The following is a 53347-nucleotide window of genomic DNA, read 5'->3' on the forward strand; positions in this document are numbered from 1 at the left end:
AGGACTACCTGTACGTCGAGTGGGACGAGGTCGCTCACCTAGCGGCCAACGAGAAGTCGGAGTGGGTGGCGGACCTCGAGAAGCGGCTGATCTGGTGCGCCGGCTGCCACCACCAGAACACCCACGGGGGTGGAGCATGAGCAACCGAGCGCCCCTTTCTCCTGCCGAGGCGGCAGCCGTCCTTTGGCAGATCGAGCAGGACATCGACACCGAAACCCAGGATCTCGTCCGTCTTCGCGGCGAGTACGCCGAGCTGCTGAAGGCCCACCGTCTCGACTTCGCGAAGGAATTCCTCGGCACCCAGGGCTCGATGGACTTCCGTCGGCGCCGCGCTGAAGAGCTGACCATCGAGTCCTGGTTTGCCGTGCAGGCTCACGAGCAGCTCATTGAGGCCAGCAAAGACAAGTTGAAGGCTCTGCGGGACCGGTCCGAGATCGGACGGGCCATCAACTCCAACCTCAAGGAAGAGATGCGGTTCACCGCAAGCGCGCAGGGGTGGTCAGCATGAACACCGCAATAAGCCGTACTGCCACGCACCGGCCGGCCACTCGACGCCGCCGATTCCGCCACGACGACCTGGTCGCGGTCGACCTGTTCTCGGGGTTCGGTGGCCTCACCCAGGGAATTAAGGAAGCTGGGTTCGCCACCATCATGGCGGCGAACCACAACGAGTACAAAGTCTCGATCCACGAGGCCAACCACCCGGAGGCCGAGCACTGGATCGCTGATCTCGTGGACCCCGAAGCGGCCGACTACCACAGCGCCCGGGATCTGCCCGCCGCCGATTTGCTCGTGGCCGGCGTGTCCTGTGTGAACCACTCGCAGGCCAACACGCAGAAAGCCTACGCGCAGGGATTGAGCCTGTTCGACTTGGACGACCCGGATTTCGAGTCGCGAGTCACCCGCTCCGAGCGGGACCGGGCGACCGCGAACTGCGTGTTGCATTACGCCGAGCGCAACCACCCTCGGATGATCCTGGTGGAGTGCACGACCGAGCTCACTTCGTGGGGCCCGGCGCTTCCGGGACGCCCGAAGGTCGGGGACGGCAGTACGTATCGGTGGTGGCTCAAGCAGTTCGACCTGCTCGGCTACAAGCACAAGGTGCTGTACCTCAACAGCCAGTTCTTCGGCGTCCCGCAGAGCAGGGACCGGCTCTATATCGCGTTCTGGGACCGCACCCTGCCGGACCCGGACCTGGAGCATCGGCCAGCAACCTGGTGTGGGCGCTGTGAGCAGACGGTGGAGGCGGTGTGGTCGTGGCGCACCGGAATCCCGGCGACCGGCAGCGTTCGCTATGGGAAGCAGTACGACTACCGGTGCCCACGCTGCCGCTCCGAGATCGTGCCGCCGATGACCCCGTCGCTGCTAGCGCTTGACCTGTCCAACCCGGGCACCCGCATCGGCGACCGCCCGAAGCCCCTCGCCCCGACGACGATGGCCCGCGCCGAGCGCTGCCGCCAGAAGTTCGCGCAATTCCCCGCGCTGCTGATGCCGGCGAAGTCCACGCACGGCACCGAGCGGCACCCGCTGCAGCCGTTGTCGACGCAGACCTCTCAGCAGGAGACCGCGCTGCTGGCAACCGGCTCGGTGTTCGCGGCGCACCGACACAACGGCGACGGCAAGAACATCACCCAGCCGATGGACACAGTCACCTCGACCCACGAGCTGGCCGTGATGTTGGCCGCGGTGAACAACTACCAGGGCGTGCCGCGAGGAATGAACGAGGCACTACCGACGCAGGGCGGTTCGGAAACCCTGAGCCTGATGACCGCTGGTGTCCTGCCGTACCGGCAGAACACGATCCCCGCGGTCCACGGCGAGCCGATGCCCACCGTGACCTCCGACCAGATCCCGTCGCTGTTGACTGCGCACACCCAGGCGTCCGTGCCCCACAACAACGCCGGCACCACCGAGATCGGGCAGGGCCAGCTGTTCACCGGCTGGCACCAGCAGGACAACGGCATGTTGGTCGCTGAGTGGTCCCAGGCGCTGGCCGAGGTTCCGCTGGAGGACTGCCACTTCCGCATGCTCGGGCCGCACGAGGTCGGCGTCGGCTGTGGCTTCAACGTCGACTTCGGCGCCCGGAAGGGCGACTTCATCGTGTGGGGCAGCGCCCGCAACCAGGTCGACGGGTTCGGCAACGCCGTGAGCCCAGCCGTAGGCACCTGGATCGGATCGCGGCTGCGGGCCGCGTTCCACGCTCAGGAGGCTGCCGCGTGAGTAAGGCGCCCACCGCCCGTTCCCGGACCGTCATCAAGCACCGCGCCGAACGCCTTGGCTTGCCGCTGTGCGAGCGCTGCGGGTGCGCCCTCGGCACCAACGTGCACCACCGGCGGCCCCGCGGCGCGGGCGGCAGCAAGGATCTGGCGACGAACCTGCCGTCGAACTTGTTGCTGTTGTGCGGATCCGGCACCACAGGCTGCCACGGGTGGATCGAATCTCACCGGTCCATCGCCTACAGAAATGGCTGGCTGCTGCACTCCTGGCAGACCCCGATCGAAACGCCGGTGCGGATCCATGACCACGGCCTGGTGCTGCTTGATGACATCGGTGGCATGACGCCAGCACTGATCGAGTTGGACGGTGCGGCATGACCGCGGACGTCTTACCCATCAACGTCCCGTCGCGCGCCGAGCTGTGGCGCCGACTGCAGTTGGCGCGGTCCCTGCTTTCACATCGTGCCAGCACCGCTGAGACCGGACTCCTCCTGCGCGTGCTCGACGGGGAGTCCATCGAAGACCTGAATCACTCAGAGCACGCGCGACGCGCTTGACGATGCTGCATGACCGGGCTTGAACCGTTGTCGCGGGAAGACAACACGACAACGGTTCAAGCCCGAGCGCGATCACGCAAGCCTGTGCTCACCTACCCCAAACCAACTCATCAAGAGAGGAGGCGATCGTCTGATGGCCCGTTTCACAGCGATCAAGTGGGCGCGGGAAGTGCCGACGCTGCTGCACAACCGGCGTGTTGATCGGCTTGGCCATCACGTTCTCCTGCTCATGGCGACCTATGCCAAGAACGACGGATCCGACGTGTTCGTCTCGAGCGAGACTTTGGCGGAGGAAGCGCACGCGCCCCTCCGCGAGGTGGAGGCGGCCCTGGATCGGCTACTCGCGGCGGACCTGATCCGGGAAGAGCATGCGTCGAACGGCGCTCCGGGGTGGTCGTTGAACGTCTCCACTCGGTTTGAAGGGGACAGCGTGCTGGAGGACCGGTTGAAGCGTCGGCGGGCAGCGGACGCTGAGCGGCAGCGCCGGCGCCGGGAGCGCGCGAAGGCGAAGCGTCACGGTGAAGTTGACCGTGACGTCACGCAGGACTCGAGCGTGACAAATGAGGGTGTCACGCAAGAGTTGGGCGTGAGTCACGGCGAAGTTGACCGTGACAAGGCGGATGTCACGCACAAGTTGGGCGTGAGTCACGCAAGAGTTACCGTGACACCTGCAGGTCAGATTGGGTGTAACTCCCTTCAACTCCCTAAAGATGAACTCCCTAAAGAACTCCCCGCGACCCCCGACACTGACGTGTCGGGACAAGCGAACCTCATCGAGTTCCCAAGCGGACGTTCGAAGGACACCAAACGCACCTCGAAGCGCGCCGAGTACACCCCGGACTTCGAAGCGTTCTGGGCCGCTTACGGTCGCAAGGGCGGCAAGCGCGCAGCCGCGATCGAATGGCACAAAGCGCTTGAGCGAGCTGACACGGACACGATCACGGCCGCGGTCCAGCCGTACGTCGACGCCACCCCGGAGCTGAAGTACCGCAAGGACGCCGAACGGTGGCTCAAGAACGACTGCTGGGAATCCGCTGTGCCGCAGCGCAAAGCCGCCGCTGGCGATTACCAGCCCTACCGCAACCCTGCTGACACCTCGATCTACGAAGGCGAGCTTTGATGAACGACCCAACCATCGTCACCCTCGAGCAGCTCGGAGTGGACATCGATCCGCACTGGGCGCGTGAAGCGCGGGAAAAGGCCGCGCTGTTGGAGTCGGCTATCCCAGCGCGGTACGCGGGCGCGGTGGTGTCGCATCCTGCGATCGCAGGATGGGTCCGAGCACTGGTGCAGGCAGCTGCGGACACTCAGGCGTCGCCAGGTGGCCCAGTTGGGCTCTCAGCTGGCCGCTCGCTGATGTTGTTGGGGGAGACTGGCACGGGGAAGACCCACGCCGCCTTCGGCGCTCTCAGGGCGTTTGGAGCGTCTGGGGTGACCATGTCGTCGTGGCAGTTCGTTGCGGCGGCGGACCTCTACGCCCAGATGCGCCCACGGCACGGGGTCGACTCCGAGTCGGTTTTCGAGACCTACGCCCATGCGTCGCTGCTCGTCGTCGACGACCTCGGTGCCGCGAAGAACAGCGAATGGACCGAAGAGATCAACTACCGGTTGATCAATCACAGGTACGACCGGATGCTGCCCACCATCATCACCTCGAACCTCGGCCTTGAAGAACTCCGCGGGCGCCTCGGGGACCGGGTCGCGTCTCGGCTCAACGAGATGGCGGACCGGGGCATCCTCGATGGCGGTGACCGTCGCCGTGGGGGTGGTCAGCGGTGAATGAACCCATTCAGGCCCGCGATGCGGAGCGGTCTCTTGTCGGTGCGGCACTCCAGTGGTCGTCGGCGTACGTTGAGGCGTGCACGCTGATCAGCTGCGAAGACCTGTTTCGCCCGGTTCACCAGTCGATTTGGTCAGCAATCGCGGAGGTCGACGAGCGGGCTGATCCAGCCCAGGCCGATACGGTCAGCAGGGCGATCGCCGTGTCCCAGGAACTTCACCGCCGCGGCGAGTTGGAGAAAGTCGGCGGCGCGGCCTACATGGCGGATCTCGCTGCGGAAGCTCCAGTTCCCTCAAGCGCCCGATACCTGGCAAAGCAGGTCGCTGAGGCCGCGAAGCTGCGTCAGATCGTTGAGGTTTCGCATCGGATCGCGTTGATGGCGTATGGCGGAGCGGAATCCGGGGATGTGGCGGAACACCTGGACGGAATCCGGCAGTTGGCTGATTCAGCGGCTTCTGGTGCGGCACGTGCTGCGGATGTCGCCGACCCGGATGAGCTGACCGATCACGTACTCGAATTGCTGGCTTCCCCAGCGCCTGAGACGACGCCAATGGGATGGCCCGACTTGGACGCGCTGATGGGCGGCATGGAAGCCGGCCAGATGATCGGCGTTGCGGCACGGCCTGGTGTCGGCAAGACGGTGCTGTCCTTGGGCGCGGCGATCAACGTCGCTCGACGCGGCGGGCGGGTCGCGTACTTCTCGCTGGAAATGCTGCGGGAGGACCTGGCGCAGCGCTGCATCGCGAACTTGGGTCGGGTGAACCTCAAGGCGATGCGGGACCGTGCGCTGACCGAGTCGGACTGGGGTCGGCTGCAGCGGGCGGCTGACGAGTTCCGGCAGCTCCCGCTTCACCTTTCGGATCGGGCGACCATCACGGCCGCGGGGATCCGGTCGACGTGTCGGGAGCTAGCGCGCACGTATGGCGGGCTTGATCTGGTTGTTGTGGACTACCTGCAGCTGACGAACGCGGCCGATTCGCGGCTGTCCCGGGAGCAGCAGGTTTCGGGCCTGTCGCGGTCGCTGAAGTTGTTGGCGATGGAACTGCGGGTGCCGGTGATCGCGGTGTCGCAGCTCAACCGTGGCCCGGAGCAGCGGCAGGACAAGAAGCCGCAGCTGTCGGATCTTCGTGAGTCCGGAGCGATCGAGCAGGACTGCGACAAGGTGTTGCTGCTGCATCACGACGCGGAGAACGAGATCAAGGCGGCGTCGGAGCTCGAGGTGATCGTGGCGAAGAACCGGCAGGGGAGTACGGGGTCGGCGACGTTGGCGTGGAATCCGCAGTACGGCGCGGCGGACAGCCTGAGCCGTCAGGAGGCGCCGGCACGGTGGGCGGCGTGAATCGCATGCGTAATGATGCTTGACTGTTCGCAATTGTTCGCGCTAGTGTGGTCGCATCACCCCAGAACCCACCCAGGGAGTTCTAGATGTCCCCCAACAAGAAGCGGTACTTCGCGCTGACGGAAGAGGTCCTGCGCTCGGGCCGAGGTACGCAGCGGCAGATCGAGACCTTGGACCTGTCGTGCACCCTCGCCAACGAGGCGGGCTGGGTCCGTCACTCCGAAAGCTGGTGCCGGACGGTCCTGTACTGGTACTTCGACCGGTTCATGTTCCTTGACGGCCAGGCGTACCTAGACAACGTCAAGGCGGTGGCGTGATGGCCGCGGATTCCGCCCTTCTGGCTGCGCTGGCCGAGCGGCAGTCGAACCCCGCCGTCACGTCCCGCCTGGACACGCTGATCCAGCAGCGCGAGTGGTTGTGGACTGTGAACGCCCGAGCCATCGCCGGGCAAATCGACACGACTTCGGAAGAAGCTGCGGTCGCACTGAGCAACGTGGAGGCCGAGATTGCCCGCCGCATCGGCGAGCACCCGGAGGAAGTTGCAAGGCCAGTGAGCGTGGCGTCGGCGGGCGCGGGCGAGCACTGGGTGGTCGACGCCGCGGGACGGGAGCTTCTGGAGTGCTCCAAGCACGGGTTGGCCAAGTTGGCGAAAGATGCCATGAACAGCGGGAAGGTGGCGTGATGGCCGCGCTATCAGTTCTTCGTTGTGACCACGGAGGATGCGACCGCAAGCACATCCGCCCAGGAATCAGCCCTTGGCTGCATCAGTCGGCGGAGTCCACTGACGGCTGGCACTGCTCGGAGAACGGCGACTTTTGCCCGGATCACATTCCGGGTGTCAGTGAGATTTCTGCTGCGGCTTGACCGCACTTTTGATCAATCGGAATTTCGACTGCGGGACCAGTGTGTCTCGAACACGGAGGAGAAAGCCCTGAATGAACGAACATCACTTCAAGTTTCGGGATCGGGTGCGGGTCAAAGAGGGCTCACAGCATGAGCGGTTCCGAGGAACCACCGGCCGGGTCATGGGCTACCGCACCGGTTGGGACGAGGACCGAGCGATCGTCGAGCTCGACTGCCTTGCCGGCGACATCGCGCCCGAACGGATCTTCCGGCAAGACGACCTGGAGGTCGAATCGTGACTCACACCTACGTGTTTCCGACGAACAGAGTGAGCATGACCGGGCCAGACACCGGATACGTGCCCCCGACGCACGCCCCGCCCGCTGAAGGCGACTGGTACGAGCCGACAGGCGAGGACTACCAAGCTGTCAACGCCACGTACTCCAGCACTCCTGACACCGGACTGCGTGAAAGCGCAGAGAACAACCACTCGGATTGCCCCGGGCTGCGTCGACTCGTCCGCGAAACCGTCGAGGCCGCGCACAAGCGCGGCGACGACCTCGACGGGCAAACCGACGCCGTGATGGCCGTGATCCGGGTGACCATGTCGCTCCAGCTGGCCGCTGTGCGCGCCAGCTCTGGCTTGCTGGCGGCGAAGCGATGACCGCGTCCTGGCTGAAAACCCCACCGCCCGGCTCGTGGGTCCTCCAGGCCCCCTGCCGACGGGAACCCGCCCTGTTCGACCCCATCGAGGACGGTCGCAGCAAGACCCAATGTGACCGGATCGAACGCGCAATGCAGATCTGCCTTCGCGATTGCCCCGTTCGCGAGCAATGCCGGGCCTACGCCGAATCCACCGAACAGCAAGGCGTCTGGGGCGGCGAATACCACGCTCAGGTCCACGACCGCGGCACCAAAGCCGCCTGACACAAGGAGAACAACACGATGGCACTGCCCACCCTGCAAGGCGTCGGACGACTCACTGCTGATCCCGAGCTGAGGTTCGCCCCGTCCGGAACTGCGGTGTGCACGGTAAACCTCGCGTTCAACTCTCGCAGGAAGAACGACCGCGGCGAGTGGGAAGACGGAGAAGTGCTGTTCATCCGCGGCACGCTGTGGCGGCAGGAAGCGGAGAACGCCGCCGAGACCTACGCCCGCGGCATGGAAGTTGTGGTGTCCGGCCGCGTGAAGCTCGACCAGTGGGACGACAAGAAGAGCGGCGAGAAGCGGTCGGCGCCGGCACTGCTGATCGACTCCATTGGCCCGTCGACGAAGTACGTCACTGCCAAGGTGAACAAGGTTGATCGCGGCGGGGCTGGATCGGGTGGTGCGGAGCCGTGGGGGAGTGCTCCTGCGGGGCAGCGGGGTTTCAGTGATGAACCGCCGTTCTGACCTCGAGGCCAGCGTTCACCAGGCCAACAAGAACCTTCAGGAAGGAGGTGCGGCATGAGCACCAGCACTGGCATTGAGTGGACCGAGTCCACCTGGAATCCGATCACCGGGTGCACGAAGGTGTCCCCGGGCTGCGACAACTGCTACGCGCTGACCCTAGCGGAGCGGTTCCGGGGCACCCCCGGCCACTACTTCGAGAACGGATTCGACGTCCAGCTGCGCCCCGACAAGCTCACCGAACCGCTGAAGTGGCGGAAACCACGCAAGGTGTTCGTCAACTCGATGAGCGACCTGTTCCACCAGGACGTTCCCAACGAGTACATCGCGCAGGTCTTCGCGGTGATGGCGGCGACGCCGCAGCACACCTACCAAATCCTCACCAAGCGGCACGGCCGGATGCGGTCGTTTCTGCGCGACGAGTGCAAGTGCGGTTCCGGTCACGCGCCCGGTGTGCACCTGCGATCGGCGATGGAGTGGGCGTCGACGCCGCACAGCCCGACCTACGTTCCAGGTCTGCAACCAGGCATCTACCACGGGATGCAGTGGCCGCTGCCGAACGTCTGGCTCGGTGTCTCCGTCGAGGACCAGAAGCGCGCCGACCTCCGCATCCCCGCCCTGCTGGACACCCCCGCCCGCGTGCGATTCCTGTCCTGCGAGCCGCTGGTGGGCCCGGTCGATCTGTCGCAGTGGATGCCGCCCATCTCGCCCCCGATGGACCCGGCCAACGCCCCGGAATCGTGGAGTGACTGGACTTGGCCCGACTGGGTGCCACAGGCGGTTCGCGACCAGATCGAAGACTTCTGGGGGCCAAAATCAGCACGAACCCCACAACAGTGGATACGGGACATGCACGTGCAGGGCTCTCACCCGTTCGGTGCCACCGTCACCAGCGGCGACGGATTCGGCCACAACCCGCCGCAGATCATCGGCCGCTGGGTGCACGCCTGGAACAACATCGGCCGCCTCGCCCACGAAGACGGAACGTTCTCCTACACCTCGTTCTCACAGCGCGCGGTGCGCGAACAGCGTCTCCTGGACTGGATCATCTGCGGCGGCGAGAGCGGCCCGAAGGCGAGGCCGATGCACCCCGGCTGGGCCCGCTCCCTCCGCGACCAGTGCACCGCGGCCGACGTGCCGTTCTTCTTCAAGCAGTTCGGCGAATGGGCCCCGGAATCGGTGCTTGCCACCGCCCGCGGTGCAGCCAGCGCCCTCTACATCGACCAGGACGGATCCACCCGGCCCGCCGCGCACGGCACCCGCAACGGAGCCGTCACGGTCCAGCGGAACGGCAAGCGCAACACCGGCCGTGTCCTCGACGGCCGCACCTGGGACGAGTTCCCCACAGCAGGGAAGGGCATGGCATGACCAGCACCGACCGACCGCTGGGGCCCCTGCAGGCAGGTAAGTCTGAGCCCGTCTACATGCGAGTTGGCGACGGCGCCGAGTATCACATCGGCAACGTCGATGCAGATCCGCTCGCCAGCAGAGAAAGCACCGCTGCGTTTCTACGAGCTGTTGCTGACCAGATCGAACAAGCGGAGGAGTCAGTGACAACCGGTGAAACCCGTCCGCTTTGGGACGTCGACGAGATCGGTGGAGAACGAGCTCGCACGATCCTGCAACTCGTCCTTCACGAACTGGGGATCAACCCGGATTGGCGAGGCGAAACGGCTGAACAACAGGTTCAGGCACGAATCGCTGAGCTGCGCGAACAAGCAGAAGAGGCAGCTCGGGGAACCTCGAACGATCGGGCGACGACTCGCATCACCGATGTCTACCAGGTCGTCACTTTCGCCGAACCGATCGACGAAGGTGGCGAGCGTATCGAGGCCGGTACGTACGTCATCGGTGGCGAGTACGCCGACGATGACGGCGCCGAGATCGTTGTGCGCATCGACCATGCGATTGACGTGGAGGGCTACGACATCACCCAGTACGTGGCCGAGCGGATCAAGTTCGCACTCAAGGAGGATGCAGCGTGAACGCTTCGGAGCGTGGGAAGTCGAATCGTCGACGTGGCCTGGACGCTGAACGTGCTGTTGCTCGCTACCTCCGCACCGTCGGGTTCCCTGGCGCGGAGCGGGCAGTGCGAACAGGGTTCAACGCCGGCGGCCGGACGGTGGCAGATCCAGGGGACATCACCGGGATTCCCGGTGTTGTGATCCAGATCAAGAGCGTCGCCCGCGAGAACATTGCCGCCTGGATGGAAGAGGTCGCCGAGCAGTCCCTGAACGCCGAGTCGGCGATCGGGATTCTGGTGCAGCGTCGTCCTGGCAAGGCTGATGCGGGGCGCTGGTGGGCGTGGGTGATGGTGGCCGAGTTGGTGGATCTGACGACAGGGGCGCCGGGGGAGTACATGGGTGCGTCGATGCATCGGCCTGTGCGGATGGAGTTGGGGCACCTGGTGCCGCTGCTGCGTCAGGCCGGGTACGGCACGACCGAGGAGTGTGCAGCATGAACTTCCTGCACCTGTATGTGTGGGTCGGCTTGATAGTGGCGTTCTGGGGCGGCCTGACGAACAACTGGTTGTCCTTCGGATTCGCCGCCCTGGGCGCGATCCTGTCCACCCGCGACATCTACCGCGCCAAGGAGCACTCCGAGTTCAGCTTTCAGCGCTGCGAGGTGCATGCAGCGTGACGAAGGCAGAAGCGACTCGAATGGTGAAGGCGCGTCTCCGAACTGCTGGCCTCGGTCATTGTCAAGTTAGGAGCGAGACCTGTTGTGGGCCTGGCGTATTGACGGTGGTTGCCGGTGAACCGGATTTACTGCGGGAGGTCCTGCGGTCGATTCCGGGTGTCGCTGAGCTACTCGAGACAGAGCTTTCAGTGGTCGTGCGTTGGACGGAGGATGCGGCGTGAGTGGGCAGAACTGGTTCGACAAGGACACGTTGACGCAGGAGCGGCCTCGGGGGCTGACGGACGGCGAGCGGCACCGCGCTGTTCGGTTCGTCGCGTCGAACGCGCAGAACGCCGACGACGCAGCCCGGCTGCTGGAGATGCTCGGCCTCGACCCGGCCGAAGGCAAAGAGAACGAGGAGGCAGCGTGACAGTCCTCAACTTTCCCCAGTCCGAACCGCGCCCGGACTGCTTGGCCCGCACCGTCGGCGAGCTGCTGCGTTCGATCGCGTACCTGATCGAACGAGGTGAGTACGACACGGCGCTACGACAGGCCCGGGACTGCTCTGATGCGTACTTCGACGTTCCGCTGCCTGAACTCGACGACGCAAACGAGTAGCCAGATGTCGGCGGGGTGCGGGACTCTCGTTCTCATGACGGATGAGCCGCCGTATCCCCAGCTTGATGAGACTGAGCTTGTTGAGTTGCCGTGCCCGGACTGCGGCGACCCAATGGAGGTCCCGGTTTTCCTGGATTGGGACGACAAGATCAAGGTAGCGGCGGCGTTCGCCGACGCGTACGTCAGGGCTCACGCAGAGCAGTACCCGCGGCGGATGCATCCGGATCTATGGATGACTCCGCACGGAGATTTGGTTGAGCGACGGCGATAGAACGTAGCGACCGCGCATTTCGAATTCGGTTGTTGGACTTCCTGCTTCGGTGGCTGCTGCCTCGATGCAGGCGGGGGTCGGGCTGTGCTTGGCGGCTGCGCCCGACCCCCTTACTCCACGGAAGGAGCAATGTCATGAAATCACAGGATTGGCGGGACGATGCAGCCTGCCGGGGCGAGGATCCGGAGATGTTCGCGCCGGCCACCTTCACCGGCCCGGGGGCTGTGCAGGCGATGGAGGCGAAGGAGATCTGCTGGCGCTGCCCGGTTGCCGCCGAGTGCCTCGCTGGCGCGGGAGGTGACGACTTCACGATCCGCGGTGGGATGACCCCGGACGAGCGGCGTGATCTCCGACGTCCAGAACTGCAGCCCGAACCCGGTCAGTGGTGGATCAATGGGCGGCGCGCGAAGGCGGTGGCGTGATGACCGAGACCGTGATCGACCGGCTCCGGTCGGAATGCGCCGACATGCAGGCCCTGATCGCCCGCGCTGACACGAAGGCGCAGGGCATGGCTGGGGTGTACTCGCTGCTGCTGGCCGCTGCCGCTTTCACTCGCGGGCAGGTTCCGCCGTCGGCGACGACCGTACTTCTGTACGCAGCGGTCCTGGTTGGCGCGGCGCTCGCCCTGGCGTTGTTGGTGATCCTCCCGCGACTCGGAATGAATCCTGGCACTGGCCTGATGGCGTGGAGTTCCTGGTCAGTGGAGCAGATCATGTCCGGGATTGAGCAGGAAACGGAGACCGACGCGGCGGCGCGTCAGCTTCGGAAGCTCGCATGCATCGCTGTGGCGAAGTTCCGACTGCTCCAAGCCGGCGTGGTGTTGGTCCTGCTGGCGCTGCTGCTTGTCGGTGTCGCCGCCGTGATTACGGCGGCGACACCGTGAAAGGAACAGGGATGACCGTGAGCGAGCTGATCGAACGGCTTCAGGCGCTTCCACCGGACCATCGGGTTGTGGTGGCCAACACCAGCCGCGACGAGCCAGATGCGTTCCCGCTCACCCGGGCTGACATCGAGAGCTACCGGCCGATGGTCGATGGAGGCGTGATCCTCGCGCCAGACGAGGCCGAGTCCGGTGACAGCGCCGTCGTCGTGTTGTACGCGGACTGACCCGTGGCGCAAAGGGAGCGGATGACCGGATGAGACGACCGGGTGACCCTGTTGATGGGGCGGGTGAATGCCCTAGGTGCGGCGCGTGGACGAAGATGGTTGGCACTGTGGCTGCCATAACTGAGATGCGTGGAACCTGCGAGTGCGGGATGGAAGTGTGGGCCAACTTCAAGTTCCCAGACTCAAGCGAGCTCGAGTGGTACGCGCATCGTGATCGGCCTGATGTTGCGGTGGCATGGGCTGTCATCGAACCGCAGGAAACCAAGGTTCGTGTGGTGCGCCCCGGACGCCCTGACGACGATGGCGCGTTCACGATCACTGCTCGGATTAGTTAACGCGCTGGAGGAGGGGAGAGGATGACCGAACGAGACTGGCAATCGATGTTCGAGGCCGCCGCCGAGCTCGGCCATGAGGAGCTGATCGGGAACGTCACCGAGCTGGCGAAGACCGTCTGCGGTGGTGACAGTGATGCGGTGGACAAGCTGGTCGCTGCGGCACGGGTGCTCGACTACCGGTACCGGACTTGCCGCAGGGACTTTCCGCCGTGGCTGGTCAGCACCACGCGGCTGGCAGAGATGCCAGTGACCGGACTCGCAGCCCAGACCAGTGACGATCCGATGGTCTGCACGATGAACATGGTCAGGGCGAAGGGCGCTCCGCAGTTCGTTGCCACAACCGCCGGGTTCATCCGCACCACGTTCGACTGCGGGCCGACTCCGGGCGAGATGTGGTTGCGGTCGATGAGCTTGGCGACGCTGCCCGGTGCGCTACCGCAGGAGCCCACAGCGCCGGTTGTGCTGTACGGGACGCTGCAGGGTGGCGTGTCCAGCGTTCTCAGTGCGGTGCGTGACGACCGCGATCCCCAAGAACCGATCCGTCATCTCGTCGACCGCGTGGTGCAGCATCACCCGTTCCCGTGGGAACCGGGCGGCTGGAACGGGGACTGAACCCAGCCCGACCTTCACAGGTGTACGCCAGGCTCGGACCTAGCCGGGCACGAGCCGCCGAACGAGCGGAAAGGGGGAACAGCATGGGGAACGACAACCGGAACGACGGCACCGCCGAGAACATCGTTCAGGCCACGAACCACGAGGGAGACGTCAACGCACCTGTGATCAACGGTGATGGCGCGACCATCGTCAACGGCGACAACCACGGCGGCATCCACCAAAACTTCAGCAAGGGGTGACCCAAGGTGCCCTCTTTCGGCGCGTAACAGCTGATCGACAATGCAGAACCGCCTCTCCCAATGTGTCTGGGAGAGGCGGTTCTGCGTTCAGGGATTGCACCAGTCACGCATTGGAGGGCACGATCCCGCTGCTTTGGGCCTGGCGCCGACGGGCCAATCCCTACACGCCTGGGGACGCACGATCATTACGGATCTACAGGTGTCCGGTCGCTGATGTGGTATCTGGGCCACAAACCATGCTCCAAGAGCAGCCGCCAGGCCGTGTTCTTGACATCGTCGACCCACAACCGCCCAACCTCGGCGGCATCGGCATCGGACACGCCGAGTGCCTCCTTCACCCACGATCCGATCAGCAGCACAACGTCGTCACTGAGCCCGGTGACCGCCTCCAGAGCGAATCCGGGCAGCTCGTAGGCGTCACGGCGATCGCCCTGCGCTCCTCGGCTGCGGTACCACTGATCCGCAAGTTCGATGTAGCGGGTCATCCTGGACAACTTGTTCGCAGCGTCCTCGGTCTGCGTCCGCGCCTTCAGCGCCTTACGTTCGCCGGTGGCGTCGAACTCGGCAAGCCTGCTGGCTGCAAACGGCTGGGCCCATTCGGTGATCTCGTTGACCGTCATTCTCAGTAGCCTGATCAGGCGTTCATGATCATCCACCCTGCCATCATGGGGCTCAACCAATCGTTGCTGGCCGAACTCGAAACATCTCCCCCGTAAGGAGTAGCAGGTTCCTATCATCTGGATGCCGACGAGGTCGACCACCGCGACCTTGTCCAATCAAGGATGCGGCCGCCCCGCCTTCGCCGCCGCCAAGCTTGCCTGCAGCGCCTCAGCGAGATCTGGCGTCACGACCTCTTCCGCCCGCGGCGCCGGCACCTCCACTTCACGGCCCTTGATCTTCGCGTCGATCAGCTCAAGCAGCTTCTCCCGGTACTCGTCGCGGTACTGCGACGCGTCGAACGTCTCCACCGACATCGAATCGACCAACAGGCGCGCCATCTCCATCTCCTGCGGCCCCGCTTCCACCGGACCCACCGCGGACAGCTCTGTGAGCTCCGGGGCTCGCACCTCATCCGGCCACAACATCGTCTGCAGACAGATCGCGGCGCCAACCACCCGCAGCACCGCCACCCGCTCCCGGTTCCGAAGCGTCACCTTCGTCACCGCGAGCCGACCCGACTTCGCGAGCGTGTCCCGCAGCAGAACGTAGGGACGCACGGACGTTTCATCCGCCGGCCCGAGATAGTAGGCACTGCTGAAATAGATCGGATCGACCGCGTTCGCCGGCACGAACTCCAGCACCTCGATCCGCCGCTTCGTGGGCAGCGGGAGCGACGCCAAGTCCTCCTCAGTGACCTGCACAATCCGCCCGTCCGGCGTCTGATAGCCCTTCGCTACCTCATCCCACGGCACCGGCTTGTCCTCGACCTCACAGCGGCGCTCCTGCCGGATCCTGGAGCTGTCCAGACGGTGGATCTGGCGGAACGCCACGGTGCGGGACTCGGTAGCAGCTGTGACCGCGACCCCGATACTGACCAGGCCGAACGCGATGTGCCCCTTCCAGATCGCTGTAGCCACGGCGCACCTCCAGTAGGTCGCGCTCTCGACCTCAGGATCCCCGGCCTAGCCGCGGCGTCGCCAAGGACTTTCTGCCCTTCAACAGCCGACGACGGGAGGCGACCATGCGTGGGCCTGCCCGTGCGGGCGGAAGGGCGAGCAGGTCGACCTCGCCCGCCAGTCCACTTCCATCGACGATGACCCGCCCCGCGGACAGGCCCACGCTTTTACAGGGCTTGACCGCAGCACGCCCCGGCCAGATCGGTCGGGGCGTCTTGCTGTCTGCGGTCAGTCTGCGGTGAGTGCGTCGTTCAGGTACTCCTGCACCGGCTCGAAGAACCCGTTGGGCACGTACTCGCCCAACTCGTCCAGCGTCGCCCACGCCACCGCCGCAAGCTCCTCCTCATCACCGACAGCCGCGTACCCCGTTGGCGCATCGCAGGCGACGTAGTGCATCTCCCTGCCGGTCTTCGGGTGGATCCTGTCGCCCAACACCTTCAGCTCGGTTACGACGAGCGTGGTTTCTTCCTGCGCCTCGCGGATTGCAGCCTCCACCGCGGTTTCGCCCGGCTCGACACCGCCGGCCGGGAACTGCCACGACAGCGAACCTTCCTTGACGCGGCGCTTGACGAGCAGGACGCGGCCATTGCGGACGATCACGGCGGCGCTGATGGCTGGCTTCTCACTGGTGCTCACGGTGGGCCTCCAGGGCTTCGAGGATGGGTGCGTAGATGCGGTCGGCAGGGATGAACTTCTCGAGATCGCTGATGTGGCACCAGAGAACATCAGCGTTCTCCAACGGATCACGGTTGACGAGCTCGCCGGTGAGGAACGAGCAGAGCCAGTAGTCACAAAGGACGTTCGTGACCGGGTGGAGACGCTGCCCGAGATGCCGGGTGGCGGACACGTGCACGCCGGTTTCCGCCAGTGTCTCGGACACGGCGACGGCTTCGCTGCTGCCGCCAGGTTTGATGGTGCCGGCGGGGAACTGCCAGCTGGGACGCTCGCCCCGGCGGCACACGATCAGCACTCGATTGCCGTCAACCACAACGGCAATCGACGCACGGAACGCCTCGACCCCAACGGCCTCGGACGTTCCAACGAGCCCGTCGAAGCGTGCTCGAACTGATGCGGGGGAGAGCTCGAGCAGCGTGTCCAGCGAGGCCTGCCATTCAGGCCGCGGCACTTGGTCGGGGTTGTCGTGCCAGCGCGTGACGGTCCGAGCGGACACGCCGAGTTTGTCCGCGAACTGTTCGCGGGACATGCGCAACGCGGTCTGCAGGTGGCACGCGGTTCTGCCGGTCCACCCGGTCATCACCATGTCGCCTCCAGTGTCATGTCTGTGTCGTGGTCACGTCATGGATGCGCCCAGCTACTGGCCGCACTGTTGATGTGTGCAGTCAACCAGAGTGGGCAGAGTCAATTACGAACGCTCGTCGAGGCGGCGTTCGATGTCGTCGAGTCGCGTCCGGATCTCGGCCAGCTGCTCCTCGAGCGACGGGGCTGATTCATCAGCTCGCCCTTGCGCGACGGCAAGCAAGTGCCCCTGCGGCCAGCCGAGCGCTTCGGACAGCGCCCCGAGCGTGCGTCCTGATCGTCGTCGTGGAGTCCGGTTCCACAGCAGCTCCTTGACGGTCGTCGCTCCGACGCCGCTGCGGTGGGCGAGGTCGACCTGCGTGATGCCCAGCTCCTCCATGCGTTCACCCATGGCTCGTGCGACGTCGTCCCAGTTCACAGGCCACCTCGGTACCTCGATCGGTCGATATCGACCAAGGATAGCTGGATCACCCGAATGGACCTGCAACTCCTGATGTCTCATGATGCTAGAGTCAATATCGACCACAAAACGACGGCGAAATCGACTATGAGGTGAGCATGGACCAGCCGCCGCGATTCCTGAAGGTCGCCCAGGTCGCCAAGGCGTTGGGGGTCTCCGAGATGACGCTCTACCGCGAGATCAACGCCAAACGGTTCCCGGCGATCCGGGTAGGGCGGCGCTTCGCGATCCCAGCTGACGTGCTGACGGCAATGGCGGAACAGGCAATGCGGTCCTGGCAGACCGTGAACGCGGCCGACTTCGTCGCCGCATGAAAAAGGGCCGCCCCGGCGGCATCCGGAACGGCCCTCGACCCCTGAAGGGATCAACCATGAGCGACTTTAGCACCATCCCGGAGCTCGACTTCACCGATCAGCGAACCCTCGCCGACGTCGCGACATCTGAGTGCGACACCCGCTTGGCGCTGACCGAATACGTCCAGGTCGACAGCAACGGCGTGTCCCGCGAGTACGGCTTCACCGCCTACACCCCCGACATGGCGGACCTGGTCACCGTGCTCCCGCTGGACAGCCTCCGCGTCCTGCGCGACGCGCTGAGTGCGGTGATCGACCGATGAAGATGAAGAACCTCATCAAGAAGCTCGTTGACCGCAGGGCGTCGACCACGCCGCCGGCCCCGTTGGACGAGCAGCTGACCGACGTCGCCCGCGCGCTAATCGCCAACGAGCACCTGGCCCTCGCCACCGAAGTCAGCAATGTCATCGAGCTCAGCCGCGGCGACATCTCGGACTCGCTGTACGCGACCTTCGAGGACCTGCTGATCAGCCTGGACTGGGCCGAGATAGACCCGAACGAAGAGGAAGCCGCCGAGATCCGGGCAACGCTGGCTTTGATCCACAAGGCGAGCCCTCAATAACCGTGCCCGAGTGGGCCAAATCAACGAGAAGCGACAAGCAGAAGGGGAAGAAGTAGTGGGCGCCTACGTGGAGATGGACGCAACGATCAACAACCCGAGCGGCTACGTGGTCTATCGCTCTGAGGTTCGGATTGGTGACGTCACCTACGGCATCCCTATTGGGTTCGTGAAGGTTTCTGACCACCCGGTTGTCTTCGTACGACCGAAGATCGTTCCGAACGGTCGCGTTGCCGAGATCCAATTCGACTCGTGGTGGGTCGTGAACCCCGAAGCTGGCCGAGAGCTGCCCGCCGCTGCGAAGGACATGGATTTGGCGGTTCGGTTGGCTCGCGAGTTCAACGCGGACCCGGCTGTCTCGTGGTCGTCGACAGACGAAGACATGAAGGCGTGGTTGATGGCGTTCATTGAGCGCTACGAGGCTGGTGACCGGTGATGCACACCCCGCGCGAGTGGCGACGGCTGACGGACTCGCTCAGCGCCCACGCCGACACTGCCCAGCACCCCATCGACATCAGCCGCTACCGCGAAGCCGCAGAGCAGGCCCTGGACCTGTCGACCTACATCGACACCGCCCCGGAAGAGCCGCTCGACGAGGCGTACCGGCTGCTGAACGCCGCCGGCCTGATCCCGACCAGGGACGACCTGGAAGTCGTTGCGGTGATTGCCGCGCGCATCCGAGAAGAACGCGAAGAACAGGAGATCGCAGCATGACCAACATCTACATCTGCGACCAGACAGACAAGCAGCTCGCCGGGATCCTGACCGAGCGCATCAACGACTACGACCACGGCATGGGCTCGATGGTCCAGGTCCTGGAAGAGCTCGTCGCCACCTTTCACGAGAAAAACCAGTCGTGGACTTCCCGTGAGGTTCTCGAGGAACTGGCGGGACTCCTCGAGGTCGAGGAGATGGACACGGCTGACTACCCCGACCTCGACGCCACTGTCGATGACGACGAGGACGGCGAGAACTGATGGCAGACATCAAGCTCTTCCCCGGCATGGAGTTGGAAACCGAGTCCACCTCGCATTGGCGCCTGCGTAAGGGTGATCTGGTTATAGCCAACGAGTTTATCTACCGGATAGCGGAAAGCTATGCGGTTGTTGGTCTCGATATCGACAGCTCGGCTTTCGAACTGGAACCTGTTTGGTCCCTGAAGACGAATCGCGAGGCTTCCGGGATTCCGCGCAATCACCAACTGGGCGGTGACATTCCCAAGGTCGTACTCACGTACTGACCAGCAACAACCGACTGCAGGACAAGGAGAGTCCAGTGAGCACCCTGATCAACGCCGCCACCTTCTACGTGGTCATCTCGGCGGTGGCCCTAGTGGTGCTCGTGGCGCTGGCCGGGGTGCTCAGCTACCTCAACAAGCGGACCACGAAAGCCACTACCCGCAAGCGCGGCCGAATTCTCGTATGGGGAACCGCGCTGGGCGCTTCGACTGTTCTCGCGATCGTCGTGGTGTTCACCCAGGTTCCGTTCTACGAGGACCTGTTCAAGGAATCCGCCAAGCCGCTGCCTGAACTGTTGCCGTGGCTGAACCTCGTCTTCCTCACCCCGATCGCCCTTGAAAGCCTGGCGTGGGTGTTCACCGTCATGAGCGTCTTCGCGGTCGTCAACAACAAGCCGTCTGCCCGCTACGAGCGGTTGATGTGGGCGCTCTCGTCGATCGCCGCCTTGGTAAACGCCGGCCACAACATCTCGACCGGCCAGGCCGTGACGGGGCTGGTGCTCGGCGGGTTCAGCGTCGCCGGCCCGCTGATGGTGCACTACGCGCTCCGGTGGGACCGTGACGCGCAGTCCGACTGGAACGCCGACGACTTCCGGCGAGCCACGATCGCTCGGGCCGTGTTCGTTGCTCGCCGCGGAGCTCAGATTGTGCGGCACCCGATCAACTCGTGGCGCACCGTCTCGATCGCGACGAACCTGAACGCCCCCTGGAACGTGGCTTACCGGATCGCGCTGCTCGATCAGTACGACGCGGTGAAGGCCGTGCTGCAGACTCAGTTCGAGCGTGCACTGCCGTCCACCGAACAGCCCGAGCTGGAGCGTGCGCACGAGGATTCCGAGGACGTGCGCGACGAGCCGGGCGCCGACATATTCCCGGTGTGCACCGATCCACTGATCGCTGACCTGCGCGACGCGAACGACCCGGGTGCACTCTTCGCCGCCTGGGGATTGCCCGACACCAGTGCACGGCAGGAGACCAGCAAGAACGACCGTGCACAGGATGGCGTGCACAGCTCGGGAGACGAGCGTGCACAGCGTGCAGGCGACACCGTGCACGGCGCGCACGACACCAGTGCAGACGACACCAGCAGCAAGGTGCAGGGGAGTGCACGGCAGCGTGCACGACGCAGTGCACCGGCCAAGGCGAAGCGTGCACAGAAGCCCGAGGAAGACGGTGCACGGGAAGTCGTGCACGCCCACGCGGAGCGACAGGAGCACATCGCTGCACGGCACTGGTGGGAGTGCACGAACAACGGGATCGACCCGCGTGCACGCACTCGGCAGGAAGTCGCCAACGAGCTTGGTATCAACGTCACTGCCGTGAGCCGCGGCTTCAAGATGGCCGAGGACGGCACCTTCCCGAACCCGGGCGAGGTGCCGTGATGAAGACCGTCCGTCTCTCCCGGAAGGAACGCCGCGCCAACCGATCCGCCGCATTCCACGCGGACCGGGCCCGCAAAGCGACTTCCTCGATCGCGTCCTTCCGGGCAGCAGCCGATGCGCTGGTCAGCGCAGCGAAGCACGCCAAGGTCAACCGCACCGCTCGCGACCTGCGCGAACAGATCGCCGAGCACGTCCACCAGGCGATGGACAAAGCCGGCGTGCAGGGCAAGAGCCGAGACCTCTACCTGCAGAAGCTCGCCGAACCGGGCACCGAGGTGGAGCGGCTAGGTCGGGCGCTGATGTGCCTGCAGGGAGCCATCAAGCAGTTGCCGGACACCGAACGTGACCGGCTGATCGAGCACTACATCACCCACTTCGAGAACGAGAAGAACCGCATCAACGCGTTAGGAGGTGTCCGGTAATGGCGATCCCCAACCCGTGGTCCGAGCCCGAGAACGGCTCTGAGAGCGGCAAAAACGAGGACCACTGTGCACGGGAGCGCGAGCGCGATCACGCGGGCGCGCGAGAGTACACGGTTGATCAGGGTTCCGCCACTGAGGACACCGCGGACAACCTCGTGTTCCTCCCGCGTAGAACCACCGATGGCACGGACGGTGACGGCGCCCCCACCGCGGAGCTCGAGGTCCGTCCCGCTCCAGGCGCGCTGGCCAAGTTCGGAGATGTCTCGAAGGCCTGGGGATCTGACGCGTGGGAGACCGCGAAGCGCGGCCTGGACAAGACAGTCTGGACTGAGCGGCCAGCGTCGCTGCGGGACATGTACGTCCGCATCCAGCGAGCTGAGTGGGCCGGCGACGTCAAGGTTCTCCGCACCGTTGGCACCTGTCTTGGATACCTCTGCCTCGTGCTGACCGCGATCGGTCGCGGGGCCCTGTGGCCGCTTGCTCGCCCCGCGCGACTTCTCATCACCACCGCAATCGTCGTTCTGATTGCCGTTCTGGCGATCTGACTCGAGGAGCACCGCCATGTTCACTGATATCACGGCAAACATCGTTGGCCTTGCGCTCGCCGTCGCGCTCTTTCTGATCATGCGCCGGACTAAGAAGATGAAGAAGAAGCCCGGTCTGTTGGTCCCGGCTTTTGCGTTCTGCACCGGTGCCGTATTGGCTTCAACCTTCATCGGCCCTTGGTTCGCTGGCTTCATCGCAGGATTTGACCGAGCTGTTGGTGTGATCGTTGCTGCGGCTGCGCTCGTCTTGGCCTTCTGCATCTTCGCGGATCTCAAGGACGGCAACATGGATGTTAAGGCAACCAGCACTGGTCTCATCGTCTTGCCGATTCTGGCCCTCGGCGGCGTCGGGATTTTTCCGGACGCTCTGTCTGCGATCACTGGAAATGCTGGCGGTGCCATCGTGTCCGTAATCGGCCCGTTGATCGGGGGCTGACCAAATGTTGTTGATATTGGCCATGGTGGTATCCGCAGCCGTCACGCACGCCTGGCACAACGGGAAGTCCCGGTCCGCGGCCCGATGGGAAGAAGCGAAGCGCCGTGCCGCGGACGCCGCTGCCAACCGTGAGCAGAAGAAGCAACAGCGTGCAGCCGAGTGGGACGCTAAATTCGATGCCGCGATCTCCAAGGGCCCCCGGCATCCGCTCTGGTGGGGCTACGCGGCGGGGTATCTCGCTGGCGGTGCCATCACTGCTGTTGGTGCTGGCCTGGTCGGCGCCTACTCGGGCGCGATCGCAGGAGGGAAAGCGGGCCACCGCATCGGCTTAGAGGCTGGCCGGAAGGGCCGGAAGTTCGGCGATGCGTGGGGCGATGCCTGGAGGGAATGGCAACACCAACGTTCGAGCCAGGCGGTCGATCTCGCGCAGTGCGCCCGCTGCAAGGGCTGGATCACCTCGGATCAGTTGACCCGAACCAACAAGGACAACCGGCTGTGCCCGGACTGCCTGCCGGGCCCGGAGCAGTGGACAGATCCGGCGGACGACGAACCCGAGGATGTCGTCCACCAGCGGCGCCCTGGGGATGACTTGCCGCCGCGGTGCGCGAACGCCTGCGGGCTCCTTGCTCGTGAGGGGCGCGAGTTATGCGCTGCGTGCCAGATCGAGGAGATCAACAGGCTGGAGCGGAGGGCCGCGCGTCGGCGAGCCGAGCGGGCGATCTGTTCGAAGTGCCACCGAGAGTTTCCGAGTGCGGAGCGGCACAGGATCGAAGTTCCTGGCTGGACCAGCTGGGCGTGCCGGGAGTGCTGCCAGCAAGAAATCGAAAGCCGGCTGGCGAACAAGCAGCAGGGGCAGTGCAACGGCCGTTGCCAGAACTCGCTTCTCAGCCCCTCGGAAGCTATGGAGCGGGGCCTGTGCCCTGACTGTGGTGGCCGCGGCGACTTGATCAGCAATTTCGGCGGGAAGCACAGGCACAACACCTGCCCGAATTGCAAAGGCTCAGGGAAGTACAGGAGCGGCGGTAGCGCAAGGGAGAAGTTCGTCCTGCGCTGCAGCTGCGGCGCCCCGGCCGTCCCAGGTCGGTTCATGTGCGGCAGGTGCTTCCAACAGCACCAGAAGGCCAAGGCAGCCGAGAAGCAGCAGGCCGAGCAGGAGCAGAAAGGCCCAATCCGGGTGACCGCTGAGCGGATCTACCCGGAGAAGGAAGAACACCCCAAACCGAAGGAGATCGCGAACACCATGACCGCTATCGAGCCCGCCCGCGTCAACGACGTCGACAGCTCCGGTGAGGGCTACGCCACCACCGTGTCGGCGATGGAAAGCCTGGTGTCCCTCATGGGCGAAGTCCGAAACCGCCTCAACGATCTCAATGAGCAGCTGACCGCGTCCTCGTTGGACGCCGACACGCTCAGCAAGATCAGCGACCTGAGCGACGAGATCGAGTCCGTCGAGGACAACGCCAAGTCGCTCCACCAGCACGTGGAGTCTCGCCACCAGGGCTTGGCCGCCGCTACCAGCGAGGCCGGCGGATCGCAGAACGTCGCGACGAAGACTTGGTACGACAACTACTGATCTGCCGGGTGTGTGTCCTACCCCGGCATTGGTCGGGGTGGGGTGCAGACCCGGACAGGCCAGGTCTAGCAGACGGAGGGAGCGGCATGTCCATCATCAAAGAACTCGAGGAGCACGGCGTCATCTCGGTCGAGGTCAACACTGTGTCAAGCACCTGCTGGGACGTGTACGTCGAGCCCGGCGAGTATTGGGACACGGTGCCCGGAACTGATTTGGCGGAGCTCCGGCGCCGCGGTACGACAACGATTCTGCGCCGCGACACTCGACAGGAGTGGGCGGGATGACCGCGACCACCCAGGCTGACTCTGGGGCGACCACCGCCCCGGAGTCCCAGCCCACCGTGACACTGCAGGAGTTGCGACAGGAGGGCATGCGCCTGGCGAAGCGCTGGCGGTTGCAAGCCACCCCGTTGGTCGCGATGGCCGCCACCCATGCCGCGGGTGCTGCAGCCGCCGAGATTGACGGCCCCGCAGCTCTGTTGCCGGTTGCAGCTGGCTGGGGCGGCGCCGCTGGTGCCTACACCTACGCACACCGCCGCGCCGGTCGCTGGGGGCGGGTGTACGCGGGCATTTCCGCAGTCGCCTCCGCGATGTTCCAAGCCGGCATCGGCGTCGCGGGAGGGAAGTCGGTGACCGCCGCCCTGATGTGGGGTGCTGGTTGTGCACTGGCTATGCCGTGGTGGCTGCGGCACAGCGAGCGTGACCCGGATGTCACTGCAGAGTTCGCCGCTCCGGTGAAGCAGCTGGAGTTGCCTGCTGCTGAACCCGTCGAGCAAGTTGAGAAGGTCGAGCTAGACCACCAGGTGAGCGACGAGCGGGTGGCGTTGTGGGACACCCATCTCGGAGCCAATGGCAAGCGCCTCGCCGGTTCCAACCTCACCGACGTCCAGCCCTTCGACTTCGGCTGGACCGGTGTTGTCGAGCTGCAAACCGGGGACCACTGGCACCAGATCATCGGCGTCATCAAGACCGTCGCCAGCGTCTACGACCTCCCCGACGGGCGCGTTTACCCCGAAGCCACCGGCACCTCGGTTCGTCGGGCCAAGCTCACCGTCATCGAACGCGACCCACTGGAGAACGTGCGTCGTTGGGAAGGCCCCGGGTTGGACGAGCGAGGCTCGTTCCCTCTCATGACGCCCGCTGATGGCGGCGAGATGCTGCGATATCAGCTCTGGAACCCCGGCGAGGGTGCGTCGCACGGGCTGATCTCGGGAGGGACCCGCTCCGGCAAGTCGAAGGTCCTGGATGTGGCCCTGACTGAGTGCGGAATTTCCCCGATCGTCCGACCGATGATCATCGACGGCGGTGGCGGAGGCTCGCTGCCGCAGTGGCTTGGCCGGGTCGACGAGTACGCGTCAAACCTCAAAGACGCCAAGGAACTCGTTCGCTACCTCCTCGACTTGGCGGCGTGTCGTCGCCCTGCACTGATCGATCAGGGTGGTGGCTCGATCGAACCGTCTGAGGAGCATCCGCTCGTGCCTCTATTCATCGACGAGGCGCACGAGTTCCTCATGGCGGACAAGGAGTTCGTCCGGCTCTGCGAGCGGTACGCACAGCAGCTGGCGAAGTACGCCTTCGGCTTGCACCTTGCGACGCAGGTCCCATCAATCGAGCAGCTCGGCGGCTCGGGAGCGCTCCGTGGCCAGCTCAAGACCGGCACGATCGTGGCGCTGCGCATCACCGAGGGCTCGAACCAGTCGATGATCTCGGTAGGACACCCACTGCCGGAGAAGCTCAAGGATTTGCCGGCCGAGTTCCCGAACGGGCAGAAGACCCGCGGTCTCGGTTACGTGATGACCGCGGAGCGGAAGATCCGGTCGCGAGCGTTGCTTCTCGAGAACCCGCAGGAAGCGCCGTACGTCAACGTCCCGCTCGAGGCTGCTCTGCGGGGCGTTCCGGTGCCGGCGATGTCGGCGCCGGGAAGCGACCAGCCGACCACTGATGACGCCGAAGCGAGTGCCGAAGTTCTCGAGGCAGTCCTCGATGCCGTCGCCAGCGGCATCGACGCCTCTGATGTTCCCGGCCTGATGGAAGCAACCGGCTTCACGCTGGAACAGATCAAGCATGCAGTCCGAAAGTCACGCAGCAGCACCGGAACCAAGGCCTCGGCGGATGACTTGGCCGCGCAGGCACTTGCCGAGGGATGCGCAAAAAACCCGGTCGCCGTCATGCAGGCAACCGGGCTCTCGATGAAGGACGCGCGCGAGGCGCTGAAGGCCTTCTGATCAGGTCAGGATGTAGAAGGACTCGACCAGCTTTCGCAGCTTTACCGGATCCGAAGGCATCCCCGGCGGGTGCGCTTCGGTGACCGTCAACAGCACGTAGCGGCGCTTCACCTTGTCCGACGCCCCATTGCTGTTTTCCAGCCATGGAACGAACTGGCGCATCAGGTGATCAACAGCCGGCTTGTCGTGAACACCGGACACGGCGATCGCGGCCCGCAGCCCGATGAGCTTGTCCATCTCTTCGTCGTTGACGCCGGCCAGGTTCTGCACGTCGTGATTCAGGGACACACCAACAGAGTACGAGGAGCAGCGACATGATGAACGGAGGCCACGCTGCGACAGGCGCATTGGCAGGGGCACTCACGAGCTCAACAATCGGAACCCTCACCGGCGCCGAGCTTGGCGTAGCTGGAACCGCGGTCGGTGCGTTACTCGGCGCAGGCGCCGCACTGCTGCCCGACTTGGACGCCGATGGCGCAACCGCATACCGCTCGGGCGGCCCCGTTACCGCAGTAGTGGGGGAGACGTTCCAGTGGCTCGCGCGCGTCGCCTACAGGTCAACACGACTTCCCCACGACCCGCCCGGCGACGGCGAACACCGCGGCCTCGTCCACACCCCGCTGTTCGCCGCGGCACTCGGCCTGCTCGTTGGAATCGGCGGAGCCATCACACCGCTGGTCACCATGGCAGTCCTCGTGCTGGTTCTCGCTCCAGGAATCGGCGCCCTCTCCCGATCAGGACCGCAATGGATCCGACGCCGACTCCACACCCACCGGGACATACCGGCGCTCCTGGCAGCGGCCATCATCACCGCCGCTCTGACAGCAGCGGGCGCGATCAACGACCTCGGATGGTGGGCTGGCGTGAGCATCACCGTCGGCATGATCGTGCACTCCGCCGGCGACTCAGCCACCCGAAGCGGAATCCCATGGTGCTGGCCCATCCGCCGGCGCTGCGTAAAGTGCGCACCGTCCGCAGAATGCGAAGGCTCGCGCTGGCGACGCAGCCACGTCCTGCCAAAGGCGATGCGGTGGCGAGTCGGATCTCCAACAGGCAAGAGCATCGAGCGAATCATCGAAGTGGTGTGCCTCGTCGCGGTTGGTGCGCTGCTGGTCCCAGACCTCGCTGCGTTGGCGGAGGTGGCTCGGTGAAGCCGATCCGGTACAAAGACCCCGTGGAACACCTCTACTGGAACCTTGGAGATCGTGCAGGCGGAGCCCGCTTCGAGGTGGGGCTGAAAGGATCGCCCGCCAGAGTCATCCTCGTGGACAGCGACGAGCACCAGGCGTACCTCGATGGCGATGAATATGAGTATTTCGGCGACTTCTACGACGTCACGCCCGTCGTTCTGGAGGTGCCCTACGACGACCATTGGTATCTCGTCGTCGACAGCAATGACCAGAGGATCAAGGTCAGCGTCACCGAGATCTTCGACTGATCCCGCCCCGCTCGTCCCGACGTGAATGCGCGAACGCCCTGGCCTGCGCGGTCGGGGCGTTCTACTTTCGGCCGGTTGTCCTCACTCGATTGCTACCGTCCGAACAGGTGATCTGATCACGAGGGGGTAGCGCGTGGGTACGTGCATCACGAGCTGCGGACGGCCAGTCGAGGACGCGTTGCTCTGTTCGGGTTGCTGGGGCGAAGTCGAGCAGACGCTGCGTTTGGTGTCGTGGCTCGCCGAGGAACTGCAGGTGACCATCACCAAGCAGGCACGCACCGCCCGCGGCATCGGTATTGCGACCCGTGCCTCCGAAACCCCGATCCTGTTCCACGCCGAAGCCCGCGAACGCCAAGATGAACTCCGCGACGTTCTCGTGGCGTGGGTGCGAACGCTGTGGGAGTCCTACGGCGCCGGCACCTACGACTCCGACAACACCCTCACCGGACTCGCCTCGTGGTTACTTCGGCACCCAAGCTGGTGTCGCTCGCATCCCGCCGCCGATGAGCTGTGGGACGAGATCCGCGACTCCGTACGCCGCGCCGTCCAGATAATCGATCTCGCTCCCGATCGCGTGTTCCTCGGCGTCTGCGACATCCGGCAGGAGGGCGGCACTGTTTGCGAAGGGCTGCTGTACGCCCGCGAAGGACGCCGATTCACTCGGTGCCACGGGTGTGGAACGGAATGGGACGTCGACCAGCGGCGCCGCTACCTGCTGGGGCGGATGCCGCATCGCCTGGCGAATTCGGTGCAGATGTCGCGCCTGCTTGCGTCGCTCGGGATGGAGCTCGCGTCGTCAACGATCCGCACATGGGCGCGGCCTCGGACCGTTGGGGGTGAAGCGCAGCCGCCGCGGTTGCCAGCGCGAGGGCAGGATGAGAAGGGGCGCCCGCTGTACATGGTGGGGGATGTCCTGACGATCCTGTTCCCAGCGGCCGATCACGATCTGGCGAAAACCGCCGCGTAGCGGTTGTGATCGGAATTCGCTTGCGCTAAGTCGATCTCGACAGTACCTTGGAGTTAGATCGAGATCCGTATAGCTTGATCCCCCCCAGAGAAGAAGCCCCCTTGAAGCCTTTAGTGGCTCGGGGGCTTCTCTCGTTCTTGCTCCGTCGCTGCCGTAGGCACCGAGGCACATCCTCGTCGACGTCGGAGAGCTGGCAGGCCGGCCGTGGCCAGCACACATACGACCTAGCCGCGCCACCATGTGTCGCCGCAGGTAGTGCACGCCATGTCTCCGGTCTTCTCGCTGTTCATGAAGCGCTCCCTCACAGTCTTGGGGTGGTCGCAGGGCGGGTTGCCTTTCGCGATCCAGGCCGCACGCAACTTCTTGACTTCTTCGATGTTCATGGGGCTCCTCTAAGCGTCGTGGCGCGGTATTGCTCCGCCTGATCACCATCGATCCAGCGCACGGACTTGTTACGGTCGGCTGCTTTGACAGCGATGGGCCTTGCGCGTTGGAGAGCCAACCGAGATGTGGACGCTCGTGGCTGGCACCTACTCGTCGATCAGGGAACGTCGATACTCGGCCAGTGCATGCGCAAGCTGCTCGTTCACCACGTCCTGGTCGGTCGGCTGCGACACCGCCTCGCAGTGCGCTGCGGATGCACCGCACGCCGCCACAACCCGCAACCGGGCCAGTTCAACCTCGTCCATGTGCCACATCGTGCCGACCGCACGCCTGCCACGATCGAGGTGGGGCGACGAAGCAGATTGATCACGGTTTGCCCACGTCAAAACACGATCCGCCAGGGCTCGTGGTGATCAAACCTGTACACTTAAGTACCGCAGCCTCTACAGCCGCTTCGGCAAACGCTGTGGGTTGATGGGTGGCGGCTAGGCCGAGGTGCTACCAACACCTTGGGCCGACCTAGCCGCCGCGGGAGGGCTGGCAGGCTACAGCAACGGAAGGTTGCCGTGGCCTGCCAGCATCAACCCGTGCACGAGCGACACGATCGCAAAGATCACGACTCGAATCGTCTTGTGCCACTCAACGCAGCAGCACGTGCGCGGATCCATCTCCACCACCCCCTCTCTGTTGATCGGGACTGGCGGGGACAGGCTACAGGAACACGATCATGGCCGGGGGCGCGCAGTACCCCTGCTGACCTCGAACTATTCGTCGCTTGTTGCTGAACAAGTAGAACTACTCGATCGACTTGTTCAGCAACAAGTACCGGACGAATCAACGTGGTCCGAGTTGACGAAGCGGTGTTGAATAACCGGCCTGCTGCAGCGTAGGGAATCGCCGGTCAATCCAAGCTGTACAGCAGAGTCGCGCCCACCGTCTCGCACACCCGCTTGACCGCTTCGACATCATCCCGCACGTAGGACATGAACCGCGGCACGTCCGGCAACGGTTTGTCAGGTGTGCCAACGGCATCGGCCAACTGGGTTAGATGGCTGGACGTCAGGTTCATGTACTTCGCCAGCTCCTGATCCGGCTGGGCAGCCTCTGCCGCGATCGCTGCCTCCAGCGCCGCCGCTCGAGCCTGCTCCCTCAGCAGCTCGTGAACGGTAATCCGTTCGATGGCAGAGGCGCTCCGAACTGCGAGACCGAACTGCCCGCACGCCGACCGGGCGGCATCTACTTGGTACTGCTCGGTGTCATTGCTACACCCGGTGGCTAAGACGATCGCGAGAAGCGGGACAACGGCCAGGACTTTCCTCATTGGCATAGGGTAAACGCGAGATTTGCTCTGAGGCCCAGCTGCGGTAAGTGGGTGTTGAGCTGGAGACCTGGCTCTCTTGCAGCGGTCGCCGTCGAAGAGAGAGCTCTCTGCTGTTCAATCACTGGGTGCGACAAGTTTCAGAGGGATCGGGTAAGGCACTAGCGCTTGACACGCGTCTGCCGACCCCCGAGGGATGGACCACCATGGGGCAGGTCCAGGTCGATGATCGGTTACTCGATGAAACCGGTCGTCCAACTCGTGTGACCGCAACGTCGCCAGCTACGACGAACCGACGGTGCTTCCAGGTGTCGTTCCGCGACGGGTCCAGCGTGGTCGCAGATGCTGGCCACCTTTGGCCGATGGACGAGTTTCGCGGTGACGCCAAGCGTCGGCGTGTCACGGTCACCACGGAAGAGATGCTCAAGGCAGGCGTTCGATACGAGCGCAAGCTCACTGCTGGGAAGACGAAGTGCGCGACAGATGGAGTGGCGCGTTGGAGAACACTCCCTACCCCCTCGCTTGTAGGGGCCTCGGCCGCGTTTCCGATTCCGCCCTATGTGCTCGGTTACTGGCTTGGTGACGGCGACCGTGATTGCGCCCGCGTGACGGTGCACAAGGACGACCTGATCAACTTTCGGGCCGCCTGCGAGGACTTGGGCGTCTTTGCAGGGAAGGAGAAGCTGACGCATGGTGAGACCTACCGAGTGCGGTTCGGTGGGCTACCAGGGCGGAGCGGGCGCCGAGCCGGCAAGACCGCGCAGAGTGCGCTTCGTGCGGCCGGCCTGCTGATGAACAAGCACATACCTGCACCACTTATGCGTGCGCATCGCACCCAGCGCTTAGAACTCCTTCGGGGGCTCATGGACTCGGATGGCACCATCGATCCGGGAGGAAAGATCGAGCTCTGCTTTACTGACGAGCGCCTCGCTTCGGGTGCCGTTGAACTGATGCGCACTCTCGGTTTGTACCCGCGTATGAGCGCGTCTGACGCCGTCCTTGGTGGCCAGCGTGTCGGGACTCGGTATCGGATCACGGTTACGGCCTACGACGACGAGCCGATCTTCTTGCTGCCTCGGAAGGCATGCAGGCTGCGTACGCGCGGCGCGTACGTGCCGTATTCGCAGGTCCGAACGGTTGTATCTGTCACACCCATCGACTCGGTGCCTGTGCGATGTGTGAGCGTTAGTGGCCCCTCGGGCTTGTATCTCGCTGGCGTGGGTCTAGTCCCAACCCATGCTGGAGGATCTTGATGTGCCGCCGCGTCGGTTTCGGTGAGAACGACCAATCGACGTGTCCCCAGCAATGAAAGTCGTCCGAGCTGCGCGACAGGTGGTGACCAAGATGCCGCGAACTTCTAGGCAAGCCAGGAAGTGCCGGGGGCGTAAGACTGATGGGACCCCTTGCTACGCGTACGCCATCAACGGGGGGACTGTTTGCCGAGTACATGGGGGAAGCTCACCCCATGTCAAGGCCAAAGCTGCCGTGAGAGTCGCCGTCGAATCATGGGGCTTGGGTGACACCACGGTTGACCCGGGCGAGACGCTACTTCGCCTCTTATCTCAGGCGGTCGCCCGAGCTGAACGCTACGCAGCAGCAATGCAGCGGATCGTTAACGACCAGGGCCTGGAGCAAGCCCTGGTCGGCGAGTCCTACGTCATGGATGACCAGGGGAACCTGAAGAAGGTCGGCGAGTACGTGCGAGGACTGGCACAGCTCGAGTACCAGGAGCGTGATCGAGCAGCGAAATACTCGTCGTTGGCGATTCAGGCTGGGCTCGCTGAGCGGCAGGTGCGACTGGCGGAGCGGCAGACCGCGTTGGTCGAAAAGGCGCTGCTGGCCACGCTGGAAGACCTAGGCATGTCGGAAGACCAGCAGCAGCAGGCTTTCGGACGGCTCGCGCATCACCTGCGGCTGATCGCCTGACCAAACCGGAAGGGGGCACGGTGAACTTCGCTGCTGCCCTCGCCGATCGGCTCGAGCTGCGCAGCCAGCAGGCGCGTTGGCGTGAGGACCCGGTCGCCTGGGTCCAGGAGCGCCTCGGCGAGCACGTGTGGTCCAAGCAGGCGCAGATTATGCGGTCAGTGGCAGAGAACAAACTGACTTCCGTGCAGTCTTGTCACGGCGTCGGGAAGGCGCTAGCGCTCGATACCCCGCTGCCCACCCCAACCGGGTGGACGACGATGGGTGAGGTCCGCGTCGGCGACGACCTGTTGAACGAGCAAGGCAAGCCGGCAACGGTGCTCGCTATCTCGCCGATCGAGCAGCGAGACACCTACCAGGTGTCTTTCGACGACGGCTCGGTGATCATCGCCTCTGACGATCACCAATGGCAGGTGATCGACCTCTGCCACCGGCCGCGCAAGATTGCCGACTGGCGCGAACACTGGGCGGCCACCGTCACCCGCACCACACGGGAACTCGCCGACAACCTGCGCACTGACGGCGGCCAACTGCGCTGGCGCGTCCCTACAGCTCGGCCGTTGGCCGGCAACCCGACGAGCCTGCCCGTTCCGCCGTACACGCTCGGATTCTGGCTCGGCGACGGCACCAGCTCCCAGGCCGCGGTCGTGATCGGCCACGAGGACGCCCCACATTCCCTCGCTGCACTGCATGCCGAGGGAGTCGGGACGCGGTTGCGTCCGTCGTCGGTGCGTGCTGGCTGCTCCAGCTACGGCCTGCTGGGTGTTCTCGATGGGCTCCGTTCGCTTGACGTGTTCGGGAACAAGCATGTGCCCGCTGCTGTGCTGCGCGCCGACGTGGAGACGCGGCTGGCCGTGCTACAGGGGCTGATGGACACAGACGGGTTCGTGTCCACGGGCCAATCCGTTGGGATCGACCTGTGCGACAAGCAACTTGCCGATGGGGTAGCTGAGCTGGTTGTGTCGCTCGGTTGGAAGGCGTACCGCAGTACGAAGGTGGCCAAGCTTGACGGTCGGGTGGTCGGCACTGTGTACCGGCTGCAGTTCCGCCCGGACATGCCGGTGTTCCGACTGCCGCGGAAGGCTGATCGGCTGGGCAAGCTCGTTAGTCAGCGGTCGCGGCACACGCAGCGCACGATCACCGCGATCGAGCCGATCGAGTCGGTGCCGGTGAAGTGCGTTGCTGTCGACTCGCCTTCCCGGCTGTACCTGGCCGGCCGATCGATGATCCCGACGCACAACACGCACCTCGCGTCGCGTCTGGTGTTGTGGTTCCTGGACACGCACCCGCCGCAGGACACCATGGTCGTCACCACGGCGCCGACATCGCACCAGGTGCGGGCGGTGCTGTGGCGCTACATCCGGCAGGGCCACGAAGCCGCCAGCATGCCCGGCATCATCACGCAGTCACAGGTCCCCGAGTGGAAGATCGACGGAAACCTGGTCGGCTACGGCCGCCGCCCCGCGGACCACCAGCGTTCAGCCTTCCAGGGGCAGCACGCTGAGCACATGCTCGTTGTTCTTGACGAAGCCGGTGGCATCCCGAAATGGTTGTGGGACGCCGCGGATTCGCTGATGACCGGGTCCGATAACCACTTGTTGGCGATCGGGAACCCGGACGACAACGCGTCGCACTTCCACACGGTCAGCACGAAAGAACCGGGGTGGGCGCGGCACCACATCTCCGCGTTCGACGCGCCCGCGTTCACCGGCGAGCAGATCCCCGCCGAGATGGCATTGAAGCTGGTCCAGAGGGAATGGGTCGAGGACAAGCAAGTCAGGTGGGGCGAGTCCAACCCCTTGTACCGCGCGAAGGTGCTCGGCGAATGGGTCGACTCCGAGGATGCGCTGATCCCGCTGTCCTGGGTTCGCGCCGCTAACCAGCGGTGGATCGCGTGGGACGAGGCGGGACGGCCGCCGCAACCTGGGCGTCTGGTGCTCGGTGTCGACGTTGCCCGCTACGGCGAGGACTCCACGGTCATCGCGCACCGGCACGGTGACGTGATCACCCACCTCGACCGGCACGACAAGTTGGACACGACGCAGACGACGGCGCTGGTCACTGCGGCTCTGTACAACCAGCCCAAGGCGATTGCGAACGTCGACGTGATCGGCGTCGGCGCCGGTGTCGTCGACCAGCTGCGCGCGCTAGGCATGCCGGTGGCGCCGTTCAACGCCGCTTCCGGCACCCGTCGGCGAGACGCGACGGGCAGTTGGCAGTTCCCGAACGTGCGCAGCGCGTCGTATTGGAACCTGCGCGAGTTGTTGGATCCAGCGAACGACTCACAGATCGCGCTGCCGCCGGATGACGAACTCACCGCGGAGTTGACGATCCCGAAGTGGGACATCAGGGCCGGCGGTCGCCTGGTGATCGAAGACAAAGACTCGATCCGCAAACGCCTTGGTCGGTCGACGGACTCGGCGGATGCGGTGGTGCAAGCGTTTTGGCAGGAACGAACCCCCGACGTGGACGAACAAGGTGCGGTGAAGCAGCCGCGGGTGCGGCGCTACGCCGACGCCGTGAGCTGGCGATGACGACCAGGAGGTGAGCGTGGCAACCAACGGAACGAAGCTCACCGACCAGGAGCGCAAGCGGCTGACGGGCCCGGTGCTGTCAAGCGCGTTCGACGCCTACGACCGGCTGTTCCCGGGCTTCAAGGGCGGCGATGTTTTCGCCTACGACTGGGACGCTCGGCAGCTGAAAGAGATGCTCGCCAGGAGCGGCAAGGCGCGCAGCGTCGAGCAAGTGCTGACGCTGCCACTCCGCAGCGCGAAGTGGGAAATCAAGGGGCCCGGCGAGATCGGCGATTTCGTGCGCCGCGTGCTCGCCGACAAGCTCAACCTGGTCATCGACCAGATGACCGCGGCCGCGACGTACAAGAAGGCGTTTTTCGAGCTGGTTTGGTCGATCGACGGCGGCCGGGTGGTGCTCGACGAGGTCGCGTGGAGACCTCCGACGTCGTGCGAGGCCGCGTTCGACGACAAGACCGGTCGCCCCAACGGGTTCCGGCAGCGCGTCGCGCATCCTGGCGGGGAGACCCTCCCGGCTGAGGGGCGGGACACGCTGCCCGGCTACGTGCGGATTCCGGCTAGCCGGGCGTTCGTCTACACCCACGGTGTGCACCGCGAGCCGCTGTTCGGCACCTCGGACATGGACGTGGCGCACTGGTGCTACGAGACGCAGCAGAAGCTGTTGTTTCTGTGGTTCCAGTACCTCGAGCGGCAAGCGCTGCCCAACGTGATCGCCTACGGCGCGGACCGGTCGGAGGCGGATGCGAACGCCGACACGATCGCCGAGATGCGATCCGGTGGTGTGCTGGGGATGACGCGCATGGCGGATCCGCAGGCCAAGGTGTTCGAGCTGCTGGAGTCCAGCGGGAAGGGCGCGGACCAGTTCATTCAGGCGGTGCGCTACCTCGACGAGATGATGCCCGCGAGCGTGCTGGCCGGGTTCACCGAGCTTGCGACCGCCGCGACCGGGTCCGGCGGGTCCTACGCGCTGTCGGCTGATCAGTCCGAGTTCTTCCTGTCCTCACGGCAGGCTGTGGCCGATGAGATGGCCGACGCCATCACCAACGGCCTGATCAGGCCGCTGGTGGTCTACAACTACGGGCCGCAGACCGAGTACCCGCGGGTGGAGATCGGGCCGCTGGCGAACAAGGACACCGACCGCGCCTTCACGCTGTTGCAGTCCATCATCACCGCGCCGTCGCTGCAGGTGCCGGACATGTTCGTCGGCGAGCTGGTCAAGAGCACTTCTTCCTACCTCGGGCTCGAGGAGAAGACCATCGCAGCCGCGGTGGACGAGTTCGCCCGCCAGCAGGCCGCCAAGCGCGAACGGCAAGCCCGGACGCCACAGGGTGTCCCGGACGCCGCGAAGAAGCTCGGCGATGCGGTGCAGGCCGCAGCGTCCATGGTGGCCACCGGCGAGACGGGATGACCAGCCCGGCCGAACAGCCGCAGCAGCAGCCCACGCAGCAGCCAGCGGTTCCGCCACCACCACCGCCCGATCCTGGGCAGCCGATGGCGGACGCCGCGATCGTGGCTGGGCTCGCTGCGTTGCTGGCATCGACCGCCGCGGTTCCGCCGCTGGCTGGGATTGTCGCGTTGCTCATCTGGCCACCCGCACGTCGCGGTGAGCCGAAGGTGCCGCGGTCGGTGGCGATCGTGGTGGCCAAGCTCGTGCTCGAGCAGGCCAGCGATTCCACGGTGCCGCTCGGTGCCGCAAGCAGGCAGATGCAGCGTACGAACCTGCTGCGCCGCGCCCAGTTCCTGCTCGCCGCCGCGCGACGTGTCACCCGCCAGATCGGCACCGGCCGATCTCGGGAGGCGCTCGTCGAGGCGTTGCGGCGGGAACAACGGTTCTGGCGGCAGCACCGGCAGGCCAGCGTGAAACGCACCCAAGCCGCCGCGGTGGCTGATTCGGCCGCTGACCAGCATGGTGTGCCCACGAAAACGGGGACCGTTTTGGGTTGGTCCTCGCAGATGGACGACCGGACGACCGCCGAATGTCGGGCCGCGCACGGCAAAAACTGGATTGTCGAGCGTCCGCCTCGCATCGGGATACCGGGAACCGTGCACGTGCACTGCAGGTGCCGCCCGGTCGCCCCCTGGCCCACGAAACAACTGGTCGGCGGTGGCCAGCTACCCGAAACGCCGCGCCGATGAGGGAGGACATCGTGTCGGAGAAGACGCCGATGCTGGCCACCAAGCGCCGGCCGCTGGGCAAACCCGGCGGCCCCGGCTTGTTCCGGGATAAGAACCTCGACCTGCCGCCGTACGTGCAGAACATCGCGCATTCGTTGATGCGCAAGCGTGGGCTGCCGAAGTCGCAGGCGATCCAGATGGCGCTCGGCGCGGTCGAGCGCTGGAAGGACGGCGGCGGCGACGTGTCCCCGGAAGTCCGGGCCGCGGCGGCGAAGGCGTGGGCGCAGTGGGAAGCCTCGAAAGCCAAGGCGAAGGCGACCCCGAACAAGACCTCGAAGCACGTCAACGACACCCTGGCGATGGAGCTGGCGCAGCCGCGCGTTCCCGCCGGGAGCGTCAACGCCGGCCAGTGGTGGGCCGATCGCCGGTTCCCGGACGGGCCGCGCGCAACCGCGGTCCCCGCGGTGACTGTGGAGAACCTCGATCAGCTGCGCGCCGAGCTGCAGGCCGTGGCCGCCGATACCAAGCTGTCCAGCGCCGAGCGTGCTGGGGCGGTGCGGGAACTGCTGCTGACGGCAGCCCGGTCTGGGGTCGTTGACCTGGCGGTGGTGCACCAGTGGAAGCACGGGTGGATCCCGCTGACGCCGTTGGCTGCGGCGATCAAGGCGAAAATGGCGCGCGGGTCGGCGCGCGGGAAGGGCCCAGACCTGCCGAAGGGCCTGCAGAAGCGCGCGGCCGAGTTGCACAGCAAGCACGGACGCTCCGTGGTGCGCGGCTCCTACGGGCACAGCAAGGCCCCGGTCGCTAAGACGCCGAGCAAGCCGCGCACCAGCGGCCAATCGGTTGTTGCGGACGCGGTCGCCGCTGACAGGCGCAAGCCCGCAGTCCTCTCCGACGTCGAGTTGCGCGAGGCGGACCAGGCGCTTGCGGCGCGGGCCGGCCAGCTGGGCAAGCCCGGCGCGGTATCGCGGGAGCACCGGGCGGTGAAAGCCGAGCTGGGCAAGCGCTCCGCGGCTACCCGGTCGGCTGAAGCTTCGAAGGCGCCAGCGCCGTCGAAGCCCGCCCTGTCGACCCGCGAGAAACGGGCCTACAGCCGGGCGTATCAGCCTGGTGTGCAAGGCAATCACGCGGCGGGCATGAAGGCTGTCGAGCACTTCCGGAGCACCGAGGAAGGCCGCGCAGACCAGCGATCCGGCCTGAACATCGAAGAACACCGGACGTACCGACAGGCCGCGAAGGACATCACCGACCCCGCAGCGGCCCACAAGGCTGGTATGGCCGCTGTGGCGCCGATGCGTAAGAAGCGGGACGAGGAACGCGTCGCGAAGGAAGCCGAGCAGAAGACCGCACAGCAGCGCGCCGACGTCGAGCTGCGTAAGCGGATGGCGGACTCGAAGACGAAAGCTGCCGCGATGGGCCTGGAAATCGACCCGAGCCGCCCGCAGCAGCAGCTGGTGAGGCAGAACGGAAAAACGATCGGTGTCCTCGAAGCCCGCGTGAAGGACCCGCGCCGCAAGGAAGGTTCGCGGCCGGCGCTGGTCGACGAGGAGCCCGACATGTACGTGTCGCGGGTTGCTGGATCGCACACCTCGAAGGTTGGTGGTGGTCAAACGTCGGTGGTCAGCAAACAGCACGCGAGCATGGATGACGCGTTGGCGCACGTGAAGCAGCACCACACGACCGACAGCAAACGCGCCCAGAAGGACCTGCAGGGCGGCTTGTTCGAGGTGCCGAAGGCGTCGAAGGCGCCGAAGTCGAGCAAGCCGCACGAGATCAAGGAAGGCGACGTCGGCGGACCGATCAAGTTCGCGGGCGGCCGGACCGGCACGGTGTGGTCCGAAGCGCCGCAGGGCGGAAAGTGGGTCATCCCGGACGACCGCAAGACCGGCGAAGCGCACGCCATCTACGTCGACAAGAGCGGCAAGGTCCGAAAGGACTTGTCATCGGCGGTCTACCAAAAGGACTGGCTGCGTGGTCAACGCCGTAAGGCGGAGGCGTCAACACCGAAGGCACGCAAGGCGGAGAAGGAACGGCAGGCGAAGCTGAAGGACGTGGCCGAAAACGCCAGGGCTGTGAAGCCAGGGGCTCGCCCGTTCGCCAACCTGTCGGACTCTGACCTCTCCGAGATCGACCGCGAGTTTGGGCATCTCCAGACCAAGGAAACGGTTGGGGTTGGGCACAACCGGTACGGCAATGTCAGTCAAGTTGTCCAGCAGGAGAAGCGTATCCGTGCTGGTGAGACCAAGGTCGCTGAGTACCGCAAGACCGCGCTGAAGGACGTTTCGCCCGCGGACCGAGCTGCGTATGACGCCGCGTACAAGCGGCACATCGCGGACGGAGAGAGCCCGGAACAGGCGCATCGGGACGCGCTGCGGGACATGATGGTCGACCGCTCGATGCGGCGGACGTCGTTGTCGTCGCGGCCGAGCCGCGTTGTGGAGTTGGCGCAGGTCATCCACCAGATCAGGAAAGCGAAGGTGAGGGCGGCGTGACGACTCAGATTCTGTCGCCGATCGACCTCGGTACGGCCAGCAAGGTCGGCGGCCGACTGTTCCGCAAGCAGGTGCTGCCGATCGGCAGCATCAACTACAAGGGCCGCCGGATCGACTTCACCCGCGACAAGCTCGCCGCGATGGCCGATGCGTTCCGGTCTGGTGCGTTCGACTCGGTGCCGCTGGTCATGGCCGACACCGAGAACCAGCACACGATGGATCCGCGGGCGACCACCGGCGAGATGGTTGACCTGGAGTTGACCGCCGATGGTCTGGACGGGGTGTTCCGGGCCTCGGAGGAGGCCACGAAGCTCCTGGAGAGCTACCCGCGCGTCGGGATCTCTGCCCGGATTCTCGAGAACTACGAGCGCGCCGACGGCAAGGCGTTCCCGGCGGCGATTCAGCACGCGCTGATCACCAGCGATCCGCGGATCACCGGGATGCGGCCATGGGAGGCCGTGAACCTGTCAGCAGAGGTCGGGGCCGGGGATGTTCTGGACCTGACCGCAGAGACGTTCGCCCCTCCCGAGGGCGGGCAGGAAGGGAAGGCCGGAATGGCGTTCACCGACGAGGAAACCGATCAGCTGCGGAAGCTGCTGGCGATGCTGCGCGATGAGCAGCAGGACACCAGCGACGCCGGCCAGGTCGACGAGACCGACGACGAGGTGCCGGAGCTGACCGAGGACGAGCTGAACGCGCTGGCCTCGGAGATCCTCAGGGACGAGGACACCGGCGAGGTCGACCAGGTGGAGCCCGACACCGAGCCCGCTGAGGTCGACGAGAAGCAGCCCGCCGAGGTCGCCGCGGCCAACGACTACGAGAACGGCGCGGCCGTCGAGCTGGCCAATGCGCGTGTCGCCGAGATGGAAACCCAGCTCAGCAACATGCAGCGCGAGCTGGACGCCCGCAACTACCAGGCCGAGCGCGACCGGCTCGCGAGCGAGTTCGGCATTCCGCCGGCGGTCACCGACCTGGCCCGGCCGCTGCTGGAGGGCCACCAGGTCATCGAGCTGTCCAACGGCAGCGACGTCGACGCCGGAAAGGTGGTGCGCGAGGTGCTGCAGGCGATCGGCCAGCACGTCAAGCTGCTCGACCTCTCCAGCAGTGTCGGTTCGGCGTTCGAGACCGACCAGGACCGCGCCGAGGACGCCACCCGTTCCGACTGGGTGGAGCAGGTCCAGGCTCAGCTCGGCCTGTAATCCCTCCGTCAACAATCCGTTCTCAAACCCCGCCATGCTGCGGGGTTTTCGCATGTCAGGAGACATTTCAATGCCTGGTGTGGTTCCCCGTCAGCAGCACGGCCCGGACACCCTGGAGGTGTCGGAGAACGTCAACGGTGGTCAGCTCGTCGTCCCGTCGACCGGCGGCAAGGTCAAGCCCGCTGGTGCGGGCGCGATCAACGTGCTCGGTGTGGCCCTGGACGACGCCCGACCGGCCGGGTCGGCGCCGACCAACCCCATCAACACCGCTTGGCCGCACTCGGAGGTCGCGGTGGCGTACGGCGTCGACATCCGCGTCACCTACAACGCCGCGGCGAAGTTCGGCGACCTGCTGGTGACCGCCGCGGGCGGCCAGGTGGCCCCGGTCGACGAGACCGCGACGTTCGACCAGATCGTGGGTCGCTGCACCGAGCCCGGCGGGGTGTCCGCCGGTGCTGTTGGCCGCGCCCGGATCGCCTGACCGGCCCGTATCGAGAACTGGAGTAGAAGCCCATGACCACGAAGGTCGTTAGCTCGTTCGACGGGCCCCGCATCACCGTCAACGACTTCATCAAGGACCCGCTGCGGATCCCCTCGCTGATCATCTCCATGACCAAGCAGGGTTTCCTGGCGGACGCCGTGCTCCGCAACGCGGGCCAGAACCAGGCCGGGGCGGTGCGATTCAACGAGTCGACCCCGCTCTACGCCGACACCGACGCCGAGGTCCGCGCCGAGTTCGCCGAGGTGCCGGTGGGCACCACGTCGGCCGGTGACCCGAAGGTCACGTTCGTGGAGGAGCGGGCGCTGGCCATCCTCGCGTCCGACGAGATGCGACGCCGTCAGGTCGTCGACCCGGTGACGCGCCAGCTGCAGCAGGTCAAGAACACGCTGATCAAGGCGTGGGATGACACGTTCGTCAAGTCGATCCTGAACAACGCGAGCATCAACACGCTGGGGGTGACGGCAAGGTGGACGGGGCCTGACGTGGACATTCGCCGGGACCTCAACAACGCGCGGCGTCTGGTCGACAACGCCCAGACCGATCAGGGCGCGGAGTTCGCGTTCGAGGCGGACACCCTGATCGTGAACAAGACGACGCAGTTTGACCTGCTGAACTCCTCGCAGTTCCAGCAGCCCTACCAGGGCAACATCGCGGACGAGAACCTGCGCTACACCGGCAAGCTGCCGCAGCAGATCCTGACGCTGGATGTGCTGGTGTCCAACCGGGTGCCGGACGGCAAGGCGATCGTGATGCAGCGCAACGTCGCCGGGTTCATCTCCGACGAGCTGCCGCTGCAGGCGACGCCGCTGTACCGCGACGAGCCGCGCAAGACCTGGCGTTCGGACGTGCAGCGCGCGTCGGCGATCGGCATTGACCAGCCCAAGGCCATCACCGTGCTGTCGGGGGTGTGACATGGCAATCGCGAAGTACACGTTGAAGTCGACCGCGATGTGGCTCGACGGACGGGAGCACCGCCGGGGCGACACGGTCGAGCTCGACACCGAGCGCGGCGCCGAGCTGGTCGAGCTCGGCGCCCTGGAGGCCGCCGACGGCAAGGCCGCGGCCGAGGAGCCCGTCACCGACGACGGTGGGGAGGAGCTGACCGCGCCGAAGACGGGGCGCGGCACCAAGACCGCCACATCACGCAAGGAGTAGACCGTGGTGGCGGCGTATGCGACGCCGGACAACGTGCGTGCGGTGCTGGCCCGTAAACCGGGCGAGTGGGCTGGCACCGCCGCCGAGCTGTCCGACGAGGCTCTGACCAATCAGATCAAGTCGGCGCAGGCGCAGGTCGACGGACGGCTGTCGGTGCGGTACCGGGTGCCGTTCGATCCGGTGCCGGGGCTGGTCGCCGACATCACCCGCGACATCGCCGCCTACCTGGCCGATCTGACGTATCGGCAGGGACTGGACTACGAGTCGGATCGGGATCCGGTCGTGCTGCGCTACCAGCAGGCCATCGCGATGCTGGAACGGATCGCGACCGGGCAGGTTGATTTGCCCGACGCCCCCGAGATCGGCGGGCTGCTGTCCGGCCGGAACCGCTACGGCGGTGCCCTGTTCGGACTCGACGACTTCGGATTGAAGGTGCGCGGTGGCGGACACGTTCAATGAGCGGCTGCTGGAGCTGGCGCGGCGCGTCGGCTACGGGCACCTCGAAGGGCACGTCGAGGTGGACCAGGTCTATGCCCGGTATCAGCACGAGGACCTGACGCTGCGGCATCCGCGTGGTGGCCAGGCGAAATACCTGGAGACCCCGCTGCACACCGAGCACGCCCGGTACCTGCAGGACATCGCGGACGCGGTGCTCGACGAGCGCGGCCCGGCGTCGGCGATGCGCGACGTGGTCGAAGACCTGTCACGGCAGGTCGAGGCCCACGCACCGGTGGAGTTCTCGAACCTCCGGGAATCCGGGCACCCGTCGGTTGTCGATGGTGGGCGCACGGTCTACGACCGGCCACCGAAGCAGCGCAGGTTGACCGAACAGGAGCTGCGCGAGCAGCACCGCAGTGGTCTGCGGCATCGGCACATGTACCCCGACCAGTACGAGGACTGACCGATGTGGACCACCACGAACATCATCACTTGGCTGCAGGCGCTCGGCGTTGAAGTGCCGCTGTTCCCTGGCACGCAGCGGATCCCGGAGATGCCCGACCGGATCGCCGTGGTCACCCCGCTGCCCGGCATGGGGTTGTCGCTGGAGGGCATCGCGGACACGCCGGGGTTCCAGCTGCGCTGTCGCGGTGCCCAGATGTCGGCGGATGACTGCGAAGCGATCGCCTACGACGCCGACCAGCGCATCCGCGGCGCCGATTTCCCCGTCACGCTCGGCGCGGTCCAGCTGACCGCGGTGGCCCGCTCTGGTGGCCGCCCGGCGCTGCTGTCGTCCGTGCCCGACAGCGCCAACCGCACCGAGATGGTGTGCACGTATCTGACCACGATCATGGAGGTTTCCCGCGATGGTTGAGCGGAAGCTGACCGCGGAGGAGAAAGCCGCGGCCGACGCCGAGAAGAACGACGAGCACGCCCCGGCCACCAAGCCGCAGCCCGCGGCGCCGGCGGGGCGGGTGCGGTTGGCGCCGCCGCCGTTCGTCACCGAGTTCCGCACCGGCGACACCGTCATCCCGGCCGACGGCCTGGAGGTCGACGCCGCCACGGCCCAGCAGTTGCGCGAGACCGCCCGCCGGTCCGGGGTGACGCTCCGCGAGCTGTAGCCGCGCGCTGTTCCTGTCCCTACCCCCGACGCCACGCCTGGTGACGGGGGTTTCGTTGTGAAAGAAGGTTTTTGCGATGGCGCAGCTCGTGCCGCAGTACGACGCCACCAAGGTGCTGACGGGGATGGCCGCGATCTACCTGGCCCCCTACAGCCTGGAAACACCGGTGGAGATGCCGCCCGACACCCTCGCGTTGGGGGAGGAGTGGCCGGCGCCGTGGACGCCGATCGGTGCTACGACCGAGGGCGCGTCGTTCCAGTACTCCCGCGACACCGACACGATTTCCATCGAGGAACAGATGACCCCGGTGGACGAGCGCACCAGCTCGCTGACGTTCACCGTCGAGGTTGAGCTGGCCCAGGACACCCTGCAGACCATGCGGTGGGCCTACGGTGGCGGCACGATCACCACCACCGCGGCCACCGCCTCCGAGCCGGGGATCTCAACGCTGAAGATCTCCGACGAGATGGAGGATCTCGTGCTCGGTCTGGAGGGGCAGAACGAGTTCGGGTTCTGGCGGCGTATCGGCGTGCCGCGTGTGAAGTCGCGGGCCGATGTGACGACGAACTACCGGCGGTCGGCGAACCCGCGGTCGTACGCGGTCAGCCTGCGCAGTCTGGTCGCCCCGTCGCAGGTGTCCATCCGCAACATGGACGCCGCGAAGACCGGTGGTGCGTGATGGCTGGATTCGACCTTTCCAAGCAGGTCAAGGCGCTGGACTGGAACTTCGGTGATGGGGTGCGCGGCACTGTGCCGGAGCCCTCGCCCAAGAGTGTGAACAGGTTCCAGACCCGGATGCGGGAGAACATCAAGGCCACCGGCCGCGACCTGGACATGTCCAGCATGGACGAACTGATCCGGGTGCTGGGGTCGCTCACCGAAGACGACCTGAACTCGATCTACGAGGAAAATCTGGACGCGGTCGCCGAGCTGTGCGACAGCTCCCCGTCGCGTGACCAGCTCGCCGAGCTGCCGCACCGCGGGTTCCAGGCGTTTTTGGGGTGGATCACGGGTGAGCTGACCCCGGAAGGCGCGAGGCCCGCTACGAGCCGCTGACGGGCGGGCCTGATCAGCGGCGCACTTACTACCTGGTGCGCCGCCACCTTCACTTTTCGATCGACGAGTGGGACCGGCTGCCGTGGTGGCAGCAGCAGGTCTACATCGAAGAACTCGACGCCGAACTCAGCGGCGGGAACGAGCCCCAGCAGAGCGGGATGTCCTCGGACGACTCGCTGCTAGCGCACGGGTTCCAAATCCAATGAAAGGGCAGGTGAGGGCGTCGTGGCATTCGACGCGGGAGCCATCGAGTCGACCCTCACCCTCGACCGCACGCCGTTCACCCGTGGTTTGCAGCAGGCGCGGCGGGAAGCCGAAAAGTTCCGGCGCGATCCGATCTCCACGCGATTGGATGTCGACACCCGGCGGGCGACCACCGCGATCACCGGGTGGCGGCGCAGTCAGGAAGACCGCGCGCTCGGGCTGGGACTCAACGTCGACACCGCGCACGCCACCGCGGACATGACGGCGTGGCGGGCCGAGCAGAGCGCCAAGACCATCAAACAGCGCGTCGACGTCGACCACTCCATGTTGGACGGGTTGCAGGCCAAACTCGGTGTGGTCAACCAGTCCCTGGGCGGGTTCGCGTCGGGGCTCGCCGGTGCGAGCGTGAAAGCACTTGCGCTGTCCGGAATTCTCTACGGGCTGGGTGCGTCGCTGCCGGTGCTGGGTGCGCTCGGCGAGGCCACGGTCAGCCTGTCGCAGGGGCTGTTGCTGCTGCCGGGTGGGCTGGCGGTGGCCGGTGCTGGGCTGGGCACGCTGCTGCCAGCAGTCACGGGTGTTGGCGACGCGTTCGGGGCGATGGCGGCAGCGCAGGATGCTGCGGGGGAATCCGCGGAGAAGCAGAAGGCCGCGCAGGAGGACCTGGACCAGGCGCTGAAGAACCTGGCGCCGTCGGCGCAGGAGTTCGTACGGCAGACCGCGGCACTGCGCGACGAGTTCCACGCGCTGCGGCTGATCGACCAACAGCACCTTTTCGCCGGGCTCGGCCAGGAGGTCAAGACGCTCGGCGCGATCTACGTGCCGGTCCTCAAAACCGGGTTGTCGCAGGTCGCCGACGCCTTCAACGGGGCGATCAAGCAGGTTGGTGCATTCGCCGCGGACTCCCGCACTGTGGCTGACCTCGGGGCCCTGTTCGGGTCGACGGCGACCATCGTGGACAACCTGGGGCGGGCGCTGCGGCCGATCCTGGCTGGGCTGCGGGACATCGGCACTGTCGGTGCCGAGTACCTCGCGAGGGTCACCGGTGGCGCGCAGGGCGCGGCCGAGTCGTTCGCGGCGTGGGCCGCCGAAGCCCGCGAGTCCGGCCGGCTGATGACGATGTTCAACGACTTCGGTGGCGTGCTGAAGGACTTGGGCGCCATCGTGGTCAACGTCGGGTCGATCATCGGATCGGTGTTCTCGGCGATGTCGGCCACCGGCGCCGGGGTCATCGGCTCGTTCCGGCAGGCCACCGAGGAAACCGCACGCTGGTTGAAGACCGCCGAGGGCTCGCAGCAGCTCATCAACCTTTTCCTGACCTTGAAGGCGGTGGCGGATCAGCTGCGGCCGGCGTTCGTCGCGGTGTTCTCCGCGCTGGGCGACGCGCTGCAGGTGCTGTTGCCGGTGCTGCCGGGTGTGGCCGCGAACTTCGCGAACATCGTGCAAGCCGTGACGCCGCTGGTGCAGCCGCTGGCGACGCTGGCCGCGGCGGTGATTCCGCCGCTGGTGGCCGCGGTGTCCGCGTTGGGCCCGGCGTTGCCGTATGTGGCGGCCGGGTTCCTGGCGGTCACCGCGGCGATGCGCGGACTGTCGATCATGACCAGTATCAGCGCGACGTTCGGCAAGGTCAGCGACGGTTTGGGGAAGATCCGCGACGGGTTCAACACCGCGAAGGACTCGTCGGCGTCGTTCACCTCGAGGATTTCGGGCGCGGCGACCGTGCTCGGTGCTGGGGTGTTCGGTGCCGCGATCACCGCGGCGACGATCGCCCTTGGGTTCCTGATCAGCTCGCAGCAGGAAGCCGCCGAGCGTGCGCAGCGGCACAAGGACATGGTGACCAACCTGGCGCAGGCCTTGCGCGAGTCCAACGGTGCGATCGACGAGAACGTGCGCAAGACCGTGGCGCAGCAGCTGCAGACCGATGCTTCGTACGAGACCTACCGGCGGGCCGGGGTGTCGCTGCGGGAGTTGACCGACATCGCACTGGGCAACGCCGGCGCCTACGACGCGGTGAGCGCGCGTCTGGCCTACCTGTCCGAAAATGGCTACAAGATGGTGAACACCGGGCACGGCATGTCCAAGATGTTCACCGCTCAGGGCACTGCCGCTGGGGAAGCCCGCACGAATCTGGACATGCTGCGGACGACTTACGGCGATGCGGTGCAGAAAAACCAGGATCTGATCGCGGCGGTCAGCGGCGCCACGGTGACGATGTCGCCGCTGCAGCAGGCGTTTCAGACATTGGCGAGCAACACCGCGACCGCCGAGCAGCGCACGCGAGCGTTCAACGACAGCCTGGATCTGCTGATCGGCAAGAACCTGGGCGCCGCGCAGTCGGCGTTGTCATTCCAGGGCACGATCAACGGGTTGACGCAGTCGGTGACCGCGAATGGCCTGTCGTTGGATGCGAACACCGCGGCAGGCATGGCGAACCGGCAGGCGATCCTCAACAGCTTGCAGGCCGCGTTGAACCACGCTCAGGCGGTGCAGCAGCAGACCGGGGACGTCGACAAGGCTCGGGATGCGCTGCGGCAGAACGAGCAGGCCCTGTACGACAACGCGGTCAAGGTGTTCGGCAACCGTGACGCCGTCGATCAGCTGCTGCGCTCGGTGGGCGGTCTGCCCGGCCAGTACGACGATGCGGCCCGCAACGCCGAAGGCATGGCGAACCGCACGAACGATGCGCTGCAGGGCATCAAGGACAAGGAAATCAAGGTCACCGCGACCACGAAGTGGCTCGACACCTACATGGGCTTGATTCGAGAACCGCAGGTCAAGCAGACCAACCCGGACAGCGGGATTCCGTTGCCGCTGTCGCGGGCGACCGGTGGTCCCGTGTACGGGCCGGGGACCAGCACGTCGGACTCCATCCCGGCGATGCTGTCGAACGGGGAGTACGTCATCAACGCTGCGGCGACGGCCCGGCACCGGCCGCTGATCGAGGCGATCAACGCCAACCGGCTCGCCGAAGGCGGGCAGCCGATCCCGGTCAAGCACCTCGCCAAGGGCGGGCCCGCCGGCCGGGACGTGTCTTTGGGCTACCAGCCGTTCCGCGGGGACTTCGGTCCGCCGGCAAACACGTGGATCGACCGCGTGACGCGCGATTTCGGCGACCAGGTGTCCCAGGGCCTGGTCATGCTGATGGGCAACAAGATGTTCGCCGGTGAAGCTCCCGCGCCACCTGGTGGTGGAGGTGGGGGCGGCGGAGGCGCGAACCGGTGGTCGGGCGTCATCATGCAGGCCTTGGCGATGCTGGGGCAGCCCGCCTCGTGGTTGCCGACGGTGCTGCGCCGCATGAACCAGGAGTCCGGCGGAAACCCCACGGTGGTCAACCGGTGGGATTCGAACTGGCAGCGCGGCACGCCCAGCGTCGGGTTGATGCAGGTCATCGGCCCCACGTATCGGGCCTATGCCGGGCCGTTCGCGAACACCGGCCCATTCCAGTACGGCACGAGCACGAATCCGCTGGCCAACACCTACGCCGGGTTGAACTATGCGATCCACCGCTATGGGTCGCTGGCGGCGCTGAACCGGCCGGGCGGCTACGACAACGGCGGTCCGCTGATGCCGGGCTACACGCTCACCTACAACGGCACCGGCCACCCCGAGAACGTCAGGACGGCCGCGCAGGAGGACGAGCTGGTGACCCGGCTGGACCGCATCGAGACCGCGCTGGCTGACCGGCCACCGGTGACGGTCAACCAGTCGTTCACCGGCTCTCAGTGGTCGGCCGAGGAAGCCGCGGCGGCGGGGGCCAGGCACATGACCGCGGCACTGAAGGAGCTGGCATGACCACGGTGACGCTGGCGAATTCCTTTGTTCTTGGTCAGCCGTCGACCGATGCCGCCGGGGTGACCTGGTGGCATCGGTCGATTGACGGGTGGCGCGACGGGGTGCCGATGCGCACGAACTTCGTGGACCGCCCGACCGGCCCGGGTTCCTACGATGGCCCTTCGTTCCCCTCGAAGCGTGTCGTGGTGCTTAACGGGTCGGCGCGGGCACCGAACCACGCGGCGCGGCTGCGGGCCATGCGGATGTTGACCGGGCTCGGCGCGGACGGGGCGATGCTGTCGCTGCGCGTGGCCGACGAGCTGGGCGAAACCGAGGCGATGGTGCGCCGCTCGGACAAACCGACGATCACCATGACGTCGACGAGCTGGCTGGACTACAGCCTGCAGTGGACCGCGCCCGAACCGCGGCTGCTGGATGTGGCCACCCGCACCGCCTCGACGCAGATGGCGCAGTCCGGGCTCGGCGGCGTGGCCTGGAACGGCCCGGTCGGAGGCTCCGGGACACGGTGGAACGGGCCGACCGGCGACAGCGGGTTGTCGTGGGGCGCACCGGTTTCCACCGGTGTGGTGGAGCTGGACAACACCGACGGCACCGCACCGGCCGACGTGATCGTGACGATCACCGGGCCCGCGTTGAATCCGTCGATCTCCACCGCCACGCACTGGATCACCTACAACGGGGCGCTCAGCTCCACCGACGTGCTGGTCATCAACACCGGCAGCGGGTCGGTGCAGCTCAACGGCGTCAACCGCCGCAGTTATCTGACGCGCGCGAACTGGTTCCAGATCCCCGCCGGCGGATCCATCGATGTGCGGTTCACCGCCGAGGTGCAGAACTTCACGGCGGCCATGACCTGCTCGTGGCGCGTCTCCTACTACTGAGAGGTCACCCGATGGTCGCGTTGACCGATGCTGTGCCGTTGACCGCCGCGGACGGTGTCACCGGCGTGAACAACGGCCGGGACATGCGGAAATTCATTTCCGGTCTGCTGCTACCCGACGTCAAGAGCGCGAACCCCCTTGCAGTGCGCAACGGCGTGCTGCCGCACAACTGGGACGCCGTCGGCTGCACCAGCTTGCGGGTGCAGCAGCAGGGCACCGCGTCGATGAACGTCGACGTGCTCGCCGGCCACCTGGTGTGCGAGCGCACCGGCCAGGGCCCGTATCTGGGCTGGTCGGAATCGACCGTCTCGGTGCCGATCGCCACGTCGAACGCCACCAACCCCCGTATCGATGTCGTGTTCGCGGTGGTCTACGACCAGGCGTCGATCCCAACCGACCCGGCGCACGGGCCGGTCGTCGACGTGCTGGCCGGGGCACCGGCGGCCAGCCCGGTCGCGCCGACGAACCTGCCGGACGGCGCGATCAAGCTCGCAGAGGTTCGGGTGCCGGCGAACGCCACCACGATCACCGCAGCGAACATCACCGACAAACGGATGTCCACCGCGCTCACCGGTGGGGTGCGGTACATGCTGCCGGGCGACGCGGTGCTGGATCCTGGCCGGATCGATGGCGAGCTGCGGATCCGCAAGGCCGCGGCGCCGTGGCCGCAGCTGATGGACTACTGGGACGCCGCGCAGGGCCTGTGGCGGGGCACGATGGGCGCGACGTTCACCCAGACGTTCCCGGGCAGCCCAGACGGCAACAACAACGTCACCGGCGTGATCAGCGGCGCGAACAACACGCTGATCACCCTGAATATCCCGGATCCGGGGTTCCCGTACCGGGTGATCGCGAGCACGTTGTTCAAAATCATCTCGATCAACAACCCGACGACGATCAACTACTACGTCAACGTCAACAACAACCAGTTCGCCGGTGCGATCGGCACCGCCGGGCCGGGCGGCGACAACCGGTGTCCGGTCGTGCCGATCGGCGCCACGATCTACACCGGCGCCTCGACCGTCCGCCTGAAAATCGATGTGCTCGGCGGCGGCTCGATAACATGGGGCGCTGACGTGCGCAACCCGCTGACGGTGCAGGTCGTCCCGGCATGACCACCTCGCTGTGGTCACCGCCGCCAGCGTCACCGGCCGGGGCCGGGCACCGGCTGCTGCTGGCCAACAGCATCACCGGGCGGATCCACCGTGAGCTGCCGTTGGGCGGGCAGGTTCCGGGCTGGCAGCGGCAGCTGAACAATCCCGGCAGCCTGACCGCTCAGATCTCCTTGTCGCCCAAGCTCGACGAGGAGACGTTCACGATGCTCGGCGAGGCATGGCGCTGGACCGTGGTGCACGCCTACGGCAACAGCATCATGCAGGCCGGGTTTCTGCTCGGGCTCGAGGCAGACGACACCCAGGGGTACACCGCGACGGTGCGCACCACGACGCTGTGGGAGTTCCTCGGGAAAAAGGCCCTGGTGCTCTACGGCGGTAAGGCGTTGACCGATACCGCGGCCGACGTCGTGTTCTCCGCGACGAGCCCGGACCCGGCGAACAGGAATCTGTCGTGGGGGAGCGTGGCCGCGCGCTTGGTCGGCATCTACCTGGCCAACGCCGGCCAGTGGGGGCTGCCGATCCGGCTGCCCGATCCGGCTACCGGTACCGCGACGGTCACCTACGCGGCGGCGGATCTGGCCTACGTCGGGCAACGGCTGACCGAGATCACCCAGCAGGACGGCGGCCCCGAGCTCGAGTTCGTGCCGGAATGGAACGACTCATCGCAGCAGGCGATTGTGTGGCGGATGCGGGTCGGTGAGCCGCGGCTGGGTCAGCTCGGCTACCCGCATGTGTGGGACTACCGGCAGGCCTGCCAGTCGGTGAAAGCCACAGTGGATGGCAGCAATCAGGCATTCCAGGTCATCGCCAAGGGCCAGGACAACCGCAAGACGAGCGGCGAGCTGGTCTACGCCGACATTGCCGATCCGACCTGGGCGACGATGGGCTGGCCGTGGATGCAGACCGCCGACACCACCCACATGTCCGAAACACAGCAGAGCATCGTCGCCTCCTACGCCACCAGCTCACTGCGGTCGAACATGGCGCCGATCTGGACGGCTGAGGCCACGATCCGCATGGACGGCCGCAACCCGCAGGGCCTGGCGACCGGTTCGCCGTCGATCGAGGCCATCGCTACCGGCGACACCTGCGTACTGCAGATCCGTGACCACGCCTGGATCCCCGATGCGCAGTACGCGATGCGGATCCTGGCGATCGGGCCGGGATCGGATCCGTTCACCGCGAAACTCGCGATGCAGATGCTGGGGGGTGTGGTCGCATGACAATGCCCGAGGTGCCGCCCGGCCATGCGCCGGTCCCGGCGACGCTGCACACCGAGGTCGCCGCAGTCCGGAACCGCCTGGACGAACTCGCGCGCACTGGCGGGATTCCTGCCCGGCCGAGCGGGGAATGGACCGACGCGAACAACGGTGCGGGCACGGTGATCACGCACACCGGGACGGGCAGCGCCGGGTATGTCGGCACGAAGATCACCGACATTGGGGTGGTCCTCGGAACACCGAAGGGCTGCAGCATGTCCAGCGGCACGTTCACCGCGCTGGTGGGCGGGCAGTGGCTGTTGAACGTGACCGTGCAGTTCCAGGGCGGCAACGATGCCGTCCGGGTGATGTACCTAGGCCGCTCGTCGGCCGGTTCCAACCCGGCCGGGATCCGGTATGGGCGGATCGGTGGGGCGTCCATGGATGCGTTGGCGACCTCGTGGCAGCTGCGGCTCGCGCCGGGGGAGCAGGTCAGCGTCTACGTCGCGTGCTGGACGCTCAACCGCAGCGTGACGATTCATCGCGAGATGTCGAACAACTTCGCGGCGACGTGGCTCGGCCCATGAGCGTCCATATAGGACAGAACGAGTGCATGAAACTGCGCTACCAGCATAAACACGAATACGTAGTGTGTCTAGTTTTCAAAATTCGACTGAAATGAGGGCGTTGTGACCGATCGGATCACCACGGCCAGCTACACGAAGTTTGTGCAGGCCCCCACACAGTGGGCGGCGGTCAACTGGTCCGGGCAGAACATCACCGACATACAGGGTCTGTTCGACGCCCACGGCATCGCCGGACAGGTGATGCAGGCCGGGACGAACACGCTGCTGCTGATCATCGGCGGCGCCTCGTTCACCTACGCAGTCGGCGAGCAGGTGGTGATCTGCAACGACGGCGGGACGCAGTGGCGCCACGACCCGGCTCGGCGAAACCTCGCCGGGCTGGTGCTAATGAGCGACTACTACGTGACCCCGCCGGGCGCCTGAACTCGATGAGAGGACTCGGGTGGGTGACTTCGCGACGCTGCTCACCGCGATCGGCGGCCTGGCCACTGCGTTGGCCGGGGCCGTCGCGACCGTGGTCACCGCACTGCGCGCCGGCCGCCGCGAGCGGGCCGCCGCCGATGCCGACCGGATCGCGGCGCTGGAGGCCGAACTGGCTCAGCTCCGCGAGAAAGGCCCTGGTGAGAGCCAGTGACCAATGTGGATAGGACGAGACAACCGAAAATCCGCGCCTGGGCGGCGGCTGCGATCACCGCAGCCGCCGTCGTGCTTCTCGGGTATTCGGCGCTGCAGATGTACTCCAGCGTTGCCGAGCTGCGCGGGCAGCTGGCCGAGGTCGACGCCGAGGCTGGTGCGAACGCTGAGGCCGCGCAGGCGCTGGCCGCCCAGGTGCGCGAGCTGGGCCAGGTGCCGCGCGTGGAACCGCCCGCGGCCGGGCAGCGCGGCGAGCGCGGACTACAAGGCCTTACCGGGCAACGAGGGGAACAAGGAATCCCCGGAAT

Annotated in this window: 75 protein-coding genes (2 of these 75 cut by a window edge); 66 read left to right on the forward strand and 9 right to left on the reverse strand. The window is 66.0% G+C overall.

Translation table 11 applies throughout. The features are described from left to right. The 24 genes from ACWCO2_RS00890 to ACWCO2_RS01005 form a co-directional block, all read left to right on the forward strand. Nucleotides 1-140, forward strand: the 3' portion of a protein-coding gene (locus tag ACWCO2_RS00890; RefSeq protein WP_450125606.1) for a hypothetical protein. Its footprint begins 241 nt before the window's first position; the window shows 140 of its 381 coding nt (coding positions 242-381); its start codon lies beyond the left edge, outside the window; the stop codon is at nucleotides 138-140. Beyond that, nucleotides 137-508, forward strand: a complete 372-nt coding sequence (locus tag ACWCO2_RS00895) for a hypothetical protein (protein WP_450125607.1) — start codon at nucleotides 137-139, stop codon at nucleotides 506-508. The genes ACWCO2_RS00890 and ACWCO2_RS00895 overlap by 4 nt, the downstream gene beginning before the upstream one ends. After that, nucleotides 505-2220 carry a DNA cytosine methyltransferase gene (locus ACWCO2_RS00900; RefSeq protein WP_450125608.1) on the forward strand — a complete coding sequence of 572 codons (1716 nt, stop codon included), beginning with the start codon at nucleotides 505-507 and terminating at the stop codon, nucleotides 2218-2220. The genes ACWCO2_RS00895 and ACWCO2_RS00900 overlap by 4 nt, the downstream gene beginning before the upstream one ends. After that, on the forward strand, nucleotides 2217-2594 hold the full coding sequence (locus ACWCO2_RS00905; protein ID WP_450125609.1) for a hypothetical protein: 378 nt from the start codon (nucleotides 2217-2219) through the stop codon (nucleotides 2592-2594). The genes ACWCO2_RS00900 and ACWCO2_RS00905 overlap by 4 nt, the downstream gene beginning before the upstream one ends. 312 nt (nucleotides 2595-2906) lie before the next feature. Then, nucleotides 2907-3893: a hypothetical protein gene (locus ACWCO2_RS00910; RefSeq protein WP_450125610.1), complete on the forward strand. Its 987-nt coding sequence runs from the start codon at nucleotides 2907-2909 to the stop codon at nucleotides 3891-3893. Next, on the forward strand, nucleotides 3893-4552 hold the full coding sequence (locus ACWCO2_RS00915) for an ATP-binding protein (protein ID WP_450125611.1): 660 nt from the start codon (nucleotides 3893-3895) through the stop codon (nucleotides 4550-4552). Before ACWCO2_RS00910 ends, ACWCO2_RS00915 begins: the two co-directional genes overlap by 1 nt. Further along, a complete protein-coding gene (locus ACWCO2_RS00920; RefSeq protein ID WP_450125612.1) occupies nucleotides 4549-5892 on the forward strand; it encodes a replicative DNA helicase in 1344 nt (447 codons plus the stop codon). The genes ACWCO2_RS00915 and ACWCO2_RS00920 overlap by 4 nt, the downstream gene beginning before the upstream one ends. A gap of 86 nt (nucleotides 5893-5978) precedes the next feature. After that, nucleotides 5979-6209, forward strand: a complete 231-nt coding sequence (locus ACWCO2_RS00925; protein WP_450125613.1) for a hypothetical protein — start codon at nucleotides 5979-5981, stop codon at nucleotides 6207-6209. Next, nucleotides 6209-6574, forward strand: coding sequence for a hypothetical protein (locus ACWCO2_RS00930; RefSeq protein ID WP_450125614.1), 366 nt, complete (start codon nucleotides 6209-6211; stop codon nucleotides 6572-6574). The genes ACWCO2_RS00925 and ACWCO2_RS00930 overlap by 1 nt, the downstream gene beginning before the upstream one ends. 253 nt (nucleotides 6575-6827) lie before the next feature. After that, the gene (locus ACWCO2_RS00935) at nucleotides 6828-7034 is read left to right on the forward strand and encodes a hypothetical protein (RefSeq protein WP_450125615.1); all 207 of its coding nucleotides are present in this window, start codon (nucleotides 6828-6830) and stop codon (nucleotides 7032-7034) included. A gap of 35 nt (nucleotides 7035-7069) precedes the next feature. Beyond that, nucleotides 7070-7399 (forward strand): hypothetical protein, encoded by a 330-nt coding sequence (locus tag ACWCO2_RS00940; protein ID WP_450125616.1) that lies wholly within the window; start codon nucleotides 7070-7072, stop codon nucleotides 7397-7399. After that, on the forward strand, nucleotides 7396-7662 hold the full coding sequence (locus ACWCO2_RS00945) for a WhiB family transcriptional regulator (protein ID WP_450125617.1): 267 nt from the start codon (nucleotides 7396-7398) through the stop codon (nucleotides 7660-7662). The genes ACWCO2_RS00940 and ACWCO2_RS00945 overlap by 4 nt, the downstream gene beginning before the upstream one ends. Nucleotides 7663-7680: 18 nt before the next feature. Then, a complete protein-coding gene (gene ssb, locus ACWCO2_RS00950; RefSeq protein ID WP_450125618.1) occupies nucleotides 7681-8127 on the forward strand; it encodes a single-stranded DNA-binding protein in 447 nt (148 codons plus the stop codon). 54 nt (nucleotides 8128-8181) lie between these two features. Continuing rightward, entirely contained in the window at nucleotides 8182-9492 is a 1311-nt protein-coding gene (locus tag ACWCO2_RS00955) for a DUF5131 family protein (RefSeq protein ID WP_450125619.1), read from the forward strand. Further along, nucleotides 9489-10109, forward strand: coding sequence for a hypothetical protein (locus ACWCO2_RS00960; protein WP_450125620.1), 621 nt, complete (start codon nucleotides 9489-9491; stop codon nucleotides 10107-10109). The genes ACWCO2_RS00955 and ACWCO2_RS00960 overlap by 4 nt, the downstream gene beginning before the upstream one ends. Beyond that, on the forward strand, nucleotides 10106-10585 hold the full coding sequence (locus ACWCO2_RS00965) for a hypothetical protein (RefSeq protein ID WP_450125621.1): 480 nt from the start codon (nucleotides 10106-10108) through the stop codon (nucleotides 10583-10585). Before ACWCO2_RS00960 ends, ACWCO2_RS00965 begins: the two co-directional genes overlap by 4 nt. Then, on the forward strand, nucleotides 10582-10764 hold the full coding sequence (locus tag ACWCO2_RS00970; RefSeq protein WP_450125622.1) for a hypothetical protein: 183 nt from the start codon (nucleotides 10582-10584) through the stop codon (nucleotides 10762-10764). The genes ACWCO2_RS00965 and ACWCO2_RS00970 overlap by 4 nt, the downstream gene beginning before the upstream one ends. 217 nt (nucleotides 10765-10981) lie before the next feature. Then, a complete protein-coding gene (locus tag ACWCO2_RS00975) occupies nucleotides 10982-11173 on the forward strand; it encodes a hypothetical protein (RefSeq protein WP_450125623.1) in 192 nt (63 codons plus the stop codon). Beyond that, a complete protein-coding gene (locus ACWCO2_RS00980; protein ID WP_450125624.1) occupies nucleotides 11170-11361 on the forward strand; it encodes a hypothetical protein in 192 nt (63 codons plus the stop codon). The genes ACWCO2_RS00975 and ACWCO2_RS00980 overlap by 4 nt, the downstream gene beginning before the upstream one ends. A gap of 405 nt (nucleotides 11362-11766) precedes the next feature. Beyond that, nucleotides 11767-12054 carry a WhiB family transcriptional regulator gene (locus ACWCO2_RS00985; protein WP_450125625.1) on the forward strand — a complete coding sequence of 96 codons (288 nt, stop codon included), beginning with the start codon at nucleotides 11767-11769 and terminating at the stop codon, nucleotides 12052-12054. Continuing rightward, on the forward strand, nucleotides 12054-12515 hold the full coding sequence (locus tag ACWCO2_RS00990) for a Pycsar system effector family protein (protein ID WP_450125626.1): 462 nt from the start codon (nucleotides 12054-12056) through the stop codon (nucleotides 12513-12515). Before ACWCO2_RS00985 ends, ACWCO2_RS00990 begins: the two co-directional genes overlap by 1 nt. Nucleotides 12516-12526: 11 nt before the next feature. Then, nucleotides 12527-12739, forward strand: coding sequence for a hypothetical protein (locus tag ACWCO2_RS00995; RefSeq protein WP_450125627.1), 213 nt, complete (start codon nucleotides 12527-12529; stop codon nucleotides 12737-12739). A gap of 356 nt (nucleotides 12740-13095) precedes the next feature. Then, nucleotides 13096-13686: a hypothetical protein gene (locus tag ACWCO2_RS01000; RefSeq protein ID WP_450125628.1), complete on the forward strand. Its 591-nt coding sequence runs from the start codon at nucleotides 13096-13098 to the stop codon at nucleotides 13684-13686. Nucleotides 13687-13769: 83 nt separating this feature from the next. Continuing rightward, nucleotides 13770-13928: a hypothetical protein gene (locus ACWCO2_RS01005; RefSeq protein WP_450125629.1), complete on the forward strand. Its 159-nt coding sequence runs from the start codon at nucleotides 13770-13772 to the stop codon at nucleotides 13926-13928. Between the two features lie 185 nt (nucleotides 13929-14113). On the opposite strand, the gene ACWCO2_RS01010 is transcribed toward ACWCO2_RS01005, so the two are convergent. The 5 genes from ACWCO2_RS01010 to ACWCO2_RS01030 form a co-directional block, all read right to left on the reverse strand. Next, entirely contained in the window at nucleotides 14114-14704 is a 591-nt protein-coding gene (locus ACWCO2_RS01010; RefSeq protein WP_450125630.1) for a hypothetical protein, read from the reverse strand. Next, a complete protein-coding gene (gene ku, locus ACWCO2_RS01015; RefSeq protein ID WP_450125631.1) occupies nucleotides 14705-15505 on the reverse strand; it encodes a non-homologous end joining protein Ku in 801 nt (266 codons plus the stop codon). It lies immediately after the preceding gene. Between the two features lie 267 nt (nucleotides 15506-15772). Continuing rightward, a complete protein-coding gene (locus ACWCO2_RS01020; RefSeq protein ID WP_450125632.1) occupies nucleotides 15773-16180 on the reverse strand; it encodes an NUDIX hydrolase in 408 nt (135 codons plus the stop codon). After that, nucleotides 16167-16805: an NUDIX domain-containing protein gene (locus ACWCO2_RS01025; protein ID WP_450125633.1), complete on the reverse strand. Its 639-nt coding sequence runs from the start codon at nucleotides 16803-16805 to the stop codon at nucleotides 16167-16169. The genes ACWCO2_RS01020 and ACWCO2_RS01025 overlap by 14 nt, the downstream gene beginning before the upstream one ends. Before the next feature lie 102 nt (nucleotides 16806-16907). Continuing rightward, complete coding sequence (locus ACWCO2_RS01030; protein WP_450125634.1) at nucleotides 16908-17219, reverse strand: helix-turn-helix domain-containing protein; 312 nt, start codon at nucleotides 17217-17219, stop codon at nucleotides 16908-16910. Nucleotides 17220-17359: 140 nt separating this feature from the next. Between ACWCO2_RS01030 and ACWCO2_RS01035 the strand changes: the two genes are divergently transcribed. The 14 genes from ACWCO2_RS01035 to ACWCO2_RS01100 all read left to right on the forward strand — a co-directional run bounded on the left by ACWCO2_RS01035 (nucleotide 17360) and on the right by ACWCO2_RS01100 (nucleotide 25992). Continuing rightward, nucleotides 17360-17575, forward strand: a complete 216-nt coding sequence (locus ACWCO2_RS01035) for a helix-turn-helix domain-containing protein (RefSeq protein ID WP_450125635.1) — start codon at nucleotides 17360-17362, stop codon at nucleotides 17573-17575. Between the two features lie 56 nt (nucleotides 17576-17631). Next, nucleotides 17632-17877 (forward strand): hypothetical protein, encoded by a 246-nt coding sequence (locus tag ACWCO2_RS01040; protein WP_450125636.1) that lies wholly within the window; start codon nucleotides 17632-17634, stop codon nucleotides 17875-17877. Further along, nucleotides 17874-18176: a hypothetical protein gene (locus ACWCO2_RS01045; RefSeq protein ID WP_450125637.1), complete on the forward strand. Its 303-nt coding sequence runs from the start codon at nucleotides 17874-17876 to the stop codon at nucleotides 18174-18176. The genes ACWCO2_RS01040 and ACWCO2_RS01045 overlap by 4 nt, the downstream gene beginning before the upstream one ends. A gap of 10 nt (nucleotides 18177-18186) precedes the next feature. Next, the gene (locus ACWCO2_RS01050) at nucleotides 18187-18609 is read left to right on the forward strand and encodes a hypothetical protein (protein WP_450125638.1); all 423 of its coding nucleotides are present in this window, start codon (nucleotides 18187-18189) and stop codon (nucleotides 18607-18609) included. Next, nucleotides 18609-18887 (forward strand): hypothetical protein, encoded by a 279-nt coding sequence (locus ACWCO2_RS01055; RefSeq protein ID WP_450125639.1) that lies wholly within the window; start codon nucleotides 18609-18611, stop codon nucleotides 18885-18887. The genes ACWCO2_RS01050 and ACWCO2_RS01055 overlap by 1 nt, the downstream gene beginning before the upstream one ends. Beyond that, complete coding sequence (locus ACWCO2_RS01060; RefSeq protein WP_450125640.1) at nucleotides 18884-19150, forward strand: hypothetical protein; 267 nt, start codon at nucleotides 18884-18886, stop codon at nucleotides 19148-19150. The genes ACWCO2_RS01055 and ACWCO2_RS01060 overlap by 4 nt, the downstream gene beginning before the upstream one ends. Further along, nucleotides 19150-19413, forward strand: coding sequence for a hypothetical protein (locus ACWCO2_RS01065; RefSeq protein ID WP_450125641.1), 264 nt, complete (start codon nucleotides 19150-19152; stop codon nucleotides 19411-19413). The genes ACWCO2_RS01060 and ACWCO2_RS01065 overlap by 1 nt, the downstream gene beginning before the upstream one ends. A gap of 35 nt (nucleotides 19414-19448) precedes the next feature. Then, entirely contained in the window at nucleotides 19449-20792 is a 1344-nt protein-coding gene (locus ACWCO2_RS01070) for a hypothetical protein (RefSeq protein WP_450125642.1), read from the forward strand. Beyond that, nucleotides 20792-21214 carry a hypothetical protein gene (locus tag ACWCO2_RS01075; protein WP_450125643.1) on the forward strand — a complete coding sequence of 141 codons (423 nt, stop codon included), beginning with the start codon at nucleotides 20792-20794 and terminating at the stop codon, nucleotides 21212-21214. Before ACWCO2_RS01070 ends, ACWCO2_RS01075 begins: the two co-directional genes overlap by 1 nt. Further along, nucleotides 21214-21759 carry a hypothetical protein gene (locus tag ACWCO2_RS01080; protein WP_450125644.1) on the forward strand — a complete coding sequence of 182 codons (546 nt, stop codon included), beginning with the start codon at nucleotides 21214-21216 and terminating at the stop codon, nucleotides 21757-21759. The genes ACWCO2_RS01075 and ACWCO2_RS01080 overlap by 1 nt, the downstream gene beginning before the upstream one ends. Nucleotides 21760-21775: 16 nt before the next feature. Continuing rightward, nucleotides 21776-22195: a hypothetical protein gene (locus ACWCO2_RS01085; RefSeq protein ID WP_450125645.1), complete on the forward strand. Its 420-nt coding sequence runs from the start codon at nucleotides 21776-21778 to the stop codon at nucleotides 22193-22195. 16 nt (nucleotides 22196-22211) lie between these two features. Continuing rightward, nucleotides 22212-23768: a hypothetical protein gene (locus ACWCO2_RS01090; RefSeq protein WP_450125646.1), complete on the forward strand. Its 1557-nt coding sequence runs from the start codon at nucleotides 22212-22214 to the stop codon at nucleotides 23766-23768. An 86-nt stretch (nucleotides 23769-23854) separates the two neighbouring features. Continuing rightward, nucleotides 23855-24052 carry a hypothetical protein gene (locus tag ACWCO2_RS01095; RefSeq protein ID WP_450125647.1) on the forward strand — a complete coding sequence of 66 codons (198 nt, stop codon included), beginning with the start codon at nucleotides 23855-23857 and terminating at the stop codon, nucleotides 24050-24052. 344 nt (nucleotides 24053-24396) lie between these two features. Further along, entirely contained in the window at nucleotides 24397-25992 is a 1596-nt protein-coding gene (locus tag ACWCO2_RS01100) for a hypothetical protein (protein WP_450125648.1), read from the forward strand. Here ACWCO2_RS01100 and ACWCO2_RS01105 read toward each other — a convergent pair whose 3' ends face one another. Then, complete coding sequence (locus tag ACWCO2_RS01105) at nucleotides 25993-26262, reverse strand: hypothetical protein (RefSeq protein WP_450125649.1); 270 nt, start codon at nucleotides 26260-26262, stop codon at nucleotides 25993-25995. It abuts the gene before it with no gap. A gap of 44 nt (nucleotides 26263-26306) precedes the next feature. Here ACWCO2_RS01105 and ACWCO2_RS01110 point away from each other — a divergent pair, with 44 nt between their 5' ends. From ACWCO2_RS01110 to ACWCO2_RS01120, 3 genes are all read left to right on the forward strand, one after another. Next, nucleotides 26307-27143, forward strand: a complete 837-nt coding sequence (locus ACWCO2_RS01110; RefSeq protein ID WP_450125650.1) for a metal-dependent hydrolase — start codon at nucleotides 26307-26309, stop codon at nucleotides 27141-27143. Beyond that, nucleotides 27140-27430, forward strand: coding sequence for a DUF1883 domain-containing protein (locus tag ACWCO2_RS01115; RefSeq protein ID WP_450125651.1), 291 nt, complete (start codon nucleotides 27140-27142; stop codon nucleotides 27428-27430). Before ACWCO2_RS01110 ends, ACWCO2_RS01115 begins: the two co-directional genes overlap by 4 nt. A 226-nt stretch (nucleotides 27431-27656) precedes the next feature. Beyond that, on the forward strand, nucleotides 27657-28397 hold the full coding sequence (locus ACWCO2_RS01120) for a hypothetical protein (protein ID WP_450125652.1): 741 nt from the start codon (nucleotides 27657-27659) through the stop codon (nucleotides 28395-28397). Nucleotides 28398-28621: 224 nt separating this feature from the next. Here the strand turns inward: ACWCO2_RS01120 and ACWCO2_RS01125 are convergent, their stop codons facing one another. The 3 genes from ACWCO2_RS01125 to ACWCO2_RS01135 all read right to left on the reverse strand — a co-directional run bounded on the left by ACWCO2_RS01125 (nucleotide 28622) and on the right by ACWCO2_RS01135 (nucleotide 30102). Then, nucleotides 28622-28780: a hypothetical protein gene (locus tag ACWCO2_RS01125; RefSeq protein WP_450125653.1), complete on the reverse strand. Its 159-nt coding sequence runs from the start codon at nucleotides 28778-28780 to the stop codon at nucleotides 28622-28624. 147 nt (nucleotides 28781-28927) lie between these two features. Then, nucleotides 28928-29086, reverse strand: a complete 159-nt coding sequence (locus tag ACWCO2_RS01130) for a hypothetical protein (RefSeq protein ID WP_450125654.1) — start codon at nucleotides 29084-29086, stop codon at nucleotides 28928-28930. Between the two features lie 596 nt (nucleotides 29087-29682). After that, nucleotides 29683-30102, reverse strand: coding sequence for a hypothetical protein (locus ACWCO2_RS01135; protein WP_450125655.1), 420 nt, complete (start codon nucleotides 30100-30102; stop codon nucleotides 29683-29685). An 815-nt stretch (nucleotides 30103-30917) separates the two neighbouring features. Here ACWCO2_RS01135 and ACWCO2_RS01140 point away from each other — a divergent pair. The 25 genes from ACWCO2_RS01140 to ACWCO2_RS01260 all read left to right on the forward strand — a co-directional run. Then, complete coding sequence (locus ACWCO2_RS01140) at nucleotides 30918-31352, forward strand: LAGLIDADG family homing endonuclease (protein ID WP_450125777.1); 435 nt, start codon at nucleotides 30918-30920, stop codon at nucleotides 31350-31352. Nucleotides 31353-31698: 346 nt separating this feature from the next. Further along, nucleotides 31699-32025: a hypothetical protein gene (locus ACWCO2_RS01145; protein ID WP_450125656.1), complete on the forward strand. Its 327-nt coding sequence runs from the start codon at nucleotides 31699-31701 to the stop codon at nucleotides 32023-32025. Nucleotides 32026-32045: 20 nt separating this feature from the next. Then, entirely contained in the window at nucleotides 32046-34556 is a 2511-nt protein-coding gene (locus ACWCO2_RS01150; RefSeq protein ID WP_450125657.1) for an LAGLIDADG family homing endonuclease, read from the forward strand. A 16-nt stretch (nucleotides 34557-34572) separates the two neighbouring features. After that, on the forward strand, nucleotides 34573-35961 hold the full coding sequence (locus tag ACWCO2_RS01155; protein WP_450125658.1) for a phage portal protein family protein: 1389 nt from the start codon (nucleotides 34573-34575) through the stop codon (nucleotides 35959-35961). Nucleotides 35962-36179: 218 nt separating this feature from the next. Then, nucleotides 36180-36689 carry a phage minor head protein gene (locus tag ACWCO2_RS01160; RefSeq protein WP_450125659.1) on the forward strand — a complete coding sequence of 170 codons (510 nt, stop codon included), beginning with the start codon at nucleotides 36180-36182 and terminating at the stop codon, nucleotides 36687-36689. 11 nt (nucleotides 36690-36700) lie between these two features. Then, entirely contained in the window at nucleotides 36701-39160 is a 2460-nt protein-coding gene (locus tag ACWCO2_RS01165; protein ID WP_450125660.1) for a hypothetical protein, read from the forward strand. Continuing rightward, nucleotides 39157-40359: a hypothetical protein gene (locus ACWCO2_RS01170; protein ID WP_450125661.1), complete on the forward strand. Its 1203-nt coding sequence runs from the start codon at nucleotides 39157-39159 to the stop codon at nucleotides 40357-40359. The genes ACWCO2_RS01165 and ACWCO2_RS01170 overlap by 4 nt, the downstream gene beginning before the upstream one ends. Before the next feature lie 70 nt (nucleotides 40360-40429). After that, entirely contained in the window at nucleotides 40430-40840 is a 411-nt protein-coding gene (locus ACWCO2_RS01175) for a hypothetical protein (protein ID WP_450125662.1), read from the forward strand. Nucleotides 40841-40872: 32 nt separating this feature from the next. Beyond that, on the forward strand, nucleotides 40873-41772 hold the full coding sequence (locus tag ACWCO2_RS01180; RefSeq protein ID WP_450125663.1) for a phage major capsid protein: 900 nt from the start codon (nucleotides 40873-40875) through the stop codon (nucleotides 41770-41772). A 1-nt stretch (nucleotide 41773) separates the two neighbouring features. Beyond that, nucleotides 41774-42016: a hypothetical protein gene (locus ACWCO2_RS01185; RefSeq protein ID WP_450125664.1), complete on the forward strand. Its 243-nt coding sequence runs from the start codon at nucleotides 41774-41776 to the stop codon at nucleotides 42014-42016. A 3-nt stretch (nucleotides 42017-42019) separates the two neighbouring features. Continuing rightward, nucleotides 42020-42475, forward strand: coding sequence for a phage protein Gp36 family protein (locus ACWCO2_RS01190; protein ID WP_450125665.1), 456 nt, complete (start codon nucleotides 42020-42022; stop codon nucleotides 42473-42475). Next, nucleotides 42456-42917, forward strand: coding sequence for a hypothetical protein (locus ACWCO2_RS01195; RefSeq protein WP_450125666.1), 462 nt, complete (start codon nucleotides 42456-42458; stop codon nucleotides 42915-42917). Before ACWCO2_RS01190 ends, ACWCO2_RS01195 begins: the two co-directional genes overlap by 20 nt. Before the next feature lie 3 nt (nucleotides 42918-42920). Beyond that, nucleotides 42921-43328, forward strand: a complete 408-nt coding sequence (locus tag ACWCO2_RS01200) for a phage tail terminator protein (protein ID WP_450125667.1) — start codon at nucleotides 42921-42923, stop codon at nucleotides 43326-43328. After that, nucleotides 43321-43575 (forward strand): hypothetical protein, encoded by a 255-nt coding sequence (locus ACWCO2_RS01205; RefSeq protein WP_450125668.1) that lies wholly within the window; start codon nucleotides 43321-43323, stop codon nucleotides 43573-43575. The genes ACWCO2_RS01200 and ACWCO2_RS01205 overlap by 8 nt, the downstream gene beginning before the upstream one ends. A gap of 76 nt (nucleotides 43576-43651) precedes the next feature. Continuing rightward, a complete protein-coding gene (locus tag ACWCO2_RS01210; protein WP_450125669.1) occupies nucleotides 43652-44254 on the forward strand; it encodes a phage tail tube protein in 603 nt (200 codons plus the stop codon). Next, nucleotides 44254-44631 carry a hypothetical protein gene (locus ACWCO2_RS01215; RefSeq protein ID WP_450125670.1) on the forward strand — a complete coding sequence of 126 codons (378 nt, stop codon included), beginning with the start codon at nucleotides 44254-44256 and terminating at the stop codon, nucleotides 44629-44631. Before ACWCO2_RS01210 ends, ACWCO2_RS01215 begins: the two co-directional genes overlap by 1 nt. Nucleotides 44632-44666: 35 nt before the next feature. Then, nucleotides 44667-44837, forward strand: coding sequence for a hypothetical protein (locus tag ACWCO2_RS01220; protein ID WP_450125671.1), 171 nt, complete (start codon nucleotides 44667-44669; stop codon nucleotides 44835-44837). Between the two features lie 19 nt (nucleotides 44838-44856). Beyond that, a complete protein-coding gene (locus tag ACWCO2_RS01225; protein ID WP_450125672.1) occupies nucleotides 44857-48624 on the forward strand; it encodes a transglycosylase SLT domain-containing protein in 3768 nt (1255 codons plus the stop codon). Continuing rightward, nucleotides 48621-49505, forward strand: a complete 885-nt coding sequence (locus ACWCO2_RS01230) for a phage distal tail protein (RefSeq protein ID WP_450125673.1) — start codon at nucleotides 48621-48623, stop codon at nucleotides 49503-49505. Before ACWCO2_RS01225 ends, ACWCO2_RS01230 begins: the two co-directional genes overlap by 4 nt. Before the next feature lie 11 nt (nucleotides 49506-49516). Further along, a complete protein-coding gene (locus ACWCO2_RS01235; RefSeq protein ID WP_450125674.1) occupies nucleotides 49517-50620 on the forward strand; it encodes a hypothetical protein in 1104 nt (367 codons plus the stop codon). Continuing rightward, nucleotides 50617-51843, forward strand: coding sequence for a hypothetical protein (locus tag ACWCO2_RS01240; protein WP_450125675.1), 1227 nt, complete (start codon nucleotides 50617-50619; stop codon nucleotides 51841-51843). The genes ACWCO2_RS01235 and ACWCO2_RS01240 overlap by 4 nt, the downstream gene beginning before the upstream one ends. Next, a complete protein-coding gene (locus ACWCO2_RS01245; RefSeq protein ID WP_450125676.1) occupies nucleotides 51840-52406 on the forward strand; it encodes a hypothetical protein in 567 nt (188 codons plus the stop codon). The genes ACWCO2_RS01240 and ACWCO2_RS01245 overlap by 4 nt, the downstream gene beginning before the upstream one ends. A 102-nt stretch (nucleotides 52407-52508) precedes the next feature. Next, nucleotides 52509-52829, forward strand: coding sequence for a hypothetical protein (locus ACWCO2_RS01250; RefSeq protein WP_450125677.1), 321 nt, complete (start codon nucleotides 52509-52511; stop codon nucleotides 52827-52829). Nucleotides 52830-52848: 19 nt separating this feature from the next. Continuing rightward, nucleotides 52849-53040, forward strand: a complete 192-nt coding sequence (locus tag ACWCO2_RS01255) for a hypothetical protein (RefSeq protein WP_450125678.1) — start codon at nucleotides 52849-52851, stop codon at nucleotides 53038-53040. Continuing rightward, on the forward strand, nucleotides 53037-53347 hold the 5' portion of the coding sequence (locus ACWCO2_RS01260) for a hypothetical protein (protein WP_450125679.1). 334 nt of this gene lie beyond the right edge of the window; the window shows 311 of its 645 coding nt (coding positions 1-311); its start codon is at nucleotides 53037-53039; the stop codon falls past the right edge of the window. Before ACWCO2_RS01255 ends, ACWCO2_RS01260 begins: the two co-directional genes overlap by 4 nt.

This window comes from Saccharopolyspora sp. NPDC002376, assembly GCF_053593195.1.

Bases quoted from the DNA above. Each gene is read 5' to 3' on its own strand.
- ACWCO2_RS00945 (WP_450125617.1), top strand. From the start codon at position 7,396: ATGACCGCGTCCTGGCTGAAAACCCCACCGCCCGGCTCGTGGGTCCTC.
- ssb (WP_450125618.1), top strand. From the start codon at position 7,681: ATGGCACTGCCCACCCTGCAAGGCGTCGGACGACTCACTGCTGATCCC.
- ACWCO2_RS01065 (WP_450125641.1), top strand. From the start codon at position 19,150: ATGGCAGACATCAAGCTCTTCCCCGGCATGGAGTTGGAAACCGAGTCC.
- ACWCO2_RS01080 (WP_450125644.1), top strand. From the start codon at position 21,214: ATGGCGATCCCCAACCCGTGGTCCGAGCCCGAGAACGGCTCTGAGAGC.
- ACWCO2_RS01245 (WP_450125676.1), top strand. From the start codon at position 51,840: ATGACAATGCCCGAGGTGCCGCCCGGCCATGCGCCGGTCCCGGCGACG.
- ACWCO2_RS01130 (WP_450125654.1), bottom strand. From the start codon at position 29,086: ATGGACGAGGTTGAACTGGCCCGGTTGCGGGTTGTGGCGGCGTGCGGT.
- ACWCO2_RS01045 (WP_450125637.1), top strand. From the start codon at position 17,874: ATGAAGATGAAGAACCTCATCAAGAAGCTCGTTGACCGCAGGGCGTCG.
- ACWCO2_RS01075 (WP_450125643.1), top strand. From the start codon at position 20,792: ATGAAGACCGTCCGTCTCTCCCGGAAGGAACGCCGCGCCAACCGATCC.
- ACWCO2_RS01135 (WP_450125655.1), bottom strand. From the start codon at position 30,102: ATGAGGAAAGTCCTGGCCGTTGTCCCGCTTCTCGCGATCGTCTTAGCC.
- ACWCO2_RS01125 (WP_450125653.1), bottom strand. From the start codon at position 28,780: ATGAACATCGAAGAAGTCAAGAAGTTGCGTGCGGCCTGGATCGCGAAA.
- ACWCO2_RS01025 (WP_450125633.1), bottom strand. From the start codon at position 16,805: ATGGTGATGACCGGGTGGACCGGCAGAACCGCGTGCCACCTGCAGACC.
- ACWCO2_RS01095 (WP_450125647.1), top strand. From the start codon at position 23,855: ATGTCCATCATCAAAGAACTCGAGGAGCACGGCGTCATCTCGGTCGAG.
- ACWCO2_RS01210 (WP_450125669.1), top strand. From the start codon at position 43,652: ATGGCGCAGCTCGTGCCGCAGTACGACGCCACCAAGGTGCTGACGGGG.
- ACWCO2_RS01230 (WP_450125673.1), top strand. From the start codon at position 48,621: ATGACCACGGTGACGCTGGCGAATTCCTTTGTTCTTGGTCAGCCGTCG.
- ACWCO2_RS01200 (WP_450125667.1), top strand. From the start codon at position 42,921: ATGTGGACCACCACGAACATCATCACTTGGCTGCAGGCGCTCGGCGTT.
- ACWCO2_RS00960 (WP_450125620.1), top strand. From the start codon at position 9,489: ATGACCAGCACCGACCGACCGCTGGGGCCCCTGCAGGCAGGTAAGTCT.
- ACWCO2_RS01040 (WP_450125636.1), top strand. From the start codon at position 17,632: ATGAGCGACTTTAGCACCATCCCGGAGCTCGACTTCACCGATCAGCGA.
- ACWCO2_RS01110 (WP_450125650.1), top strand. From the start codon at position 26,307: ATGATGAACGGAGGCCACGCTGCGACAGGCGCATTGGCAGGGGCACTC.
- ACWCO2_RS00985 (WP_450125625.1), top strand. From the start codon at position 11,767: ATGAAATCACAGGATTGGCGGGACGATGCAGCCTGCCGGGGCGAGGAT.
- ACWCO2_RS00930 (WP_450125614.1), top strand. From the start codon at position 6,209: ATGGCCGCGGATTCCGCCCTTCTGGCTGCGCTGGCCGAGCGGCAGTCG.
- ACWCO2_RS01145 (WP_450125656.1), top strand. From the start codon at position 31,699: ATGCAGCGGATCGTTAACGACCAGGGCCTGGAGCAAGCCCTGGTCGGC.
- ACWCO2_RS01175 (WP_450125662.1), top strand. From the start codon at position 40,430: ATGCCTGGTGTGGTTCCCCGTCAGCAGCACGGCCCGGACACCCTGGAG.
- ACWCO2_RS01205 (WP_450125668.1), top strand. From the start codon at position 43,321: ATGGTTGAGCGGAAGCTGACCGCGGAGGAGAAAGCCGCGGCCGACGCC.
- ACWCO2_RS01085 (WP_450125645.1), top strand. From the start codon at position 21,776: ATGTTCACTGATATCACGGCAAACATCGTTGGCCTTGCGCTCGCCGTC.
- ACWCO2_RS00940 (WP_450125616.1), top strand. From the start codon at position 7,070: ATGACCGGGCCAGACACCGGATACGTGCCCCCGACGCACGCCCCGCCC.
- ACWCO2_RS01060 (WP_450125640.1), top strand. From the start codon at position 18,884: ATGACCAACATCTACATCTGCGACCAGACAGACAAGCAGCTCGCCGGG.
- ACWCO2_RS01000 (WP_450125628.1), top strand. From the start codon at position 13,096: ATGACCGAACGAGACTGGCAATCGATGTTCGAGGCCGCCGCCGAGCTC.
- ACWCO2_RS00915 (WP_450125611.1), top strand. From the start codon at position 3,893: ATGAACGACCCAACCATCGTCACCCTCGAGCAGCTCGGAGTGGACATC.
- ACWCO2_RS01055 (WP_450125639.1), top strand. From the start codon at position 18,609: ATGCACACCCCGCGCGAGTGGCGACGGCTGACGGACTCGCTCAGCGCC.
- ACWCO2_RS00910 (WP_450125610.1), top strand. From the start codon at position 2,907: ATGGCCCGTTTCACAGCGATCAAGTGGGCGCGGGAAGTGCCGACGCTG.
- ACWCO2_RS00990 (WP_450125626.1), top strand. From the start codon at position 12,054: ATGACCGAGACCGTGATCGACCGGCTCCGGTCGGAATGCGCCGACATG.
- ACWCO2_RS00895 (WP_450125607.1), top strand. From the start codon at position 137: ATGAGCAACCGAGCGCCCCTTTCTCCTGCCGAGGCGGCAGCCGTCCTT.
- ACWCO2_RS00970 (WP_450125622.1), top strand. From the start codon at position 10,582: ATGAACTTCCTGCACCTGTATGTGTGGGTCGGCTTGATAGTGGCGTTC.
- ACWCO2_RS01180 (WP_450125663.1), top strand. From the start codon at position 40,873: ATGACCACGAAGGTCGTTAGCTCGTTCGACGGGCCCCGCATCACCGTC.
- ACWCO2_RS01185 (WP_450125664.1), top strand. From the start codon at position 41,774: ATGGCAATCGCGAAGTACACGTTGAAGTCGACCGCGATGTGGCTCGAC.
- ACWCO2_RS01240 (WP_450125675.1), top strand. From the start codon at position 50,617: ATGACCACCTCGCTGTGGTCACCGCCGCCAGCGTCACCGGCCGGGGCC.
- ACWCO2_RS01235 (WP_450125674.1), top strand. From the start codon at position 49,517: ATGGTCGCGTTGACCGATGCTGTGCCGTTGACCGCCGCGGACGGTGTC.
- ACWCO2_RS00925 (WP_450125613.1), top strand. From the start codon at position 5,979: ATGTCCCCCAACAAGAAGCGGTACTTCGCGCTGACGGAAGAGGTCCTG.
- ACWCO2_RS00995 (WP_450125627.1), top strand. From the start codon at position 12,527: ATGACCGTGAGCGAGCTGATCGAACGGCTTCAGGCGCTTCCACCGGAC.
- ACWCO2_RS00900 (WP_450125608.1), top strand. From the start codon at position 505: ATGAACACCGCAATAAGCCGTACTGCCACGCACCGGCCGGCCACTCGA.
- ACWCO2_RS01035 (WP_450125635.1), top strand. From the start codon at position 17,360: ATGGACCAGCCGCCGCGATTCCTGAAGGTCGCCCAGGTCGCCAAGGCG.
- ACWCO2_RS01215 (WP_450125670.1), top strand. From the start codon at position 44,254: ATGGCTGGATTCGACCTTTCCAAGCAGGTCAAGGCGCTGGACTGGAAC.
- ACWCO2_RS00935 (WP_450125615.1), top strand. From the start codon at position 6,828: ATGAACGAACATCACTTCAAGTTTCGGGATCGGGTGCGGGTCAAAGAG.
- ACWCO2_RS00955 (WP_450125619.1), top strand. From the start codon at position 8,182: ATGAGCACCAGCACTGGCATTGAGTGGACCGAGTCCACCTGGAATCCG.
- ACWCO2_RS01140 (WP_450125777.1), top strand. From the start codon at position 30,918: ATGCGTGCGCATCGCACCCAGCGCTTAGAACTCCTTCGGGGGCTCATG.
- ACWCO2_RS01005 (WP_450125629.1), top strand. From the start codon at position 13,770: ATGGGGAACGACAACCGGAACGACGGCACCGCCGAGAACATCGTTCAG.